Here is a 55,439-nt window from a genome sequence, read left to right on the forward strand (position 1 = left end):
GCCCGCGAGGTCTACCGCACCCTGACCAGCACACCAACCACACACATCACTCAAACCGAACTCGCTCCCGCGGCTTGACGCCTATAGGAGCATCCCGGAGTGGGAAGTCGGACCGGCCGACTTCCCACTCCGGAGCGGCGGTCGGCCGTGACCTGCCCGGCGGAAGGTCGTTGCGCCGGGCGTGAAGACGACCCGAGCCCTCGCCCTCCTCGCGACCGCCCTGTTCACCGCCGGCCTCGCGGGCAGCGCCAACGCCATCACCCCGATCCCCGCAGCCCAGAGCCCCGAGGCGGTCCTGCGGCTCACGGTGGCCCACGGCACGTCCCCGACCTCCGGCACGCCGCGCGTGGCCGCCCTCGACTGTCCGCCGGACGCCGCCACCACCCACCCCGACCCGATCACCGCCTGCCGGCTGCTCGACTCCGTCAACGGCGACCTCGACCGGCTGGACGTCGACCCGGGCGTCTGCACCGACCTGTACGACCCCTACACCGTGACCGCCAAGGGCGTGTACCGGGGGCAGCCGCTCTCCTTCCAGCACACCTACGGCAACCAGTGCGTCCTGCTGCGCACCACCGGCGCGTTCTTCGACTTCTGACCGGCTTCCGACCCCGCTTCCGACAGAGCTCCGATCGGCTTCTGAACGGCCGACCCCGCGGACGGCCGGGGAGCGCGACCTGGGATGCTCTCCTCGGCCGTTGATCACACGGAAGCGGGGGGACGAAAGAGCATGGAGACCGGGGAGACCAGGGAGACCGGGGAGATCGGTGCACTCCTGCGGGAACGGGAGGAGCGGGCGTGGCGACGGGCCCGGCGCTCCCGGGGCTGGGGGGTGAACGCGCTGGGGCTGCTGGCGCTCGGCGCGTGGCTGTGGGCGGTCGGGCTGGCCTTCCTGCCGGCCTCGCACGAGTTCCCGAACGGCCGCACGGTGCACTGCGGCTCGCCGGTGTTCTACGACTCCATCGGGAGGCGGGGGGCCTACGACCACTGCGCCGACGTCGCGGACAACCGGATGCGCGGCGCAGTCGGCGTCGGGCTGGCGACGCTGCCGCTCTCGGTGGGCTGGCTCTGGCGGACCGTCGGCACGCGCGTCCACCGCGCGGAGGAGCGGCCCTGAGCCGCCCTGAGCGGTCCTGGGCAGCCCTGAGCGGTCCTGAGCGGCGCCGACGACGCCCGGCCGCTCAGGACCGGAGGAGGCCCGGGCCGAGCGGCCTGCGGACCTCAGTTCCCGTCGCCGCCGTCGCCCCCGCCGCTCTCGACCTGGCGGGGCCGGGACTTCTGGTAGCGGCGCAGGACCTGCCCGGCGCCGACGGTGGCGGCCGCGACGGCGCGGGTCCACCGCGGGCCGCCGCGGTCGGCCCACACCACGCAGACGCAGCCGCCGACGACGAGTGCCAGGATGCCGATCAGCACCGCTCCGACCATGCCGGTTCTCCCTTGTTGTGCTTGTCCGTCCCCAAGGCGTGATGCCCCGGGCACGCCGGTGGTTCCGGGGCCCGGAACACGAACGGAACGTCAGTCCCCGCCGCCGGGCACGGGCATGGCGGCGGCGATCAGCTGGCGCAGGGCGCCATAGTAGACCGCGTGGTCGGTCACCACCGGCAGGTACTCCGCGAGGTGGCCGGCCAGCACGGGGTAGACGTCGGGGTCGAGGGCGGCGAGCGCGGTGCGGGTCACGGCGCGGGTGGCGGCGGGGTCGCGGTGGTCGACGAAGCTCGCGCTGCCGAGGGTGAGCAGGTACATCCGCCGGTAGGCGGTCATCGCCTCCGCCGGGGTCAGGCCGGCCGCGACGCTGTCGGCGAGCTGCGGTTCCACCAGGCGGGCGAGCAGGTTCCGGCCGAGCCAGGGGCGGCTGCCGCGCAGGGCGACGAGGCCGGGGTGGGCGGTCAGCAGGCGGTAGAGCGCGGTGAACCGGATCTCGGTGGCGTCGGCCCAGGCCGTGCCCGGCGCGATCACCGGCAGGCGCTCGGCGAGGTGGTCGGTGACCAGGTCGATCAGGCCCGCCAGGTCGGTGCAGCGGCGCTGCAGCGAGGCGACGGAGATGTCCAGCCGCGCGGCGAGGGTCCGGAAGCTGAGGGCCGCCGGTCCCGACTCGTCGACGATCGCCAGGGCGGCGACGGCGATGCGTTCGGGGGTGGCGCGGTCGAGGGCGGTGGATTGCCGGGGCATGCGTGACAGCGTACGGTACGGCGTACCGGTACGCCGTACCGGAACGGTGGAACGCGAACGTGGAGGCGGCGGACCATGGGACAGCAGCTCGACCATCAGGACATCAAGGCGGCCGCGGAGCGGATCGCGGGGCGCGTCCGGCCCGTGGCGCTCGCCCCGGGCGGCGCCGGGAACGGCGACCGGGACGGCGGGCCGTGGCTGGCCCTGGAGTACCTGCAGCACACCGGGTCCTTCAAGGCGCGCGGGGCGCAGAACTTCCTCCAGGCCCACCGGGAGGCCGGGTCCCTGCCGGACGCCGGGGTCACCATCGCCTCCGGGGGCAACGCCGGCCTGGCGTGCGCGTGGGCGGCGCGGCAGCAGGGCGTGCGGGCCACCGTGTTCCTGCCCGCCACCGCCCCGGCGGTGAAGATCGCCCGGCTGCGCTCGTACGGGGCGGACGTCCGGCTGGTCGGCGCGGAGTACGCCGAGGCGCTCGCCGCCTGCGAGGAGTACGCCGCGGCCACCGGCGCGCTGGCGAGCCACGCCTACGACCACCCGCTGATCGCGGCCGGCGCGGGAACGCTGCTGGAGGAGATCCACGGGCAACTCCCCGGCCTGGACACGGTGCTGGTGGCGGTGGGCGGGGGCGGGCTGTTCGCGGGGGTGGCCGCGGCCGCCCGCGCGCACGGCGTCCGGGTGGTGGCGGTCGAGCCGGAGGGCTCGCGCGCGCTGCACGCCGCCCTCGCGGCGGGCGGGCCGGTGGACGTCACGGTGGACTCGGTGGCCGGCGACTCCCTCGGGGCCCGGCGCGCCACCGCCCTGGCCGTGGACGCGGCGCGCGGCCAGGACGTCCGCTCCGTCCTGGTGCCGGACGCGGCGATCGTCCGGGCCCGGCGGACGCTCTGGGAGGACCGCCGGATCGCCGTCGAGCACGGCGCCGCCACCGCCCTCGCCGCCCTGCTCACCGACACCGAAACCGGGGAGGTCGGCGGCTACGGCTACCGCCCGGCCGCCGGCGAGCGGGTCTGCGTCGTCCTCTGCGGCGCCAACACCGACCCGGCCACCCTCACCGCCCCGGCCGCACCATGACCGGCAGCACCGGCACCACCGACAGCACCGGCAGCACAGGAACGGCCACGCTGCCGCCCGGTCGGTACCGCCCCGCCTACCCGCCCGCACCCTCCGCGCCACCGCCCGCACCGCCCTGACCGCCCGCCAGCCGGTCGCCGAGCGCGGTCCGCCGGTAGAGCACCTGACGGCCGACCCGGGCCCGGGCGACCAGCGCGGCGGCAAGCAGCACCCGCAGGTGCTGCGACACGGCGCTCGGGGTCACCCGCAGCCGGCGGGCGAGTTCGACGGTCGCCAGCGGCTCGTCGAGCATGGTGAGCAGCCGGGCCTTGGCGGCCCCGACCAGCGGCGCCAGCACCGCGAGCGCGGGGGCGTCGACGGCGGGCGGCCCGGACCAGAGGGTCGCCACGCCCCGGCAGGGGTAGCCGATCACCGGTGCGCCGTCCGCGCTGAGCGGCGGCGACGGCTTGTGGGCGAACACGGACGGGAGCAGCAGCAGGCCGCGCCCGGAGGCGGCGACGTGGTGGTGGCTGAGCATGTCGGTGATGTACAGGACGCCGCGGTGCCAGCGCAGGAACGGGTGCATGTCAGCGAAGAGCAGCCGGGCCCCGCCGACGGCGAGCCGGCGCGCCCGGTAGGTCATGTCGGCCTCCAGCAGGAGCCGCATCCCGGGCCACTCCGGCTGGAGAGCGATCTCCCAGTAGTGCTGGAGGAGTTCGCAGATCCCGTCACGCAGCCTCCGCACCTCGGCGTCGCCGCCGGCGAGGGCGGTGCGCAGCGGCTCGGGCGGCGGGTCCGGCAGGTGGGTGTCCACCAGGTCGCGGCGGACCGCCTCGGGGGCGGTGCGGCGGACGGCGGCCAGCTCCTCCTCGAAGGCGGGCGCGAAGGTCTCCGGACGCGGCGTGAGGAAGTCCGGCACGGTCCGCCGGGCGGCGACCAGGGAGAGCAGCAACCCGCGCTCGGAAGCCCCGAGTCCGCCGATCACCCGGAGCGCGGAGCGCCGCCACGGCAGGTGCACGGCGGACAGGCCGGGATCGCGCAGCACCCGCAGGCTGAGCACGGTCTCGTGCAGCGGCGAGAGGGCGAAGCGGGTGTCCGCGAGGTCCTCGACGCCCAACTCGAAGGTGACGACCATGAAGCGCCACGCTACATCCATTGCCGCCCGCGCGCTGCCCGCGCCACCCTCCTCGCATGACCCGCCGACTCCTCCTGCTGCTCTCCCTCACCTGCGCCGTCGGGGTGGGCACTATCTACTTCGCCCAGGCGATCACCCCGCTGATCGCCGCCGGCCTCGGCACCTCCAAGGACGCCGCCGCCTCGGTGGTGACGGCCACTCAGATCGGTTACACGGTCGGCATATTCCTCCTCGTTCCGCTCGGCGACCGGCTCCCCGGCCGCCCGCTGCTGGTGGCCCTGCTCGGGCTCACCGGCCTCGAGCTGCTCGCGGCGGGCTGCGCGCCGACGCTGCCGGTGCTGGTCGTCGTGAGCTTCGCCGTCGGCGTCACCACGGTCGCCGCCCAGGTGGTGTCACCGATGGCGGCCGGGCTTGCGCCCGCCGACCGGCGCGGGGCGGTGCTGGGCACGCTGCTGAGCGGATCCACCGGCGGGATGCTGCTGGCCCGCACGTTCAGCGGCACGCTCGGCGAGTGGCTGGGCTGGCGCGCCCCGTACCTGGCGGCGGGGGCGCTGACGCTGCTGCTCGCGGCCGCACTGACCCGGGCCCTGCCGGCCGTCACCGCCGTCGCCCCGCCCGTCCGCACGCCGTACCGGGCCCTGCTGGCCGCGCCGCTGCGGCTGCTGCGCACCGAGCCGGAGCTGCGCCGCTCGGGCTTCTACCAGGCCACGGTCTTCGCCGGCTTCTCCGCCGTCTGGACCTGCCTGCCGCTGCTGCTCACCGGCCCCCGGTACGGGCTGGGCGCCCCGGCGGTCGGGCTGGTGGCGCTGGTCGGCGCGGCGACGATGGCCTGCACGCCGTTCGCCGGACGCGTGGTGGACCGCCGGGGCGCCGACCCGGTGAACCTGGCCGCCCTGCTCGGCACCCTCGGCTCGGCCGCCGTGCTGCTGGCCGGCGGCGGGGGCGGCGCGGCGGGCCTGGCCGTCCTGGTGGCCGGCACGCTGCTGCTGGACGTCGCGATGCAGTCCGGCATGATCGCCAACAAGACCCGCGTGTACGACCTGCGCGCCGATGCCCGCGGCCGCCTCAACACGGCGTACATGACGTTCGGCTACCTCGGCGGCAGCGTCGGCTCCTGGCTCGGCCTGCGCGCCCACGCACTGGCCGGCTGGCCCGGCGTCTGCGCGCTGCTCGCCCTGCTCGCCGCCCTCGCCCTCGCCCGCCACCTCACCCACCGCCCCTCCCCACGCCCCGCCCGACGCCCCGCCCGACGCCCCGCCCGAACCGGAGCGTGCGCTTCTCCTGCCGAGCCCTCCACCACCCCACTAAAGTCGCGCACATGACAAGTAGTCGTCGGAAGCGCCTCCCCGCCCTCCTCGTCGCCGCAGCCGCGCTGGCCCTCGGCACCGGCACGGCGCAGACCGCCCACGCGGCCCCGGCCGGGATCACGGCCGAGGGACCGTACGTGATCTGGAACTACGTCACCCAGAAGTGCGTCGACCTCCCCGGCGGGGGCGGCGGCGTGCTCGACGGCCCGGTCAACCAGTACGACTGCAACGCCACCTCGAACGACAACCAGTTGTTCTACCTCGACGACAGCAACGGCGACGGCGACTACACCATCCGCAACGCCAAGGACAACCTCTGCCTGGACGTCCCCAACTACGGCCCGGTGTTCGCCGGGACCAAGGTCAGCGAGTACCCCTGCAACGAGACGAACGGCGACAACCAGCTGTACTACTTCGTCTACGAGGCCGCCTGGGACTCCTACCTGATCGTCAACCGCGCCAGCCGCCTCTGCCTCGACGTCGACGGCGTCCGGATCGGCGGCAACAACGCCCGCCTCACGCTCTACTTCTGCAAGAGCGACCCGGCCGTGGACGACCACCTCTGGCGCCTCTACCGGTAGCAGCCCGATAGCGTGTCCCCGCAACCGTCGAAACCGTCGCCCCCGCCCGCTCCCCCGACCGGAGGTCGCCCGTGGCCCGGCTCTACGTCCGCAGCGGCATCAACCCCGACGACCCGGACGCGCCCGTGGTGGCGCTGCTCGTCGACCCGGACGGCCCGCCCGGGGAGCGGGCCGTCGCCAAACTGGGCTGGTACGGGTACGAGGGGGACGGCGCGTTCCACCTGCTCCCCACCGACGGCTGGGCGGAGCACTCCCTCGACGGCGACCGGCTGACCGTCGTCGTGGCGGCCTACCCGTTCACGCTCCAGCAGATCGGCGCCGACCCGGAGGCCTTCCCGGAGCGCTCGCCCGCCCTGCCCGAGGCGGCGCTGGTGCTGCACGCGGACGCGGTGGTCGACCCGGGGCTGTACGCCCGGGCCGCCGCCGCGACCGCCGTGTTCAGCGCCGGCCCGGAGCTCGCGCTGGACGACGTGCTGGCCGGCGAGGACGCCTGGCCGGTCGTCCTCGCCCCGCCGCCGACCGAGGTCTGAGGCGCCGGCGGGCCCGATCAGCGGGCCCCGCCGGCCGGGCCTCACCGATCGGGCCCGCCGGCCGGCCCCTCGCGTCACGCCCCGCTGTGCCGGAGCATGTCCTCCCGCTCCACCACCTTGACCCGCTCGCGCCCCTCCGCCGCGCCCAGCGCGCGCTCGTGGGCGTCCAGCTCGTACCAGCCCTCCCAGGTGGTGAACCGCACCCCGCGCTCCCGCAGGTACCCGACGACCGCCTCCGGCTCCGGCTCGACGGCGCCGGGCAGGCGGCCCTCGGTGTGGTCGGCGAGCAGGCAGGCGACGGTCTCGTTGGCGTCGCCCTTGGTGTGCCCGATCAGGCCGACCGGGCCGCGCTTGATCCAGCCGGTCACGTACACGGCGTCCTGGTGCGAGCCGTCGGCGGCGAGCACCCGGCCGGCCGCGTTCGGGACGGTGCCGGAGATCGGGTCGAACGGCAGCTTGGGCAGCTCGTCGGAGTAGTACCCGATCGCCCGGTAGACGGACTGCACGTCCCAGTCGGTGAACCGGCCGGTGCCGCGCACGTTGCCGGTGCCGTCGAGCTCGGTGCGCTCGGTGCGCAGCCCGCTCACCCGGCCGTCCTCGCCCAGCACCTCCACCGGGGACTCGAAGAAGTGCAGGTAGAGCCGGTGCGGGCGGTCGCCGACGTCGCGGATGGCCCAGTTCTCGATGGTCGAGGCGACCATGTCGACGTGCTTGGCGCCGCGCCGCTCGGCGATCGAGCCCTCGTCGTACTCGATGTCCTCGGGGTTGACGATGACCTCGATGTTCGGCGAGTGGTCGAGCTCGCGCAGCTCCATCGGGCTGAACTTCGCCTGGGCGGGGCCGCGGCGGGCGAAGACGTGCACCTCCAGCGCCTTGTTGCGCTTCAGGCCCTCGTGGACGTTCGGCGGGATCTCGGTGGGCAGCAGCTCGTCGGCCGTCTTGGCGAGGATGCGGGCGACGTCCAGGGCGACGTTGCCCGCACCGAGCACGGCGACCTTCTCGGCCTCCAGCGGCCAGCTGCGCGGCACGTCCGGGTGGCCGTCGTACCAGGAGACGAAGTCGGCGGCGCCGTGCGAGCCGTCGAGGCCGACGCCGGGGATGTCGAGCGCGCGGTCGGCCATGGCGCCGGTGGAGAAGACCACGGCGTCGTAGAAGCGGTGCAGGTCGTCCAGCGTGACGTCGGAGGGGTAGTCGACGTTGCCGAACAAACGTATCTGCGGCTTGTCCAGCACCTGGTGGAGCGCGGTGATGATCCCCTTGATCCGCGGGTGGTCGGGCGCGACGCCGTACCGGATCAGCCCGAACGGCGCGGGCATCCGCTCGAAGAGGTCGATGGAGACCCCGGGCTGCTGGGCGGCGTCGGACTTCAGCAGGGCATCGGCGGCGTAGATGCCGGCGGGGCCGGCGCCGATGATCGCGACGCGGATCGGGCGGGTCATGGCGGGACGATCCTCCGAACGGGAGCGGATGTGGCAGGGCGGACGGGCGAGGGTGCCCCACACCCACCCAACTGTGCCGGACCTCGCCACTGTAGGCGGTGCGGATCTATGAGGTCATAGAGCAAACCTATGGCCGATCCGGGAACAACACCTGATCGCCCTGCTCGCACAAGGTCCAAAAACCGCCCCCCGCAGCGGCCTCCGCATGCCCTAGCGTGGCCCACGCACCACGACATGAGGTCTAGACCATAGAGTGGGGAATCATGAATTCGCGCGCTTCGAAGGCCCGTTGGACCGCATCGCTGGCGGCAGCCGCAGCGCTTCTGCTCACCGGCACCGCCGCCGGAACCGCCACCGCCGACCCGGCGCCGAGCCCCCAGAACGGCACCTCCGTGGGCTGGCGGGCGCTCGGGCTGGCCCCCAGCCCGGAGGGGACGAAGGCGTACGTCGTGGCGGCCGACCGGAACGGCAGCCGCACGCCGGTCGTCCTGCGGACGGTGGACCTCCACAGCGGCTCGGTCGTCGCCGAACTGCCGCTGGCCGAGGACGGCACCGCCGGGAACCCGGTGGTCAGCCAGGACGGCCGGCGACTCTACGTGATCGTCGCGAACCACCTGGTGGCCGTGGACACGGCGGCCAACACCGTACTCTCCCGCACCCCGGCGCCGGAGCAGGACCGCCCGGCCGGCTGGTCGCCCGGCGTGCTCACCGGCCTCGCGGTCAGCCCGGACGGCTCGAAGGTGTACGTCGGACAGAACGGTCCGCTCGCCGTCGGCCAAGGGGTGCGGCCCGGGCGGGTCCTGGTGTTCGGCCCCGGCCAGGGTGCGTTCACCGGCTCCCTGGCGCTGCACGGCTACAACGCGAGCGGCCTCACCCTCCAGGCGGGCGGCGCCGCGGCCTACGTCGGGAGCGACGCCGGCATCGAGCACCTCGACACCACCACCGCGATCCCCACCTTCCTGCGCACCGTCCAGCGGGTCGGCGCCACCAAGGAACTGGCCGCCTCCCCGGACGGCCTGCGCCTCTACGCCCTCGGCGCCCAGACCTCCACCGGCACCGGGTACGCCGTCAACACGCTCACCGACGTCGCCAGGCCGATCTTCACCTTCGCGAACGGGCCGGTCGACCTCCACTACGTGGCGGTGAGCCCGGACAGCGGGCGGCTCTACCTGCTCAAGGACAGCTGGACGCCGCAGGCCTCGGTGCTCGCCTACGACACCGCGACCGACGCCAACCTCCCGGGCGAGACGCTCACCGGCTTCGGCCTGGACGGCGTCTCGGCCACCGCGGTCGCCCCCGGCGGGCACACCCTGCTGCTGGCGGGGATCCGCGGCGACGGCTCGTACCTGAAGACCGTCGCGTTCTGATCCGTCCCACCGCTCCGGCCCGGCTCCGGCGGACACACCCGCCGGAGCCGGGCCGGTAGACGCACCGGCCGGCCCACCCTGTCCGTCCTGTCCGTCCCATCCGTCCGGTTCGCCCCGCCGTCACCCGCATCACGCACTCCCGATCCGCCCGGGCCGAAGCCCCCCACCCGCCGGGCCTTGCCCCGCACCTTCCGCCGACCCCTCCGGCGGACCAGTGCGACGACCGGCGGGCCGTCGCGAACGAACCATGCGGGCAACCTGCCGCCCCGAGAGGTTCCCCCCAGCCCCCGGCAGCCTGTCAACGCGTCAAGCCGCGCTCCGACTTGCCTCTTTGGGCAATCCCGGCCTCCCCAAGGGGAATCCTCGGATCCCCTTGGGTCGAGCGCCCGCCCCGCCCCGCCCCGACGACCGGGGCCCGGGCTCCGACGCAGGTCACGGCCGCTCGCCTACCGACCGACAGCACGTCTACTGAGGCTGGAGGGACGAGGGTTGACACCGGAAGTTGGTCTAGTCCACCGTAGGGGAACACGCGTTTGACGAGGCCGGAACAGTCAGCGGCACTCCTTGTCGGACGAGGAAACCACTCCCTCACCACTCCCCGGGGCCCTGCCCCGCACCGCCATTCCCCGCGGCCCGTCCCTCCGCCCGGCTCCCTCCGCCCCGGCGCGCGGTCGACGACCGTCCCGACTCCCCGACCCGACCCTTGGAGTGACGTGATGCCGAAGCCCGACGGGTACCTGTTCCGGGCCGCTTCGGAGCGCCCCTACTTCAGCAACGACGGCGAGTCCTACCTCGCCGCCACCGCGCTGAAGGACATCAGGAAGCAGCGCCCGTTGCGCGTCCTGTCCGAGGAGCAGTTCACCTTCTGGCAGACCTACGGCTACGTCGTCGTACCGGAGGCGATCCCCGCCGAGGCCGCCCGCGCACTGCTCGACTTCGCCTGGGAGTTCCAGGGCCTCGACCCGGAGCGCCCGGAAACCTGGTACGAAGAGCGGGACTTCCGCGACGAGCTGGACCGGCACCTGCACATCTACGGCTTCGTCGAGGCCTACCAGCACCAGCTCATCTGGGACAGCCGGCAGGCCCGGCGGGTCTACGACGCCTTCGTCGACGTCTGGGACTGCGAGGAGCTCTGGGTCACCCTCGACCGGCTCAACCTCAACCCGCCGAACGTCAGGAACCGCGACCGCGCGCTGATCGAGCCCACCGACGAGGGCTTCGACATCGAACTGCACTGGGACGTCGACTCCACGGCCGGCATGCTGCCGCAGCGCGTCCAGGGCATCATCGCCCTCAACGACACCGCGCCGGACCACGGCGGCTTCCAGTGCGACCCCGAGCTGTTCCGCCGGTTCAACGCGTGGCAGGCCGCCCAGCCGGCCGACCGCGACCCGATCCGCCCGGCCGTCGACCGCACCGAGTTCCCGGTCGTGCGGCCCGAGTTGAAGGCCGGCGACCTGCTGATCTGGAACGGCATGCTGGCCCACGGCGTCGCCGCCAACACCTCCGCGGGCGGGGTGCGCTCCGTCCAGTACCTGTCGATGATGCCCGCGCTGGAGGAGCACGAGGAGCTCCGGGCCTCGCGCGTCGACTCCTGGCGCCACCTCTCCACGCCGACCTGGAACCGCACCCTCGTCGGCGACCACCGCCTCCACGAGTCGCTGCGCTACGGCCCGGCCGAACTCACCGGCCTCGGTGCCAAGCTGCTCGGCCTGGAGTCCTGGGACACCGCGGCCCCGGCCGGGGACGGCGAGGAGTGAACGGGGACACCGCCGTGCGCGACGTCTGCCTCGCGCTGCCCACCAACCGGTTCTGCGTCCCGGCCATCGCCGCCGTCGGCGAGGAAGCCGCCTGGGCCGCCCGCGAGTTCGGCGTCCGGGTGCACCTGCTGATCCTCGACTCGGCGGACGCCACCACCCGCGCCGACCACGCCAAGGCGGTCGCCGAGCTGCCCGTCGGCCCCGGCGTCGTGGTCCACCACCTCGACGAGGAGCGACAGCGCGCCTTCCTGCGGGCGGCGATCGACCGCGCCCGCGCCGAGGAACCCGCCCTGACCGCCGGCGCCGACCACCTCCTGCGCCTGATGCTGCCGGACACCGTCTCCTACGGCGCCTGCACCAACCGGGCGTTCCTGCTCGCCGCCGCCCTCGGCTGCTCCTCCCTGCACCGCCGCGACTCCGACAGCAGCTACCAGTGGCTGCACGGCGAACCGGTGTTCCCGATCCACCACGAGCTGCGCTCGATCGGCCGGCGGGCCGCCGACGCCGCGCCCGGCGTCACCCACCACACCCTGGACCCGGTGCACGCCGAGAAGCCGGTCGCCCTGGTGGGCGGCTCCTTCGTCGGCGAACTCTCCGTCGACATCGGGGAGATCCGCACGCTCGACCCGGCGGTCTACGAGGAGGTCGTCGGCCTCTGGGCGCCCGCCGACCACGACGCCGAGCAGCGCCGCGAGCTGGTCGCGGACTCCTTCGTCGGCAACGGCACCGCCCCGTTCACCGACGACCGCGCGGTGCTCGACCTGCCCGACATCTGGCGGATCGACATGTGCAACATCGCCCTGGACCGCGAGGTGTACGAGCGAGTGCCGCTGCCGCCCGCCACCGACACCATCGGCAGCGACTACCTGCTGCACCACCTGGTCCTCCACTCCGCGCTGCCCGGGGTCACCCACAACCGCAACATCGTCAACCACTACACGCCCGAGCGGCGCGGCGACGCCGGATTCACCGCCTACCAGCTGCGGTTCACCAAGTTCCTGCTGTCCATGCTCTACCTCTACCCGGTGTACGACGCGCTGGAGCGGGCCGGAGGTTCGCTGCTCGACGCCGACCACCACCTCCGCCCGGAGCCGGTCGCGGAGTACGCCCGCGCGGCGGCCGGCGCGGACCGCACCGAGAACCACCGCCGACTGGCCGTCGTCGACCGTGCCTACCGCGAACTCGGCGGCCGGTACGCGGCGTTCGCCGACCACCTGGTGCCGCTGCGCGCGCGACTGCTGGACGAGGCGCAGGCCGACATCGAGGCGTTCGCGCTGCTCGTCGACGCCTGGGCGCCGCTGGTCCGCGCCGCCCGCGCCACCCCGCTCGGCGGACCGACCGCCCCCGGAGCCGGCCGGAGCGCCGACCATGCCTGACTACGGACGCCTGCGCGCCGCCCTGGCCGCCGGCGAGGACGACCGGATCATCTTCGACCTCGACGGCATCGAGGCCCAGTACGACGCCCTGCTGCGCGAACTTCCGGGCGTCGACGTCCGGTTCGCCATGAAGGCCTGCCCGGTCGACGAGGTGCTCGACTGCCTGGCCGCCCGGGGCGCCGGCTTCGACGCCGCCGGTCCGCAGGAGATCGCCCAGGCGCTGCGCACCGGCGTGCCGGTCGAGCGGATCCACTACGGCAACACCGTCAAGTCCGACCGCCACATCGCCGAGGCGTACCGGCTCGGCGTGCGCGACTTCGCCACCGACAGCCTGGCCGACGTCGCCGCGCTCGCCGAACACGCCCCCGGTGCCCGGGTGTTCTGCCGGCTCGCCACCACCGGCGAAGGCGCCCTGTGGGGGCTGAGCCGGAAGTTCGGCTGCTCGCCCGAGGACGCCCTCCGGGTGCTGACGGCGGCCCGGGACGCCGGACTGGTCCCGGCCGGCCTGTCGGTGCACGTGGGCTCCCAGCAGCTCACCTCGGAGGCCTGGCAGCACGCGGTGGAGACGCTCGGCGCGGTGATCGAGGAGGCCAACCGCCACGGCATCCTGCTGGACCACGTCAACCTCGGCGGCGGCCTGCCCGCGCTCGGCGTGCTCGACCGGCGCGGCCTCCCGCTCCACCCGCCGCTCGACAAGATGTTCACGGTGATCCGGGAGGGCATGCAGCACCTGCGCGAGGTCTCCGCCGGACCGCTGGAGTTCCTGCTGGAGCCGGGCCGCCACCTGGTCGCCGACCACGGCGCGATCCGCGCCCAGGTCACCCGACTGACGGACCGTCAGCAGCTCGACGGCGAGCGGTCGTACTGGCTCTACCTGAGCTGCGGCAAGTTCAACGGCCTGTACGAGATGGACGAACTGCGCTACCGGCTGGAGTTCCCCACCCGCACCGGCTCCCCGACCGTGCCCGCCGTGGTCGCCGGCCCCACCTGCGACAGCGACGACGCCTACGCCGACGAGGGCGCCGGCCTGCCCGTCCCCCGGGACGCCGCCTCCGGCGACCCGGTGTGGATCCTCTCCTGCGGCGCCTACGCCACCGCCTACACCACGCGGGGGTTCAACGGCTTCCCACCGCTCCCCTACAGCTGCGTCCGGGCGGCCCGCCCGGCCGACGCACCCGGCCCCGAGAGAGACCCGCACTAGATGTCCCCGCACCACCCCACCGACCGGCACGACCCCACCGACCGCCACCACCCCACCGACCGGCACGGCGCCGCGCTCGACGGCACCCGGCTCGACGAGGACCTCCTGGTCCGCCCCGTCGCCGAGCCCGACTGGGCCGAGATCGTGCCCCTGGAGGCCCGCGCCTACGCCGACAGCGGCCTCTCCGAGGGCGGCGAGGCACTGCGCTCGCGCCACCGCGCCGCCCCCGACTGCTGCTTCACCGTGGAGCACAAGGGCGAGTTCGGCGGCTACCTGCTCGCCCTGCCCTACCCGCTCGGCCACTCCCCCGACCTCGGTCGCGCGGAGTCCCCGGCCACCCGCGCCTCGACCAACCTGCACGCCCACGACCTGGTCGTCACCGAACGGCTGCGCGGCCACGGCCTCGCCCCGCGGCTGCTCGCCTTCCTCGCCGACACCGCCCGCGCGCGCGGCTACGCCACCGTCTCGCTGGTCGCCGTACGCGGCAGCGAGGTCCTCTGGGCCCCGCTCGGCTACCGCCCCCACCCCGAGGTGGACCTGCCGGCGAGCTACGGCGAGCGCGCCGTCTACATGTCGATGCCGCTCCGATAGCCGGCCCGCGCCCTCCGCTTCCTCCCCGCAACGACCTCCCCCACAACGCTCTCCCCCACAACGAATCGGGCTGATGCACATGCTCCGCGTGCGCGATGACTTCCTGCGAGCACACCTTGCCATCGCAGCACTGTTCTGCTTCCTCGGCTTCCAGTACGCGACCTGGGTCTCCCGCCTCCCCGCCCTGAAGACCCGGCTGGACCTGGACGACGGCCGGATCGGCCTGCTGCTGATGGTCTGCGGCATCGGCGCCGCCGTCTCCTTCCCGCTCGTCGCCTCGGCGATGAAGCGGTTCGGCTCGCGCTCCCTCGCCACCGTCTCGGCGATCGGCCTCGGCCTCGTCCTGGCCGGCCTCACCCTGGCCCCGAACTACCCGGTCCTGCTGGCCGTGGCCTGCCTGGACGGCGTCGCCGTGGGCTTCCTGAACGTCGCGATGAACGCCCAGGGCGCCGCCATGGAGCTCCGCTTCCAGCGCACCGCGATGTCCAGGCTGCACGCCACCTTCAGCGCCGGCTCCCTGCTCGCGGCCCTGCTCGCCTCCGGCGTCACGGCCGTCACCACCACGCTCTCCGCCCACTTCGCGATCGCCGCCGCCGTGCTCGCCGTGCTGCTCCTGCTCGCCCAGACCGGCATGCTGGCGGACGAGCCGGCCGCCGAGGCCGCCGCCGAAGCGCCCGCCGACGCCGGCCCGGCCAAGCGCCGCGGCATCCCGCTCCCCTCCCGGATCACCGTCTGGATGGGCCTCGCGATGGTGTTCGGCACCGTCACCGAGGGCGCCATGAACGACTGGTCCGCCCTCTACCTGGAGAACGTCGTCCAGGCCTCGCACCAGCTGGCACCGATGGGCATCGCCGTCGTCTCGGTGATGATGGTGCTCGCCCGGCTGTTCGCCGACGGCTGGCGCACCCGCTTCGGCGACGGCCGGATCGTGCGCGTCGGCAGCACGGTGGCCGGGCTCGGCCTGGCGCTCGCCCTGCTGGCCGGCGGCGTCGTGCCGACCCTGATCGGCTTCGCCTGCGTGGGCCTGGGCGTCGCCGCCGTCACCCCGTGCGTCTACGTCGCCGCCGCCCGCCAGGGCTCCGACGCGCTCGCCCTGGTCGCCGCCACCGGCACCACCGGCCTGCTCGCCGGCCCCGCCCTGATCGGCTTCATCGCCAACGCCAGCAGTCTGGTCTGGGGCATGGGCGTGGTCGCCGCGTCGGCGCTGGTCGTCGCGCTCTGCGCCACCCGGATCCGCTGGCCCTCCCTCGACGCGGACGCCGACGCCGCGCCCACCGCCGCCCTCAGCGAGGCCTGACCGCCCCCCCCCCCCCCCCGGGCCCCCCCCCCCCCCCCCCCCGGGGGGGCCCGCCCCGCCCCCCCCCCCCGGGGGCCCCCCCCCCCGGGGGGGGGGGGGGGCGCCGCCCGTTCCCCCGAAAACCCGTCGCCCGCGGGCCGCCGCACGGCATACGCTCGCCGGATGAGCACGCGCACCTTCCGCATCACCGTCCGCGGCGTCTTCGACGGTCTCACCCCCGAGCAGCAGGAGGAGTTGCGGTCGCGCGCGGCCGAGCACGACATCCTGTTCGCCGCGTTCACCCCCGAGGGCCACCTCAGCTACGACCTGAGCGCCCGCGCCGTCTTCACCTTCCGCTACCAGGACACCGGCGAGGCCGAGGAGGACATCCTCGACGCCACCGAGCGCGCCGAGCGGTCCGCCCGCGCCTGGCTCGACGAACGCGGCTACGGCTACAAGAACCTCCGCTCCCAGGCCGAGGACCTCTCCCAGGCCCCGCTCGGCAAGCGGCAGCGCCGCGCCGCCCGCGACGCCTGAGCGCCGAGACCCGACACCCGAAATCCGATGCCGGCGGCCCGAGCCCCGGGGGAAAGCCCGCTGCGCCTGCTGCGCGAGCGGCCCGGGCTGCCGTTCGGGATCCACCTCACCCTGGTGTGCGACACCGACGAGCCCGGGTTCCGCTGGGGCCCGGTCGCCCCGGCCGCCGCCGTCCCCGCGCTGCTCGACCCCGTCGGCCGGCTCCACCCCGCCACCCCCGACGGCCGGGCCCGGCTGCTCTCCGCACTCCCGCCGGGTCCGACCGAGTGGGCCGTCCACCCGAGCCTCGCCACGCCCGCCACCCGCCCGGGCGACGGCGGCCGGCGGGTGCGCCGCTCCGACCACGCCTTCCTGCTCGCCCCGCGCACCCGCGCGCTGCTCGCCGAGCACGGCATCACGGTGACCGACTACCGCCCCCTGCGGGCCCACTGGCCCCGACCGACCCACCGGGGCACCACTCCGGCGTGATCCTCCCGGCGGTGCGCTCCGGCGCGAGCCCTGTGGTCTGTACCACCCTGAAGCTTCGGCCGGCGTACGCCGTCGGACTCCCAGAAGGTCGGCACACGGCCTCCTTGGCAGGCCTCCACCAACATGTCATTGTCAATCATCACGTCAGATCCTTTACTCCCAAGGGGAGTTGTGGCGATCGACGCTAGATGCCGAGTCGCCGTGCGCTCTCGCGAAACCCGGTTCAGCACGCTTTCCATTTCCGGTCATCCCCACCCCCACACCCCCACCCAGCCGACCGACCACCAGCGGAGAACCCCATGCCGGACCTCGATCTCAACCTGCTCGTCGCCCTGGACGCCCTGCTGGAGGAGGGCAGCGTGACCGGTGCCGCCGAACGGCTGCACACCTCGGCCCCGGCGATGAGCCGCACGCTCGGGCGGTTGCGCCGGGTGCTCGGTGATCCGCTCCTGGTCCGGGCCGGGCGCGGGCTGGTGCCGACACCGCGCGCGGTGGAACTGCGCGCCGAGGTCCGCGCCCTGGTCAGCCGGGGCCAGGCCCTGCTGATACCGCCCGCCGCCGCCGAACCGGCCGAGCTCAACCGCCGCTTCACCCTGCAGACCGGCGACGTCCTGCTGACCACGATCGGCGCGGCCCTGCTCGCGACGGTCCGCGCCCAGGCCCCGACCGTGACCCTGCGCTTCCTCGGGGACGACCTGGAGGGCACCAGCGCGATGCGCGACGGCCTGATCGACCTGGAGGTCGGCGTCACCGACCACCTCGACCCCGAGACCCGCACCGAACCCCTCGCCACCACCCGCCTGGTGGGCATCGCCCGCACCGGCCACCCGCTGACCAACGGCGCGCCCCCGACCGCCGAGGAGTTCGCCGCCGCCGACCACCTCACGGTCTCCCGGCACGGCCGCGGCCCCGGCCAGGTCGACCAGCGCCTCGCCCAACTCGGCCTCGCCCGACGCGTGGTGGCCAGCGTGCCGAGCTATCCGGCGGCACTCTTCCTGCTCCGCGACACCGAACTCGTCGGCCTCGCCCCGGCCCGTCTGGGCACCCCGGCGGCGGAGGCCCTCGGACTGGCCACCTTCCCCCTCCCGGTCGACCTGCCCGACGTGGTCCTGAGCATGGCCTGGCACCCGCGCAACGACCAGGACGCCGGCCACCGCTGGCTGCGCGACATGGTCCGCGGCGTCGTCGCCTCCCCCGCCGGCCCGCCCCGCCAGCTGCCGGCGCTCACCCTCCCGGACCCCGCACGCCCGGCCCCCCGCCCCGCCCTGACCGCCCGCTGACCCCACCCGGCCCCACCCGGCCCCACCCGGCCCCAGCGGCCCGACCGGCCCGGCCGTCGGCCCCCACCGACACCGCGGCGGCGCACCACGGGCCCCTGCCCCGGTGCGCCGCCGGATCGCGCGTCGGCCGCTACGCCGTCCGGCGCAGCAGCGCCAGGTACATCGCGTCCGTGCCGTGCAGGTGCGGCCAGAGCTGGACGTCCGGGCCGTCGCCGAGGGACGGGACGCCGGGCAGCAGCGGCCGCGCGTCGATCCACTCGACCCGGGCGCCCTCGGTGCGCAGGACGTCGTCCACCACCGCGCGGGTCTCCGCGAGGTGCGGGGAGCAGGTGGCGTAGCCGACCACGCCGCCGATCCGGGTGGCCTCGACGGCCGAGCGCAGCAGGTCGCGCTGGAGCGGGCCGAAGGCGGCGACGTCCTGGGGGCGGCGGCGCCAGCGGGCCTCGGGCCGGCGGCGCAGGGCGCCGAGGCCGGAGCACGGGACGTCGACGAGGACGCGGTCGAAGCCGCCGGAGCGCCAGGCGGGGCGGGTGCCGTCGGCGGCGATCACGGTGTACGGGCCGGGGTTGCCGGCCAGCGCCCGGGCGACCAGCCGGGCCCGGTGCGGCTGCTTCTCGCTGGCGACCAGCGCCGCGCCGCGCTCGGCGGCGAGCGCGGCGAGCAGCGCGGCCTTGCCGCCGGGGCCGGCGCAGCCGTCCAGCCAGAGCCGGTCCGGGCCGTCCAGCGGCGCCGCGGCGAGCGCGAGGGCGACCAGCTGGCTGCCCTCGTCCTGGACGCCGGCCCGGTTCTCCTGCACGGCCGCGACCGAGCCCGGGTCGCCGCCCTCGGCCAGCCGCAGCGCGAACGGGGACCAGCGGCCCGGCTCGACCTCCGGCAGCGCGTCGGCCAGCTCGCCGACGGCGGCCCGGCCGGGGCGGGCCACCAGGGTGACCTCGGGGCGCTCGTTGTCCGCGCGCAGCAGCCGCTCCACGGCGGCGCGCCCGGCGTCGTCCGGCTGCCAGCGGCCGAGCGAGTCCCACAGGGCGGCGACCACCCAGCGCGGGTGGGAGTGCACGACGGCGAGGTGGTCCTCGGCGTCCTGGTCGTACGGCGGGGCGACCCGCTCGATCCAGGCGTCCAGGTCGTGGGCGCTGATCCGGCGCAGCACGGCGTTGACGAACTTGGCCTTGCCGTCGCCGAGCACCACCCGGGCCAGCTCGACGGTGGCCGAGACCGCCGCGTGGCTGGGGATGCGGGTGGTGAGCAGTTGGTGGGCGCCGAGCGAGAGCACGTCGAGGACCGGCGGGTCGACCTTGCTGAGCGGGCGGTCGATGCAGGCGGCGATGACCGCGTCGTAGGTGCCCTGGAGCCGGAGGGTGCCGTAGACCAGCTCGGTGGCGAGGGCCGCGTCGCGGCGGTCCATGCCCTTCTGCTCGGCCTCGCGGAGCAGCGAGGGGAGGATGAGGTTGGCGTAGGCGTCGCGCTCGTCGACGGCGCGCAGGGCGCGGAAGGCGACGATGCGCGCCGGGTCCTTCTTCGGGCGCCGGTGCGGGCGCGGGGCGCGCTTGCCGCCGGACGCGCCAGTGGTGCCGGAGGTGCCGTGGGTACTGCCGGGCGTGCTCATGGGATGTGCCTCAAAGTGCTGCGGGGGCTATTTCTGGATCTCTCGAACAGTAACGCGAAAAACCGGTCACGGCCGGTCACGGCCGCTCTCGGCCGGTCTCAGCCGGACTGGCCCAGCCGCTCGCCGGACTCGATGCGCGCGCCGCGCGCCCAGTCCGCCGCCCGCATGGCCTTCTTGCCCTGCGGCCGCACCTCGCCGAGCTCCACCTCGTGGCTGCCGGTGCCGACCCGGACGCTGTTCTTGCCGACGGCCAGCTCGCCCGGCGCCAGATCGGCGGCCCCGGGCAGCAGCCGCACCGGGCCGGTGACCTTGAGCCGCTCGCCGCGGAACTCGGTCCAGGCGCCGGGGGCGGGGGCGCAGCCGCGCACCACCCGGTCGACCCGCAGCGCGGGCGCGGTCCAGTCGATCCGGGCGTCCTCGACGGTGATCTTGGGGGCGAGGGTGATGCCCTCGGCGGGCTGCGGGACGGCGTGCAGGGTGCCGTCGGCGATGCCGTCCATGGTGGCGGCGAGCAGCCGGGCGCCGGAGTGGGCGAGCCGCTCCAGCAGGTCACCGCTGGTGTCGGCGGGGCGGACCTCCTCGGTGAGCACGCCGAAGACCGGCCCGGAGTCCAGGCCCTGCTCGATCAGGAAGGTGGACGCGCCGGTGACCTCGTCGCCGGCCATCACCGCGTGCTGGACGGGGGCGGCGCCGCGCCAGGCGGGGAGCAGCGAGAAGTGCAGGTTGACCCAGCCGTGCGCGGGGATCTCCAGGGTGCCGGGGCGCAGCAGGGCGCCGTAGGCGACGACCGGGCAGCAGTCGGGCGCGAGCTCGGTGAGCCGGGCGACGAAGTCGGGATCGCTCGGCTTCGCCGGCTTGAGGACCTCGATCCCGGCCTCCTCGGCGCGCTGGGCGACGGGGCTGGCGACGAGCTTGCGGCCGCGGCCGGCGGGGGCGTCGGGGCGGGTGACCACCGCGACGACCTCGTGCCGGTCGGAGGCGAGCAGGGCGTCCAGGGCGGGAACGGCGACCTCGGGGGTGCCGGCGAACACGAGGCGCATCAAGTGCCTTTCTGCAGTACGGAGTTGGCTGGTTCGAAGGAGGGTGTCAGCGCGCCGCGCCGAAGGTGCTGTGCGGGGAGACCTTGACCACCGGCGCGGGGCCGGAGCCCCAGTCCGACTCGCGTATCGCCTTGAGCGCGGCCTTGCGCCGCTCGGTGTCGAGGCGGTCGATGAAGATGATGCCGTCGAGGTGGTCGGTCTCGTGCTGGATGCAGCGGGCGAGCAGTTGAGTGCCCTCGATGGTGACCGGGTCGCCGTACATGGTGAAGCCGCGGGCGACGACGCCGTGCGCGCGCCGGGTGTCGTAGCGCAGGCCGGGCAGCGAGAGGCAGCCCTCGGGGCCCTCCTGCTCCTCCTCGCTGAGCGACAGGTCGGGGTTGATCAGGTGACCGGTGACGCCGTCCACGTGGTAGGTGAACACCCGCAGGGAGACGCCGAGTTGGGGCGCGGCCAGACCGGCGCCGGGGGCGTCGAGCATGGTGTCCGTGAGGTCCTTGACGAGGGTGCGGAGCTCCTTGTCGAAGGTGGTGACGGGCCGGGCGGTGGCGCGCAGGACGGGGTCTCCGAAGATGCGGATCGGCTGGATCGCCACGGAAGCGGGCTCCTGTCCGTCGGGGTCCGGGGTGCGGGGGTCTGGCTGCTGGCGGCGAGCGGGCCGAGCAGCGTGCGCGCGGCCGTCGGCCAGTCTATGCAATCCGCCCGGACCGGGTTCCGGCACATCCCGCTCGCCCCGCCTGCGTGACCCCGGCGGGCGGTCCGGCGTTGGTCAAGTGGAATTGACCGTGGCCGGAGCGCGCGGGAAGGACGCTCCGGCCGAGCGAACCGTACGGAAGGTGGCACGTAGGCCATGGCCGAGCAGATCAACCACGACGCCCGGGCGCGGGCGAGCCTGCACCTGCTGGTGCGGGACATCGAGCGGGTGAGGCGACAGGTCGACGCCCTGCGGACGCTCACCGCCCAGTTGGGCAACGTCTACCGGCCGCGCCGGCCCAGCACCTCGGCGGGCTTCGTGGTGTACGGGCGGGCCCCGGCGCCGACGGTGCGCCTGGCGCAGGAGCTGCGGGAGAGCGTGGAGACGCTGGTGGCGGCGGCGGTCGAGTTCGACCGCGCGCTGGGCTTCTCCTGGGACTCGGTGGGCTCGGCCCTCGGGGTCACCAAGCAGGCGGTGCACCGCCGGTACGGCATGCGCCGGCCGACCAGTGAGCTGCTGGCGGCGGGCGGCGCGGTGCCGAGCCCCAGCCGCCCGGACCGCTCCGAGGAACTGCCCGGCCACACCCCGGCGGTCGCCCACGGGCCGGTCCACCCGCCGGAGCGCGACCGCTCCCCCGCCCCGACCGGACTCGCCGCGACCGTCCCGGCCGCCCGCCAGGGCGGCCTCGACCGCACCGCCCTGGACCGCCCCAGCCTCGACCGCACCACCATCGATCGCACCGCCCTCGACCGCACCGGCGTCCCGCTGCGCGGCTGACGCTCCCGGACGCCGGGTGGGGGCCGCGGTACGGACACCGCGCCCCTCACCCGACGTCCGCCACCCCGACGTCCGCCACCCCGACGTCCGCCGCCCGACGTCCGTCAGCCGATGTCCGTCAGCCGATGTCCGTCGGATCGATCCGCACCTTGACCGTCTCCGGCGTCCGCAGCGCGATCCGCGCGATCTGCGCCGCCTTCAGCGCCGCCGCCAGCGCCGCGCCCTGCCCGGGCGGCACCCGCAGCAGCGCGCGCTCCTGCTCCTCCCCCCGCAGCGCCGGCACCGGCACCGGCCCGAGCACATCCGCCTCGTCCGGCAGCCGGACCAGGTTCAGCAGGTCCGCCACCGCCGCCGGACTGCCGGTCACCGAGGCCATCCGGGCGACCGGTGGGAAGTGCAGCTGCGCGCGCTCGTCCAGCTCCAGCCCGGCGTGCCCGAGCGGGTCCCAGCGCACCAGCGCCTGCACCGGCCGCGCCGTCGGCTCGGCGACCACCACCACCGTCCCGCCCTCGGCGGCCGGCCGCACCAGCGCGGCGGCCGCCAGCCAGAGCCGCAGCGCCTCCTCCCCGGCCCGCAGGTCGGGCCGGCTCAGCAGTGCCCAGCCGTCCAGCAGCAGTGCCGCCGCGTACCCGCCGCCGCCCTCGACGACCGGCTCCGCGCCGGGTGTGGAGATCACCAGCGCCGGCTCGTCCGGGACGGTGGGCAGCACCGCGTCCCGCCCGGAGGTGCGCACCGGAACGCGCGGGAACGCCTTGCCCAGCTCCTCCGCCGTCCGCCGGGCGCCGATCACCTGCGCCCGCAGCCGGAACGAGCCGCACTCCGGGCAGTGCCAGTCCCGCTCCTCCTCGCCGCACCACTGGCAGCACAGCGGCGCGTCCGCCCCGGCCGCTTCCAGCGGGCCCTCGCAGCGCCGGCAGCGGGCGGGCGTGCGACAGCGCCCGCAGGCCAGCCGGGGCACGTAGCCGCGCCGGGGCACCTGGATGAGCACCGGCCCGCCGGCCGCCAGGCCCTCCCGGGCCGCCTCCCAGGCGACCGAGGGCAGCCGGGCGGCCTGCGCGGCGGCGTCCCGGTGCTGGTCCTGGTCGGTGACGGTGCGAACCCGGGGCGCGGTGCGGCGGACGGTCTCCCGGTCGGCGGCCAGCGGCCGGGCCCAGCCGGTGCGCACCAGCTGGGCGCCCTCCACGGTGACGACGTGCCCGCCGAGCAGCACGGCCGCGCCCTCCTCGGCGGCGCGCAGCAGGGCGACCTCCCGCACGTGCGGGTGCGGGCTGCGCGGGTCGCTGTGGCTGGAGTCCCCGTCGGACCAGACCACCACCAGCCCGAGGTCGTGCACCGGCGCGAACATCGCGGCCCGGGTGCCGATGGCGGCGCGCGCCGAGCCGCGGCTGACCTGCAGCCACCGCCGGTAGCGCTCGCGCGGGCCGAGGTCGGCGGCCAGTACGGCGTGCCCGCCCTCGCCGAGCAGCTCGGTCAGCGCCCGGTCGACCCGGGCCACCGAGCGGCCGTCCGGCAGCACCACCAGGGCGCCGCGCCCGCCGGCCAGGGTGGCGGCGACGGCGCGGGCGACCTCGTACGGCCAGCCGGGCCCGGGCAGCGCCGTCCAGACGGCCCGGGGCGAGCCGCCGCCGGCCAGCGCGGCGAGGAAGTCCGGGCCGGCCGGGTAGCGGGACCAGCCGCCGGGCGCGGGCGCCGGCGGGCGGGGGCGGGGCGGCGGCGAGGGCTCGGCCTCCGCCTTGGCGTGCCGGGGCGGCACCGCCAGCTGCAGCACGTCGGCCAGCGTGCCCGCGTACCGGTCGGCGACGGTGCGGCAGAGCCGCAGCAGCGGCGGGGTGAGCACCGGCTCCGGCGAGAGGACCTGGGCGAGCGGGGCGAGCGGGCCGGGGAAGTCGCTCTTCTCCAGCCGGGCGACGATGAAACCGTCGTGCAGCTCCCCCCCCTCACGCTGCCCTTTGACCACACGCGCCCCGAAACGCACCCGGACCCGCACACCGGGCTGCGCATCCTCGGCCATCGCGGCCGGTACCTCGTAGTCGAAGAACTTGTCGATCGTGAGCACGCCCTTGTCGACGACCACCCGGGCGACCGGCAGGTGCTCGGCCCGCTTGGCGCCGCGCCAGGTGCGCGGCTTGGCCCGGCGGACCGTCTCCCGGATGAACGCCAGCTGCTCCGGCGCCCCGCCCTCGTCACTCCCCTGCGTGCTGCTCATCGCCCCAAGTAGTACCAGGTCCCACCGACAAAACGGCAGGTGGCGGCCACCCGGTGCTCCGGGCGGCCACCACCTGCCGTCTGACGGTCGGATCCGCCGATCAGGCCTCGACGGCCTTCTTCAGCTGCTCCACGCGGTCGGTCCGCTCCCAGGTGAAGTCCGGCAGCTCACGGCCGAAGTGGCCGTACGCGGCGGTCTGCGAGTAGATCGGGCGCAGCAGGTCCAGGTCGCGGATGATCGCGGCCGGACGCAGGTCGAAGACGTCGCTGACGGCCTTCTGGATGGTGAGGACCGGCACGGTCTCGGTGCCGAAGGTCTCCACGAACAGGCCGACCGGCTCGGCCTTGCCGATCGCGTACGCGACCTGCACCTCGGCGCGGCGGGCGAGGCCGGCGGCGACGATGTTCTTCGCCACCCAGCGCATCGCGTACGCGGCCGAGCGGTCCACCTTGGACGGGTCCTTGCCGGAGAAGGCGCCGCCGCCGTGGCGGGCCATGCCGCCGTAGGTGTCGATGATGATCTTGCGGCCGGTGAGGCCGGCGTCGCCCATCGGGCCGCCGATCTCGAAGCGGCCGGTCGGGTTGACCAGCAGGCGGTAGCCCTCGGTGACGAGCTTGATGCCCTGGTCGGCCAGCGCCTTCAGCTCCGGCTCCACGACGAACTCGCGGACGTCCGGGGTGAGCAGCGACTCCAGGTCGATGTCGCTGGCGTGCTGGGTGGAGACGACCACGGTGTCCAGGCGCAGCGCCTTGTCGCCGTCGTACTCGATGGTGACCTGGGTCTTGCCGTCGGGGCGCAGGTACGGGATGGTGCCGTTCTTGCGGACCTCGGTCAGGCGGCGCGACAGGCGGTGGGCCAGGGTGATCGGCAGCGGCATCAGCTCGGGCGTCTCGTCGGACGCGTAGCCGAACATCAGGCCCTGGTCACCCGCACCCTGGCGGTCCAGGTCGTCCCCGTCGCCCTCGACCCGGGCCTCGTACGCGGTGTCGACGCCCTGGGCGATGTCCGGCGACTGGGCGCCGATCGACACCGAGACGCCGCAGGACGCGCCGTCGAAGCCCTTCTTGGAGCTGTCGTAACCGATCTCCAGGATCTTGTCCCGGACGAGCTGCGCGATCGGCGCGTACGCCTTGGTGGTCACCTCGCCGGCCACGTGCACCTGGCCGGTCGTGATGAGCGTCTCCACCGCGACCCGGGAGGTCGGGTCCTCGCGGAGGAGAGCGTCAAGGATGGTGTCGCTGATCTGGTCAGCGATCTTGTCGGGGTGTCCCTCGGTGACGGACTCCGAGGTGAACAGGCGGCGAGACACAGCGCTCCCTGGGGTTGCAGCGGCTGCTGACTGAAAGACCCCGGACGGATCCGGGGGCTTCCGGAAAGACTTGATTCCTGGAGTGTAACGGTCAGCTACCGAGAATCGTCACGCCATTCCGCGATTGGAGACCCGCCGACCACTCTGCGAGATCAGTCGGCGAAGGATTCGAGCCGTTCCGCGACGAGGTCCCAGACGACGTCCGCGAGAACCTCCTTCGGACCCACCGGGACGGGCGTCTCGCTGCCGTCCGCGCCCAGCACCACGGCCTCGTTGACGTCCTGGCCGAAGGCCTTGCCGTCGCCGACCTCGTTGACGACCAGCAGGTCGCAGCCCTTGCGCGCGAGCTTGGCCCGGCCGTGCGCGAGCACGTCGTCGGTCTCCGCCGCGAATCCCACGACGAGCTGGCCCGAACGGGTGCGGTGGGCGGAGAGCTCCGCCAGGATGTCGGGGTTGCGGACGAGCTCCACCGGCGCCGGCTCGACGCCCTCGACCTTCTTGATCTTGCCGGTGGCGTAGACCGCGGGCCGGAAGTCCGCGACCGCCGCGGCCATGACCACGGCGTCCGCGTCCTCGGCCGCCTTCAGCGCGGCCTCGCGCAGTTCCAGCGCGGTCGCCACCCGGACCACGTCCACCCCGGCCGGATCGGGCAGCGCGGCATTGGCCGAGATCAACGTCACACGCGCCCCACGGGCCGCGGCGGTGGCCGCCAGGGCGTAGCCCTGCTTGCCGGAGGAGCGGTTGCCGAGGTACCGGACCGGGTCCAGCGGCTCGCGGGTGCCGCCGGCCGAGACCACCACGTGCCGGCCGGCCAGGTCGCTCCGCCCGCCGCCGTACCGCAGCACCGCGCGGCAGGCGTCGAAGATCGCGGCCGGCTCGGGCAGCCGGCCCTTCCCGGTGTCCTTGCCGGTGAGCCGCCCGCTGGCGGGCTCCAGCACGATCACGCCCCGGCGGCGCAGCGTGGCGACGTTCTCCCTCGTCGCCGGGTGCTCCCACATCTCGGTGTGCATCGCGGGCGCCAGGACGACCGGGCAGCGCGCGGTGAGCAGGGTGTTGGTGAGCAGGTCGTCGGCGAGCCCGTGGGCGGCCTTGGCCATGAGGTCGGCGGTGGCCGGGGCGACCACCACCAGATCGGCGTTCTGCCCGATCCGCACGTGCGGCACCTCGTGCACGCTCTCCCAGGTCTCGGTGGCGGCCGGGCGACCGGAGAGCGCCGCCCAGGTGGCCTCGCCGACGAAGTGCAGCGCGGCCGCGGTGGGCACCACCGTCACCCGGTGGCCGGACTCGGTGAACCGGCGGAGCAGTTCGCACGCCTTGTACGCGGCGATGCCGCCGCTGACGCCGAGGACGACCCGCGGTGCGTCCGTCCGCTCCGTGCTGCCGCTCATGTTCCCCAGCTCTCCTCGTGGCGGTCCTCAGGTGCCTGCCAACCCTACGGCGCGCCGACGATCACCCGCACTGTGGCACCCCCCACAGCCCGGGAGACGCCGAAGGGCCCGTCGGAGCGGACTCCGACGGACCCTTCACACGAAGGTGGGACCGCCTCAGGCGGCCTCGACCGCCTCGGCGGTCAGCATGCCGGCGTTGATCTCGCGCAGCGCGATCGACAGCGGCTTCTCGTGCACGTGGGTGTCGACCAGCGGGCCGACGTACTCCAGCAGGCCCTCGCCGAGCTGGGAGTAGTACGCGTTGATCTGGCGCGCACGCTTGGCCGCGTAGATGACCAGGCTGTACTTGGAGTCGGTGGCCTCAAGCAGCTCGTCGATCGGCGGGTTGATGATGCCCTCGGGCGCGGTCATGGAAGAGGACACGCGAAAACCTTCCGAAAGGGTGGAAAAGACAACAGGTCAGCCTACACCGAGCAAGGCTAGCAGTTCGCTCGCCACCTGCTCGACGGAGGTGTTGACCAGGGTCGTGTCGAACTCGGTCTCGGCCGCCAGCTCGACCTTGGCGGCCTCCAGCCGCTTCTCGATCACGTCCTGCGGCTCGGTGCCCCGGCCGGTGAGCCGGCGGACCAGCTCGTCCCAGCTCGGCGGGGCCAGGAAGACCAGCTGCGCCTCGGGCATGGACTCGCGCACCTGCCGGGCACCCTGCAGGTCGATCTCCAGCAGCACGGGCTCGCCGCGCTCCAGCTTCTCCTGGACCGCCGCCCGGGGCGTGCCGTAGCGGTTCCCCGCGAACACGGCCCACTCCAGCAGCTCGCCGTTGGCGATCAACTTGTCGAACTCGTCGTTGTCGACGAAGTGGTACTGGACCCCGTCCTGCTCGCCCGGCCTCGGGTGGCGGGTCGTCGCCGACACCGAGAGCCAGACCTCGGGGTACTGCTTCCTCATATGAGCGACGACCGTGCTCTTGCCGACCCCCGAGGGGCCGGAGAGCACGGTCAGCCGCGGACGCTCACTCATGCACCGATTATCCCGGATCGCGGACGATCCCGGGACCACGGGGCACGGTCAGGCGGCACCGCCGCCGAACTCCCGCTCCAGGGAGGCGATCTGGTTGGTTCCGAGCCCGCGGACACGACGGCTCTCGGAGATGCCGAGCCGCTCCATGATCTGCTTGGCACGAACCTTGCCGACGCCCGGAAGGGACTCCAGCAGGGCCGAGACCTTCATCTTGCCGATCACGTCGTTGTCGGCCTTGCCGGCCTTGATCACCTCGTGCAGGGAGGCGCCGGAGTGCTTGAGCCGGTTCTTGACCTCGGCGCGCTCCCGGCGAGCCTCGGCGGCCTTGGCGAGCGCGGCGGTGCGCTGTTCAGGGGTAAGGGGCGGAAGAGCCACGCCGTTCACCTCAGGGTGGATGGAAGGGATTGAACTATGACTGTTGTGCTTCCCAGGACACCGGCCAGAGAGCGAACTCGCCGCCCCTGACCTGCGGGAGCAGCGGGTTTCGCGGCTCCTCGGTGACCTATCGCCGGACACTACCCGGATTGCGGCGCCACGTCAGGAAAAGAACACGAAAAGTCCTGGTCAGCCAAGGCCGACCAGGACTTTCCCGGGCAAAATGACCGCGATTGCGAACCTTGGGCGGCGCCGATGTGACGGCGCTCACGTCAAGCCGCCGCTCCGGCGGACTGTCGCAGCCCGTCATGGCGGCGCTGCGCAGCGTTCGCCAGGAGCGAACCCCTCCTCCTCGTCCGCTACTTGACCGCGTCCGCGTACTCCTGGACAAAACGGTCGGCGGCCGAGCGCAGCGCCTCCACCGAGGGGCCGTGCTTCAGGACGTCCCGGCTGACGCTCGGTACCACGTTGCGCACCGAGGCGCCGAAGACCCGCGGCAGGTCCGCCATCGTCGCGCCCTGGGCGCCGATGCCGGGGGCGAGCAGCGGGCCGTTGATCGCCAGGTCCACGCCCGCGTCGGCCAGCGTCGCGCCGACCACCGCGCCGAACGAACCCAGCGGCTCGGCACCGGCGTTCTCGGCGGCCAGCTGCCGCAGCACGGCGGCCGCCACCGGCTCGCCGTCCGCGCCGACGGCGCGCTGCACCTCGGCGCCCTCCGGGTTGGAGGTGAGCGCCAGCGCGAAGACGCCCGCGCCGTTGGCCGTGGCGAGGTCCAGCGCCGGGCGCAGCGAGCCGAAGCCCAGGTACGGGCTCACGGTGACGGCGTCCGAGAACAGCGGGCTGCCGGGCGACAGGAAGGCCTCCGCGTAGGCGGCCATGGTCGAGCCGATGTCACCGCGCTTGGCGTCCATCAGGACGAGCGCACCCGCGGCCCTGGCCTCCTCGACGGACTTCTCCAGGACGGCGACGCCCCGCGAGCCGAAGCGCTCGAAGAAGGCGGCCTGCGGCTTGAGCACGGCCACCCGGCCGGCCAGCGCCTCGACGACGGTGCGGCTGAAGGTCTCCAGGCCCGCGACGGTGTCCTCCAGGCCCCAGGCGGCGAGCAGGGAGGCGTGCGGGTCGATGCCGACGCAGAGCTGGCCGCGGGTGTCGAGGGCGTGGCGCAGGCGGGTGCCGAAGGGGGCGAGGGTCATGACGTCCTTCCGAAGGGCTCGTAGCGGGGGGTTGGGGCGGGTCAGGGCCGCTGGTCCACGGCGCTGCCGACGGCCGCGGCCAGGCTGCGGAAGCCGCCGGCCCGGAGGCGGGCCGACAGGCCCTTGTGGATGCGCCGGCACCAGAACGGGCCCTCGTAGATGAAGGCGCTGTAGCCCTGGACGAGGTCCGCACCGTGCAGGATCCGCTGCCAGGCGTCCTCGGCGGTCTCGATGCCGCCGACCGAGACCAGCACCAGCCGGCCCCCGGTGCGGGCGCGCAGCCGCTGGAGGACCTCCAGCGCGCGCTCCTTCAGCGGGGCGCCGGACAGGCCGCCCATGCCGATCTCCTCCACCCGGGCGGCGTCGCTGCGCAGGCCCTCGCGGCCGATCGTGGTGTTGGTGGCGATGATGCCGTCCAGGCCCAGCTCCAGGGCGAGGTCGGCGACCTCGTCGATGTCCTCGTCGGCCAGGTCGGGGGCGATCTTGACCAGCAGCGGCACGTGGTGCGGGGTGGTCCGGTCGGCGGCCTCGCGCACCGCGCTCAGCAGCGGGCGCAGGTGCTCGACGGCCTGCAGGTTGCGCAGCCCGGGGGTGTTCGGCGAGCTGACGTTGACGACAAGGTAGTCGGCGAACCGGGCCAGCCGCTCGGTGGACTTGACGTAGTCGGCGACCGCGTCGGCCTCCTCGACCACCTTGGTCTTGCCGATGTTGACGCCCACCACCGGCGTGGAGCTGGTGTGCGAGCGGGCGGCGAGCCGCGCGGCGACCCGGGCCGAGCCCTGGTTGTTGAAGCCCATCCGGTTGATCAGGGCGCGGTCCTCGACCAGCCGGAACAGCCGCGGCTGCGGGTTGCCCGGCTGCGCCTCGCCGGTGACGGTGCCGATCTCGACGTAGTCGAAGCCGAGCATCGACAGCCCGTCGATGCCGACGCCGTTCTTGTCGAAGCCGGCCGCCAGGCCGAACGGGCCGGGCAGCGCGAGGCCGAGGGCGTCGGTGCGCAGCGCCCGGTCGCGCGGGGCGAGCACCAGCCGGACGAGGCCGCGCAGGCCGGGCACGGAGGAGGCCAGCCGGATCCAGAAGAAGGCCAGGTGGTGGGCCTTCTCGGGGTCCATCTTCTTGAAGACGAGGTCGAACAGCAGCTTGTACACAAAGTCCTCCCAGGGCATGGAAGTGGGGGGCACCCGGCGGTACTGGTGCCCCCCACTGGAGTGGTGCTACTTGGCGCGGCCGGCGTTGATCAGCTCGGCGTGCTCCTGGAGCGACATGACGCCGACCTCGTCGCGCAGCAGCCGGTCGATGCCCTGGACGGCGGCGCCCATGGCCTGGACGGTGGTCAGGCAGGGCACGGCGCGGGCGATGGCGGCGGTGCGGATCTCGTAGCCGTCGAGACGGCCGCCGGTGCCGTACGGCGTGTTGATGATGAGGTCGACCTCACCGTCGTGGATCAGCTGGACGATGGTCTTCTCGCCGTTCGGGCCCTCGCCCTCGCTGTGCTTGCGCACCACGGTGGCGGGGATGCCGCCGCGCTGCAGCACCTCGGCGGTGCCGGCGGTGGCGAGCAGCTCGAAGCCGAGGCCGACCAGCGCCCGGGCCGGGAAGACCAGGTTGCGCTTGTCGCGGTTGGCGACCGAGACGAAGACCTTGCCCTTGGTCGGCAGCGCGCCGTAGGCGCCGGTCTGCGACTTGGCGTAGGCGGTGCCGAAGACGCGGTCCAGGCCCATGACCTCGCCGGTGGAGCGCATCTCCGGGCCCAGGACGGTGTCCACACCGCGGCCGTGAACGTCGCGGAAGCGGCTCCACGGCATCACGGCCTCCTTCACCGCGATCGGCGCGTCCGCCGGCAGCGTGCCGCCGTCGCCCTCGGCCGGCAGCAGACCCTCCGCCCGCAGCTCCGCGATCGTCGCCCCCAGCGACACCCGCGCCGCCGCCTTCGCCAACGGCACCGCGGTCGCCTTGGAGGTGAACGGCACGGTGCGCGAGGCCCGCGGGTTCGCCTCCAGGACGTACAGGATGTCGCCGGAGAGGGCGAACTGGATGTTGATCAGACCCCGCACGCCGACGCCGCGGGCGATCGCCTCGGTGGAGGCGCGCAGCCGCTTGATGTCGTACCCGCCGAGGGTGATCGGGGGCAGCGCGCAGGCGGAGTCGCCGGAGTGGATGCCGGCCTCCTCGATGTGCTCCATGACGCCGCCGAGGTAGAGCTCGGTGCCGTCGAACAGGGCGTCGACGTCGATCTCCACCGCGTCATCGAGGAAGCGGTCGATCAGCACCGGGTGCTCGGAGATCAGGCCGGCGTGGCGCTCCAGGTAGGAGGCCAGCGACGCCTCGTCGTACACGATCTCCATGCCCCGGCCGCCCAGCACGTAGGAGGGGCGGGCCAGCACGGGGTAGCCGATCTCGTCGGCGATCGCCTTCGCCTCCTCGAAGGAGAACGCCGTGCCGTGCTTGGGGGCCGGCAGGCCCGCGTCGCGCAGCACCCGGCCGAACGCGCCGCGCTCCTCCGCCAGGTCGATGGCCTCGGGCTGGGTGCCCACGATCGGCACCCCGTTGTCCTTCAGCGCCTGGGCCAGGCCCAGCGGCGTCTGCCCGCCGAGCTGGACGATCACCCCGGCCAGCGGCCCGGCCTGCTGCTCGGCGTGGACGATCTCCAGCACGTCCTCCAGGGTGAGCGGCTCGAAGTACAGCCGGTCGGAGGTGTCGTAGTCGGTGGAGACGGTCTCCGGGTTGCAGTTGACCATCACGGTCTCGTACCCGGCGTCCGCGAGCGCGAAGGACGCGTGCACGCAGGAGTAGTCGAACTCGATGCCCTGGCCGATCCGGTTCGGGCCGGAGCCGAGGATGATCACCGCGGGCTTGCTGCGCGGGGCGACCTCGTTCTCCTCGTCGTAGGAGGAGTAGAAGTACGGGGTCTTCGCCGCGAACTCCGCCGCGCAGGTGTCGACGGTCTTGAACACCGGGCGGATGCCCAGCGCGTGCCGGACCTCGCGGACCACGTCCGGCTTCAGGCCCCGGATCTCGCCGACCTGCAGGTCGGAGAAGCCGTGCCGCTTGGCGTGCCGCAGCAGCTCCGGGGTCAGCTTGTCCGCCTCCGCGAGCTCGCCCGCGATCTCGTCCAGCAGGAAGAGCTGGTCGACGAACCACGGGTCGATCTTGGTGGCCTCGAACACCTCCTCCGGGGTGGCGCCGGCGCGGATGGCCTGCATGACGGTGTTGATCCGGCCGTCCGTCGGCACGACCGCCTTGGCCAGCAGCTCGGCCTTGTCGCCGACCGGGCCGACCCAGCTGAACTGCGAGCCCTTCTTCTCCAGCGAGCGCAGCGCCTTCTGCAGCGCCTCGGGGAAGTTGCGGCCCAGCGCCATCGCCTCACCGACCGACTTCATGGTGGTGGTCAGCGTGGCGTCCGCGGACGGGAACTTCTCGAACGCGAACCGCGGGACCTTCACCACCACGTAGTCGAGCGTCGGCTCGAAGGAGGCCGGGGTCTCCTCGGTGATGTCGTTGGGGATCTCGTCCAGGGTGTAGCCGACGGCCAGCTTCGCCGCGATCTTCGCGATCGGGAAGCCGGTGGCCTTGGACGCCAGCGCCGAGGAGCGGGACACCCGCGGGTTCATCTCGATGACGATGACCCGGCCGTCCTCGGGGTTCACCGCGAACTGGATGTTGCAGCCGCCGGTGTCGACGCCGACCTCGCGGATCACGGCGATGCCGATGTCGCGCAGGATCTGGTACTCGCGGTCGGTGAGCGTCATCGCCGGGGCGACGGTGATCGAGTCACCGGTGTGCACGCCCATCGGGTCGAAGTTCTCGATGGAGCAGACGACCACGACGTTGTCGCTCTTGTCGCGCATCAGCTCCAGCTCGTACTCCTTCCAGCCGAGGATGGACTCCTCCAGGAGCACCTCGGTGGTCGGGGAGAGCGTCAGCCCCTGCCCCGCGATACGGCGCAGGTCCTCCTCGTTGTGCGCGAAACCGGAGCCCGCGCCGCCCATCGTGAACGAGGGCCGCACGACGACCGGGTAGCCGCCCAGGGTGTCGACCCCGGCCAGGACGTCGTCCATGGTGTGGCAGATCACCGAACGGGCGGACTCGCCGTGCCCGATCTTGGCGTTGACGGCCTCGACGACGCCCTTGAACAGCTCGCGGTCCTCGCCCTTGTTGATCGCCTCGACGTCGGCGCCGATCAGCTCGACCCCGTACTTCTCCAGGGTCCCGGCCGCGTGCAGCGAGATCGCGGTGTTCAGCGCGGTCTGCCCGCCCAGCGTCGGCAGCAGCGCGTCCGGCCGCTCCTTCGCGATGATCTTCTCCACGAACTCCGGGGTGATCGGCTCCACGTAGGTGGCGTCCGCGATCTCCGGATCCGTCATGATCGTCGCCGGATTGGAGTTCACCAGCACGACCCGCAGACCCTCGGCCTTCAGGACCCGACACGCCTGCGTGCCCGAGTAGTCGAACTCGGCGGCCTGGCCGATCACGATCGGGCCGGACCCGATCACCAGGACGGACTTGATGTCAGTGCGCTTAGGCACGCTGGCCCTCCATGAGCTTCACGCTGTGCTTGTCGTCGCCTCGCATGAGCTCGACGAACCGGTCGAAGAGGTAGGCCGCGTCGTGCGGGCCGGCAGCTGCTTCGGGGTGGTACTGCACCGAGAAGGCGGGGACGTCGAGCGCCTGGAGGCCCTCGACCACGTCGTCGTTGAGGCAGACGTGGGAGACCTCGACGCGCCCGTACGGGGTGTCGCTCACCTTGTCCAGCGGTGCGTTCACGGCGAAGCCGTGGTTGTGCGCGGTGACCTCGACCTTGCCGGTGGTGCGGTCCTGGACCGGCTGGTTGATGCCGCGGTGGCCGTACTTGAGCTTGTAGGTGCCGAAGCCCAGCGCCCGGCCGAGGATCTGGTTGCCGAAGCAGATCCCGAAGAACGGGGTCTTGCGCTCCAGCACGCCCTGCGCCACGGCGACCTGGTGGTCGGCGGTGGCCGGGTCGCCCGGGCCGTTGGAGAAGAACACGCCGTCGGGGTTGACCGCGTAGACGTCCTCCAGGGTGGCGTTGGCCGGCAGCACGTGCACCTCGATGCCGCGCTCGGCCATCCGCTGCGGGGTCATCGCCTTGATGCCGAGGTCCAGGGCGGCGACGGTGAAGCGCTTCTCACCGACGGCGGGCACCACGTACGGCTCGGTGGTCGCGACCTCGGCGCACAGGTCGGCGCCCTTCATCTCGGGCGAGGACTGCACCCGGGCGAGCAGCGCGGCCGGGTCGGCCAGCGCCTCGCCGGAGAAGATGCCGCAGCGCATCGCGCCGCGCTCGCGCAGGTGGCGGGTGAGCGCCCGGGTGTCGATGCCGCTGATGCCGACGATGCCCTGGGCGACCAGCTCCTCGTCCAGCGAGCGGCGGGAGCGCCAGTTGGAGGCGACCCGGGCGGGGTCCCGGACGACGTACCCGGCGACCCAGATCCGCTTGGACTCGTCGTCCTCGTCGTTCCAGCCGGTGTTGCCGATCTGCGGGGCGGTCATCACGACCACCTGGCGGTGGTACGAGGGGTCGGTCAGGGTCTCCTGGTAACCGGACATGCCGGTGTTGAAGACCGCCTCACCGAAGGTCTCGCCGGTCGCGCCGTAGGCCTGGCCGCGGAAGGTCCGGCCGTCCTCCAGGACGAGCACGGCGGCCGCACGCCCTGAGAACGGGCGCTCCCGCCCTTGGCGCTGCGTGGTGGGGGCAGGTGCGGTCATGACGCGGCCTCTTCCGTCTTCTTCGTCGTCGTACGTGTTGCTGCGAGCCGGGTGATCTCCTCGACCCAGCCGGTGTGCTCGTCGGGGTGGTCGAGCCGGAACCCGGAGTCCAGTTCGGTGTCCTCGTGCGCCCAGGTGACGACGAGGATCCCGGAGGGGACGACCTTGCCGGCGATCCCGGAGTCCGTGCGGGCCCCGGTCAGCCGCTCGGCGGGGATCCAGAAGTCGACGTCGCCGGGGCGCTGCACCAGCAGGCCGTGCTCGCCGAGGGTCAGATCGGCGCGGCTGCGGGTGCCCAGGCCGTGCGCGACGACCCGGTCCAGCCAGTTCCCGGCGGTGGTGGTGCCGTGGTACCGGCCGCTGCTCTCCAGGATGGTCCGGCCGGCCCGCTCCGGCACGGCCGGCAGCGGCGGGATGCCGGACTGCAGGGTGCGGCGCCAGTTCCAGCCCTGACGCATCAGCCAGTAGACCAGGCCGATGACCAGCAGCAGGCCGACCGTCCAGCCGATGTAGCCGGGCCAGTTGGCGACCCTGGCCTGTTCCTGGGCCAGCAGGACCGCGGAGCTCACGCGAGCCCGCCCTGCTCGACCAGTTCGCCGGCCAGCACGGTGGCGGTGCCGCGCAGGAAGGTGGCGTGGACCCGTCCGGGCAGGTCAAGGCCCTTGTAGGGGGTGTTGCGGGATCGCGTGGCGAAGCTGTCGGGGTTCACGGCACCACGGTACGCGGGATCGAACAGCACCAGGTTGGCGGGCTCACCCACCGAGACCGGGCGGCCGTGGCCGGCGAGCCGGCCGATCCGGGCCGGGCGGTGCGACATCCGGTCGGCGACGCCCTCCCAGTTCAGCAGGCCGGTGTCGACCATGGTCTGCTGCACCACCGAGAGCGCGGTCTCCAGGCCGACCATGCCCATCGCGGCCACGGCCCACTCGCAGTCCTTGTCCTCGGCCGGGTGCGGCGCGTGGTCGGTGGCGACGGCGTCGATGGTGCCGTCGGCCAGCGCCGTGCGCAGCGCCTGGACGTCCTCGGCGGTGCGCAGCGGCGGGTTGACCTTGTAGACCGGGTCGTAGGAGCGGACCAGCTCGTCGGTCAGCAGCAGGTGGTGCGGGGTGACCTCGGCGGTGACGTTCCAGCCCTTGCCCTTGGCCCAGCGGATGATGTCCACCGAGCCGGCGGTGGAGACGTGGCAGACGTGCAGCCGGGAGCCGACGTGCGCGGCGAGCAGCACGTCGCGGGCGATGATCGCCTCCTCGGCGACGGCCGGCCAGCCGCCGAGGCCCAGCTCGCCGGAGACCTGGCCCTCGTTCATCTGGGCGCCCTCGGTCAGCCGCGGCTCCTGGGCGTGCTGGGCGACGACGCCGTCGAAGGCCTTCACGTACTCCAGGGCACGGCGCATGATCACCGCGTCGTCGACGCACTTGCCGTCGTCGGAGAAGACCCGGACACCGGCCGCGGAGTCGTGCATGGCGCCGAGCTCGGCGAGCTTCTTGCCCTCCAGGCCGACGGTGACCGCGCCGACCGGCTGCACGTCGCAGTAGCCGGACTCCTGGCCGAGGCGCCAGACCTGCTCGACCACGCCGGCGGTGTCGGCCACCGGGAAGGTGTTGGCCATCGCGTGGACGGCGGTGAAGCCGCCCTTCGCCGCGGCCTGGGTGCCGGTGAGGACGGTCTCGGCGTCCTCGCGGCCGGGCTCGCGCAGGTGGGTGTGCAGGTCGACCAGCCCGGGCAGGGCGATCAGGCCGGTGGCGTCGATCTCGATGTCGGCCTCGGCGACCAGGTCGGTGCCGATCGCCCGGATCACGCCGTCGGCGATGTGGAGGTCCTGCGGGACACCGCCGAGGATCTGGGCCTTGCGGATCAGGTAGGTGGTCACTGAGCGGTCTCCACGGAATCGATGCGGGGGGTGTCGGTGAGAGTGGCTCCGCCGAGCAGCAGGTAGAGCACGGCCATCCGGACGGAGACGCCGTTGGCGACCTGCTCGACCACGGTGCAGCGCGGGGAGTCGGCGACCTCGGCGGTGATCTCCATGCCGCGGACCATCGGGCCGGGGTGCAGCACGACGGCGTGCTCGGGCAGCTGGGCCATCCGGACGGCGTCCAGGCCGTAGCGGCGGGTGTACTCGCGCTCGGTGGGGAAGAACGCGGCGTTCATCCGCTCGCGCTGGACCCGGAGCATCATCAGCGCGTCGGTCTTGGGGAGCACCCGCTCCAGGTCGTAGCTGACCTCGCAGGGCCAGTTCTCGATGCCGATCGGCAGCAGGGTCGGCGGGGCGACGAAGGTGACCTGGGCGCCGAGCGTGTTGAGCAGGTGCACGTTGGAGCGGGCGACCCGGCTGTGCAGGATGTCGCCCACGATGGTCACCCGCCGCCCCGCGAGGTCGTGGCCGGCGCCGGGGTTGAGGTGGCGGCGCATGGTGAAGGCGTCGAGCAGCGCCTGGGTGGGGTGCTCGTGGGTGCCGTCACCGGCGTTGATGACGCTGCCGTGCAGCCAGTCGGACTGCGCCAGGCGGGACGGCGCGCCGGAGGCGTGGTGCCGGATGACGACGGCGTCGGCGCCCATCGCCTGCAGGGTGAGCGCGGTGTCCTTGAGGCTCTCGCCCTTGGAGACCGAGGAGCCCTTGGCGGAGAAGTTGATGACGTCGGCGGAGAGCCGCTTCTCGGCGACCTCGAAGGAGGTCTTGGTGCGGGTGGAGTCCTCGAAGAAGAGGTTGACGACGGTCCGGCCGCGGAGGGTGGGGAGCTTCTTGACGGCCCGGCCGGAGAGCTGGGCGAGTTCCTCGGCGGTGTCCAGGATGAGCAGCGCGTCGTCGCGGCTGAGATCGGCTGCGGACACGAGGTGGCGCTTCACGCGGGCTACTCCGGGAGGTGCGGTTCGGTGGACTGGGCGGCCAGGGCCTGGGAGGAGCGCGCGGCGAAGTCGCGGTCGCCGACGAGCACGGCGTCGAGGCCGTCGCGGTCGGCCAGGCGCACCTGGACGGCTTCGCGCAGCGAGGTGGGCAGGTTCTTGCCCACGTAGTCGGCGCGGATCGGCAGCTCGCGGTGGCCGCGGTCGACGAGGACGGCGAGCTGGACGGCGCGCGGGCGGCCGATGTCGTTCAGGGCGTCGAGCGCGGCGCGGATGGTGCGGCCGGAGAAGAGCACGTCGTCGACGAGGACGACCAGTCGGCCGTCGATGCCGCCGGGCGGGATCTCGGTGTGCTCCAGGGCGCGGGCGGGCTTCAGCCGCAGGTCGTCCCGGTACATGGTGATGTCCAGGGTGCCGAGCGGGATGTCCCGGCCGGTGATCTGGGCGAGCCGGGCGTGCAGCCGCCGGGCGAGGTGGACGCCCCTGGTGTGGATGCCGAGCAGCACGACGTCCTCGGCGCCCTTGGCGCGCTCGACGATCTCGTGCGCTATCCGGGTGATGACCCGGGCGATGTCCGTGCCGTCCAGCACCTGGTGCGGCGGCCGCGGCGCGGATTCCTGGTGTGCGGTCATGCCGAAGCGGACCTCCTTCCCCGCCTCACGGGACGGGCCTTAAAGGATGTCTGGAACACCCGGCCTGGATTTCGGCGCGGGCTCCGGTCATCCTACCGCGTCATTCGCGGCCAACCGACGGCCACCATTCCGCTCCCCGTGGTTCACGCACCGGCCGCACCGGTGATGCGGCCCATTCGCACGACTGCCCCATTCGGCTTGACGCAACTACCTCACTCTACGTAACCTCACAGTGAGTTACGAGACAGACGTCGAACCCACCGGTAGCGGCGTCGGCAATCGCCCGTGACCCACCACTGAACGCGAAGCAATCTCGTCCGGGGAGATCAATGTCCAGCGACTACGCGAAGCAGCTCGGAGGCAAGCTCCGAGCCATCCGCACTCAGCAGGGACTCTCCCTGCACGGTGTCGAGGAGAAGTCCCAGGGGCGCTGGAAGGCAGTCGTCGTCGGCTCGTACGAGCGCGGCGACCGTGCGGTCACCGTGCAGCGGCTGGCCGAACTGGCTGAGTTCTACGGGGTTCCGGTGCAGGAGCTGCTGCCCGGCGGTACGCCCGGCGGCGCGGCCGAGCCGCCGCCGCGCCTGGTCCTCGACCTGGAGAGACTGACCCAGGTCCCGTCCGAGAAGGCCGGCCCGCTGCAGCGCTACGCGGCGACCATCCAGAGCCAGCGCGGCGACTACAACGGCAAGGTGCTGTCGATCCGCCAGGACGACCTGCGCACCCTGGCCGTGATCTACGACCAGTCGCCGTCGATCCTCACCGAGCAGCTGATCTCCTGGGGCGTGCTCAACCCCGACGCGCGCCGCGCGGTGCGCGAGGAGGAGACGAGCTGAGGCTCGCCGCACCGGCTCCCGCCGGGCTCCCCGTCGGCTTCCCGCCTGCGGGGGCGGCGGACAACAGCAGAAACGTCACGGCGCGGCCCCCGCGAGGGGTGCCGCGCCGCGGCGCTCTCCGGGCCGTCGGAGGCGCGTCGGAGGCTCGTCGGAGGCGTGCTCAAGCGTGCTAGCAGACCGTCTCCAGCCGGTAGCCCGGCTCGGCGGCCACGCCGTCCAGCCGCACCGGCCCGGCGGCGGGCGCCCAGACCCGGCCCTCGCTCGCCCAGGCCCAGGCCGTCGCCAGGTACTCGCCGCAGGCCGCCGCGGTGCCCTGGGCGCCGTGCAGCACCGCGAGGCCGGGCAGCTCGCGGGCCAGCCCGGCGCAGAACACCGCGCAGAGCAGTTCGAGGTCCTCGTCGTTGATCCGGACCACCCCGTCCTCCCACTGGAGCACCCGGGCCGCCGCGGACAGCCGCCCGCCGGGCGCGTCCACCGACAGCCGCAGCTCGTAGACCCCGCTGCCGGCGCCGAGCAGCATCCGGCGGAACACCTCGGCGCCCCGCTCGTAGGCGCCCTGCGCGGCGTCGTCGCGCTCCCCGTACAGCCGGCCGTCGAGCAGCAGGTCGGCGTGGCGCAGGGTCAGGCCGTTCTCGCGGGCCCGGACCAGCCGGGGGACGAAGTCGCCGACCAGCTCCTCGCCCTGGTAGGCGAGCAGCTGGGTGCGCAGCGCCGGGTTGAGCAGGTAGCGGTCGCGGGCGGCCGGCTCGGCCGGGTCGAGGCCGTGCAGCAGACAGAACTCGGCGAAGTCCTGCGGGTGGAACATCCGGGCCCGGACGGTGTCGAAGCGGCTCCGGGCGTCGGCGAGCAGCTCGGCGGTCTCCCGCAGGTACTGCTCGTGGTCCGGCGCGTCGGACAGCCGCCAGGCGCGGGCCTGCTCGAAGTCCTCGGGGCTGGTGAGCACACCGATCACGAAGGCCTGGCCGGCGCCCTCGGCCCGCTGCCGCTCGCAGACGCCGTCGCGGTCGGCGGCCGCGCGCGAGCGGGCCCGGGGGCGGGAACCCGCGGCGGTGCAGTCGGGGGTGCGGCGGGCGCGGCCGTTGCGGCTCATCGGGGCTCCTCGGGCGGGGCGGGCGGGTCGGACGGGTCGGCGGCGGGTGGTACCGCCGACCTTGTCCTCCCCAGCCCCGCGTGGCGCACACGTACGACGTGTCACAGGACTGTAACCGAGGGTGAATCGGATGTTTGGGGTCACGCACGGTTGTGCGGTCCGCCTCCCGCGCCCCGCGCGTCCGGCTCACGCGCGGCGCACCCGTCACTCGGCGTGCACGCCCGCTCACGAGCTTCCCGCGCTACCTCGGCACCCGCGCCAGCTGGCGGGACTGGGCGACCAGGCGGCCGGTCTCGTCCCAGACCTCGGCGTCCTCCTCGAAGTACCCGCCGGCCAGGTTCCGGGTGGCGTGGACCACCCGCAGCCAGCCCGGCGCGGGCTTGGCGCGCAGGTGCACGGTCAGCTCGACGGTCGGCGCCCAGCCGGGCATCCCGAGGTCGAAGGTGACCGGCGGCAGGGCGTCGGCGGCCAGCAGGAGCAGCAGCGGGTCGGGCTGGCGGCCGTCGGCGAGCCGGAACCAGCCCTGGATCCGGCCGGCGCCGGAGGGCTGCCCGAGCGCCCAGCCGACGGTGGCCGGGTCGAGCCGCATGTCGAACCGCTCCAGCAGGGCGGCCTGGGTGAGCAGTTCCTTGGGCGCGTGCTCGACGCCGATGCACCGGTCCGGCGGCGGCAGCCGCGGCGCGACGGCGGTGGTGCGCACCTCGCCGTCGTGGACGGCGAGGTCGCCGTGGCTGGCGACCACCCGCAGCCGCTCCACGCCGCCCTGGCTGAGCGCGGCGGTGCCGGTGGACAGCGAGCGGCCGGTGCGGATCACCTCGGTGCGCACGGTGGCCGGGCCGGGGGTGGCGGCGGAGAGGTAGTAGCCGCTGATCGAGACCGGGTCGGTGTGCCCGGCGCTCTCCGGGCGGGCGGTGTGCGCGAGCGTGAGCGCGTGGCCGGCCACGGCCAGCAGCAGTCCGCCGTTGACGCCGCCGCCGATCTGCCAGCCGGAGCCGAGTTCGCCGTCGTAGCGGCCGGGCTCGTCCGGGTGCGGGGTGAGGGCGATGCCCTGGTCGAACTCGCTGCGGATCGCCGTGGTCATGGAGGTGGCCTGCCCTTCGCTGCGGGGGTCGCCGGCGGGTGCGGGCCGCCGGCACGCCAGGTTACTGACGAGTAGGCGACACCATACGCCGCCCGGGTGAACACGCACGACGGCCGCCGGACCGTTTCCGGTCCGACGGCCGTCGGCGCGGTGGGCGCGGGAGGCGCGGAGTCAGCGGCGGATGCTGGGCTTCAGCTCCAGGAAGCGGGCCAGCAGGCCGTTGACGAACGCCGGGGAGTCGTCGGTGGAGTACTCCTTGGCGATCTCCACGGCCTCGTCCAGGACGACCGCGTCCGGGACGCGGTCCTCCCAGATCAGCTCGTACGCGCCGAGCCGCAGGACGTTGCGGTCCGCGATCGGCATCCGGTCGAGCGTCCAGCCGACCGCGTACTCCGAGATCAGCTCGTCGATCCGGCGGGCGTGCTGGACGTAGCCCTCGACCAGCTCCATGGTGTACTCGCCGACCTGCGGGGTGCCCTCGTCCGGCTTGGGCTCCCGGGCCCGGGCCACCCAGTCGGCGAGGACCGTGAGCGGGTCGACCCCGCGGTGGTCGGCCTCGAACAGGATCTGGAAGGCTCGCGTGCGGGCCTTGGTGCGTGCGGACGACACGGACTTACTTCACCCGGCCGAGGTAGCTGCCGTCGCGGGTGTCGACCTTGACCTTCTCGCCGGTGGTGACGAACAGCGGCACCTGGATCTCGGCGCCGGTCTCCAGCTTGGCCGGCTTGGTGCCACCGGTGGAGCGGTCGCCCTGGACGCCCGGCTCGGTCTCGGCGATGAGGAGCTCGACGGCGGCCGGGAGCTCCACGTACAGCGGCTTGTTGTCGTGCTGGGCGACGAGCGCGTCGAAGCCCTCCAGCAGGTACTTGGCGGCGTCGCCGACCACACCCGGCTCGATGGTCAGCTGGTCGTAGGTGTCCATGTCCATGAACACGAAGTTCTCGCCGTCCTTGTACGAGAACTGCATGGTGCGCTTGTCGACGTTGGCGGTCTCGACCTTCACACCGGCGTTGAAGGTCTTGTCGACGACCTTGCCCGAGAGGACCTCCTTGAGCTTGGTGCGCACGAAGGCCGGGCCCTTGCCGGGCTTGACGTGCTGGAACTCGACGACGGCCCAGAGCTTGCCGTCCAGGTTGAGGACCATGCCGTTCTTGAGATCGTTCGTGGAAGCCACGGGCGCACTTACTCCTGGATATAGCTGTCAAGGAACCAAGGGATCGCGTCCTGCGGCACACCCGTGTCACAGGGCGAGGAGCTCCTTGGTGGTGATGGTGAGCAGCTCGGGCCCGCCCTCATCCAGGGGGCGCACGACGAGCGTGTCCTCGATCCGGACCCCGCCCCGCCCCGGGAGGTGGACCCCCGGGCCGACGGTGACCGGTACGCGGCTGTCCAGTTTACCCATGTCCGTGGGGCCCAGGCGCGGGGCCTCCCGGATCTCCAGGCCGATGCCGTGGCCGACCGGGTGCGGCGAGGCCTCGGTGTGCCCGGCCGCCCCGAGGATCTCCCGCGCAGCCCGGTCGGGCACGCACTGCTCCACCCCCGGCCCAAGCGCCTCCCGCCCGGCCCGCTGGGCGCGGAACACCAGCCGGTGCAGTTCGACCTGCCAGGGCGCCGGGGCCGCGCCGATCACGAAGGTCCGGGCGGTGGACACCCCGTAGCCGCGGTACTGCGCGCCGAGCACCACGGTCAGGAAGTCGCCCTCCTCCACCCGCCGGTCGGTGGGCTGGTGGGCCGGCTGGCCGGAGTGGGAGCCGGTGCCGACCGAGACCGGGAAGGCCGCCCGGTCCGCGCCGTGGTCGATCATCCGGCGCTCCAGCTCCATCGCCAGGTGCCGCTCGGTACGGCCCACCAGGATCGACTCCAGCAGCTCGCCGAGCGCCTGGTCGGCGATCTCCGCGGCGATCCGCAGGTCGGCGATCTCGTGCTCGTCCTTGACCACCCGCAGCCGCTCCACCGCCTGGCCGACGTCCGCCAGCCGCACCCCCTCGGCCAGCCCGGCCACCGCCCGGTGCCGGGTGACCGTCAGGTCGTGCTCCTCCACCGCCAGCCCGGCCACCCCCAGCCGCGCCGCCGCGGCGGCCGCCGCCAGCGCGGTGTCCGCCCCGACCGCCACCGGCAGCCGGGTGACCTCGGGGGCGATCAGGTGCTCGCCGGTGTCGTCCGGCGGCAGGTCGTCCGGCAGTGCGAGCAGCACCCGGTCCCGGGTCAGCAGCAGGGTCGCCCCGCACGGCGGGCACCCGGTGAGGTACCGCACGTTCGCCGCCCGGGTGACCAGCGCCGCGTCGGCCCCGGACGCACCGCAGTGCTCCCGCAACCGCTCCCGACGGCCCGCGTACGCATCAGCCATGCGTCGAGCCTACGAACCCCTCCCCCGATCCGCCCGCCGAACGCCCCCACCCGGGCAGGACCCGCGGCGGCTACCGTCCGCCGCCCACGGCGCCCGGGCTCCACTTCCTCTCCACCCCGGCCAGCCGCCAGTACGCGATGGCCGCGGCCCAGACCACCACGAACAGGCCGACGATCGCATAGCCGACGTTGTCCAGCGAGATGTCCGCGATCCAGCCGGTCACCGGGTCGGTGAGGTCCAGCTTCTCGTGCAGCACGCCGACCAGCTCGATGGTGCCGATCAGGAAGGCCACCGCGATGGACAGGCCGGTGATGGTCAGGTTGTAGTACACCTTGCGGACCGGGTTGGAGAACGCCCACTGGTAGGCGAAGTTCATGAAGGTGCCGTCCAGCGTGTCGAACAGGCTCATCCCGGCCGCGAACAGCAGTGGCAGGCAGACGATCGCGTACCACGGCAGACCGGAGGCGGCGCCCGAGCCCGCCATCACCATCAGCGTGACCTCGGTGGCGGTGTCGAAGCCCAGGCCCAGCACCATGCCGACCGGGAACATCTGCCCGGGCCGGGTGATCGAGCGGGTGGCCCGGTTCAGCACCCGGGCCATCAGGCCGCGGGAGTCCAGGTGCGCCTCCAGCTCGGACTCGTCGAACTGCCCGGCCCGCATCGAGCGGAACACCCTGAGGATGCCGAACAGCGCCGCCAGGTTGAGCGCGCCGATCAGGTAGAGGAAGGCGCCGGAGGCCGAGGTGCCGACCACGCCCAGCCACTGGTGGGTGGTCGACTCGTCGTCCATCAGCGTGTTGGCCAGCTGCGCGCCGCCCGCCACCAGGGCGGCCATCAGCACCACCATCGAGGAGTGCCCGAGCGCGAACCAGAAGCCCACCGAGACCGGGCGCTTGCCGTCCGCCATCAGCTTGCGGGTGGTGTTGTCGATCACCGCGATGTGGTCGGCGTCGAAGGCGTGCCGCATGCCGAGGGTGTACGCGGTGATGCCCAGACCCACCCCGAAGACCTGGGTGCCGACCTCGTACTTCTCCGGTGCGACGAGGAAGATCAGGGTGCCGAACGCCACCAGGTGCATGGCGAGGATCACCCCCAACAGCCCGGCGGTGCGCAGGGTGTCCTCTCGGCGCCAGCGGAAGGCGGGCAGGGCGGCGGGCGGCGCCGCGGCCGCGGCGGTTTCGGGCAGGGTCATCTGCGGATCACGCTCCAGCACCTCGTGGAATGACTTCGTGAGATGCCGCGGCCGGTCTCCTGGCTGACGGGGCTCCCGTACCCGCCTTCCCAAGCGCGCGAGGCGCCCAGTGGCGTCGTGGGTACGGACACTTCCCCCGATCACAGTGGCGAGGGCCGCTCCGGACTGGGACCCCTGAGGGTCCGTCACCGGTCTTCCCGAGCACCACGGCGGGGAACACCGTAGGGGGCCCGGGAGGAAGCTTGCAAGACTGCGCACCTACGCAGGTGTTCGGGATCACAGTCCACCGCCTGCCAGAATGGCCCGTATGCATCTCGTACCGGCCGACCGTGCGGGCCACCGCACCATCGACGGCCACCGGGTCTGCGAGGCCATCGCCGCGATCGGCGACACCGCCCACGTCCGCTCCTGGGCCGACCGCTTCGCCCTGCTCGCCGACCCCGGCAGGCTCGCCCTCCTGCTCGCCCTGCACCACACCGGCCCGCTCGCCGTCACCGACCTCGCCGTCGCCACCGGCATGCGCGACCCCGCCGTCTCCCAGGCCCTGCGCCTGCTCCGAACGGCCGGCGCGGTGGCCGGCGAGAAGGAGGGCCGCGTCGTGCGCTACCGGCTCGTGGACCCCACCCTCCGCCCCCTCCTCGACCAATGCGCCGGCACCACCCCCACCGCCGCAGCCGGCTGACCCCCCATCGGCCGGCCGGGCCGACCCCGCTCACCGCCCCCGCAGCTCCCGCAGCCGGGCGCGGTTGCGGTCGGCCAGAGCGGTGTCGCCCAGCTCCTCCGCCAGCTCGACGAGCAGTTCCCGCGCCGCCGCCTCCTTCTTCGGCTGGCCCAACTCCCGTGCCCGCCCGGCGCTCAGCTCCGCCGCCCCGACCGCCGCCGCCGACCGCCGCAGCGCCCGCTCCGCCCGGGCCTCGACCAGCGGCAGCCGCATCAGCATCGGGGCGTCGCCCTCCCGCCCGGCCACCGCGGTCGCCTCCTCGAGCACGGCCAGCGCCTCCTCCGCCCGCCCGGCGGCCACCAGTGCCTGGGCGAGGTTGTAGCTCTGCACCACCACGCCGTGCGGGTCTCCCTCGTTGGCCTCCCGGGCCCGCGTGAACAGCGCCACGGCCCGCTCCGGCCGCCCGTCGGCCAGGCAGAGCAGGCCGTCCGTCTCCCACAGCACGCCGGCCAGCCGGGGCTCGTCCACCTCCGGCAGCAGGGCGGCCGCGGCCGCCAGCTGCTCGGCGGCGAGCGGGTACTCCGCGCGCTCGTAGTAGGCACGCCCGAGCTGGTTGCGCAGCCGGATCACGGCGTCCGGCCGGTTGTCCTCCCGGGCCGCCTCGATGCCGAGAAGATGGCTCTCCACCCAGTCGCCGTAGTGCTTGCGCCCGTGGTACAGCGGCCAGAGCGACTCGCACAGCCGCCACACCTCGCCGTGCCACCGCTGCTCGGCGGCGGCCCGGACGGCGCCCAGCAGGTTGGCCCGCTCGCTCTGCAGCCACTCCAGCGCCTCCGCTCCCGACCCGAACCCCGGCAGCGCCGTCCCGCCCGGCCCCTCCTGGAGCCGGAAGCGGTCGCCGATCGCGCGGTCGGCCAGCCCCGCGCGGCCGCGGTAGTAGTCGACGATCCGGGCCAGCAGCTCCAGCCGGTCGGGCAGCTCGCGGACCGTCCCGGCGGCGTGCAGCCGGACCAGGTCGTGGGCACGGTACCGGCGCTCCGGCCCGTCCTCCGCCACGTCGTCCACCAGGTGCGCCGATCGCAGGTCCGCCAGGCCGTCCGCGGCCCGCGGCACCCCCGCCGCCTCGGCCAGCTCGACCGAGACCAGCGGCCCGGGGTTGACGCCCAGCAGCCGGTAGAGCGTACGGGTGTACTCGGGCAGCTGCCGGTGGACGCTGTCCAGGACGTCCTCGACCGCACCCTCCTCATTGCTCAGCGACGACAATCTGCGCTCCTTGTCGGTCAGTTCGGCCAGTACCCGGTCGACCCGCAGTTCCTCGCGGTCGAGCAGCCGGAACCCCACGGCGTTCAGGGCCAGCGGCAGACCGCCGCAGAACTCGACCAGCCGTGCCAGCTCCGCGTCCGTCCCCCGGCCCGGGCCCAGCCAGCCGCGGACCAGCTCGCATCCGGCGCCGGCCGGGAGCGGGTCGAGGCGCACCACCTCGGCGCCGTCCAGGACCAGCCCGGGCAGTCGGCGCCGACCGGCGGCCACCAGCAGTCCGGTGGCGGGCAGCAGCGCCCGGACCTCGGCGGCGTGCTCGACGTTGTCCAGGAAGACCAGGACCCGGCGCCCGGCGGCCGTCACGGTGCGGAACGCCGCCGCCCGCTCGGCCGGGGCGTCCGGCACGTGCGGGAGCCCGAAACCGCGCAGGAAGCCGCCGAGCACCTCGCCGACGTCCACCCCGCCGGGGTGCCGGTGGACGGCGAGGTCCGCGTAGAGCTGGCCGCCCGGGAAGTGCGCCGCGGACCGGGCCGCGAACTGGGCGACGAGCTCGGTCTTGCCGACGCCGCCGAGCCCGGTGAACGCCAGGACGGCCGGCCCGGCGTCGTCCAGTCGGCCCAGTGCCGCGTCCAGGCGGGCGAACTCGCTCTCCCGGTTGACGAAGGCCCGGCGCGGGCCGCGGATCTGGCGCGGCACGGCGAGTCCGGACGCCGACATCACGACCGTGCCGGCCTGCACCACCATGCCGTGAACCGTGCCCGACACGGTGTTGACCGTCCGGTGCCCGTCCGTCATCCGCGCGCTCCCTCCGCCCCCCGGTCGAGTGCCGGACCCCACCCTAGGGCCGAATCGGAGCCCGGATCAGGCGGTGGCGCGGGCCGGTTGGCAGGTGGGGCACCAGAAGAGGTTGCGGGAGGCGTGTTCCTCGGTGCGGACGTCGGTGGCGCAGATCAGGCAGGGCCGGCCGGCGCGGCGGTAGACGTAGACCTCGCCGCCGTGGTCGTCGACGCGCGGGGGGCGGTTCATCGCCTCGGGGGTGTGCTCGGGGCGGACGGTGTCGATGCGGCCGGCGTCGACGCCCTCGCGCATCAGGGCGACCAGGTCGGCCCAGATCGCGTCCCACTCGGCGCGGCGCAGCGAGCGGCCGGGCAGCTGGGGGTCGATGCCGTGCCGGAACAGCACCTCGGCGCGGTAGACGTTGCCGACGCCGGCCAGCACCTTCTGGTCCATCAGCAGGGCCGCGATCGTCGTCCGGCTGCCGGTGATCCGCCGCCAGGCGGCGTCCGGGTCCGCGTCGGCGCGCAGCGGGTCGGGGCCGAGCCGGGCGGCGACGGCGGCCTTCTCGGCGTCGGTGATCAGCGCGCAGGTGTTGGGGCCGCGCAGGTCGGCGTAGTGCTCGTCGTTCTCCAGCCGCAGCCGGACCAGGCCGACCGGCTCGGGCACCGGGCCGTCGGCGGTGTCGCCGAAGGTGAAGCCGCCGTACAGGCCGAGGTGGACGTGCACCCAGGCGTCCTCGCCGAAGCCGAGGAAGAGGTGCTTGCCGGTGGCCTCGGCCGCGACCAGCTCCCGCCCGTCGATCAGCTTGGCGCCGTCCGCGAAACGGCCCTGCGGGCTGCCGGCGCGGACCGGCCGACCGCCGAAGGCGCGGCGGTTCTCGGCGGCGAGGCGGTGGATGATGTGGCCTTCCGGCACGGGCGCGGCTCCCCCCGGTGATTCGTTCAGGACCCGTCCATCATCGCAGCCGGCACCGACAGTCCGGCCGGGCCGGCGATGCCGCTCAGCGCACCGGGACGCCCATCAGCCGGGCCAGGATCACCCGGTCGAGTTCGGCGGCGGTGGCGGCCACGTCGAGGTGGGAGTTGTCGATGATCGGCAGCCCGGAGTTGTACCAGCCGGCCATCCGGCCGTGGATCCGGGCCACCTCCTCGTCGCCGAGCCGGCGGTTGCCGCTGCGCCGGGCGTTGCGGCCGAGCACCGAGTCCAGGCTGGGCAGCAGCACCACCGGGATCATGCCGGGGCCGATGTGCCGCTTCCAGCCGCCGAGGCCGATGGCCGGGCGGTCGGGGAAGACGGCGTCGTCGATGATGCAGGAGATGCCGTTGGCGAGGTAGTTGCGGCAGGCGAAGCCGCAGGTCCGGCGGGCCAGCCGGTACTGCGCCTCGGAGGCGTTGTTCCAGCCGGACTGCGGGTTGGCGAAGCCGGACTGCACCCACTCGCGGACGTCGTCGAGGCTGATGTGCGCGGTCGGGGTGGGGCGCCGCTCGGCCCAGTAGCGGGCGACGGTGGTCTTGCCGGCGCCGGCCGGGCCGATCAGCAGCACCGCGATCGGGCCGGTGGCCGCGTGCTGCTGCGGCGGGCGGACGGGCAGTTGGACGGGCGCGCCGGACGGCAGCAGGAAGTGGCCGGTGGAGCCGGCGGGCACCGGCGCGGGCACGGGCGCGGACACCGGAGCCGGTGCGGGCACAGGCGCAGGCGCCGGAGCCGGCGCGGGAGCGACGGGCGGCCCCGGCGGGACGACCGGTACCGGAACGGTCGGCGGCCCGGACGACGCCGCGGACGCGGGCACCGGGTACGCCGGGACCGGTGGGGCCGGCGGAGCGACGGGACGCGGGGGGACGGGTCCACCCCCGGTGTACTGCGTCACGGTCACCTCCCGACTTCCTTCAGCGGGGACACTACACGCCGGTGCGACGGTGGACACAGTCCGCCGCCGCACCGCCGCTGGTCACCGCCCCGGCGCCGCCCGGGCGCCGACGTTCCGTCAGCCCGCCCGGTCAGCCCGTGGCGAGCTGCTCGGCCAGCGCCCGCAGCGCCAGCTCGTACGAGCCGATCCCGAACCCGGCGATCGTGCCGGACGCCACCGCGGAGATCACCGAGGTGTGCCGGAAGGCCTCCCGGGCGTACGGGTTGGAGATGTGCACCTCGATCAGCGGCGCGGTGCGCTGCGCGGCGGCGTCCCGCATCGCGTACGAGTAGTGGGTGAACGCGCCCGGGTTGATCACCACCGGCACCCGGCCGTCGGCGGCCTCGTGCAGCCACTCGACCATCGTCTGCTCGGAGTTGGTCTCGTGCACCTCGACGTCGAGGCCCAGCTCCTTGCCGAGCGCGGTGCAGCGCTCGACCAGCCCGGCGTACGAGGTGGAGCCGTAGACGTCGGGCTCGCGGCTGCCGAGCCGGCCGAGGTTGGGGCCGTTCAGCACCATCACCCGGGTCACGAGGACACCTCCGCGTAGGCGGCCACCAGCAGGGACGGGTCGGGGCCCTCCAGCACGGAGGTCTTGCCGAGGCCGTCCAGCACGATGAAGCGGAGGAGGTCGCCGCGCGACTTCTTGTCGATCTTCATCGCGTCCAGCAGCTTGGGCCAGGCGTCGGCGCGGTAGCTGAGCGGCAGCCCGACCGAGGCGAGCACGGTGCGGTGCCGGTCCGCGGTCTCGTCGTCCAGCCGCCCGGCGAGCCGGCCGAGCTCGGCGGCGAACACCATGCCGATCGAGATGGCCGCGCCGTGCCGCCACTTGTAGCGCTCGTTGCGCTCGATGGCGTGGCCGAGGGTGTGGCCGTAGTTGAGGATCTCGCGCTGCCCGGATTCCTTGAGGTCCCCGGAGACGGCGTCGGCCTTGACCTGGATGGCCCGCCGGATCAGCTCGACGGTGTGCGGCCCGGCCGGGGTCTTGGCGCCCTCCGGGTCGGCCTCGACGAGGTCGAGGATGGCCGGGTCGGCGATGAAGCCGCACTTGATGACCTCGGCGAGGCCGGAGACGTAGTCGTGCCGGGGCACGGTCTCCAGGGTCGCGAGGTCGGCCAGCACGCCCACCGGCGGATGGAAGGCGCCGACCATGTTCTTGCCCTCGGCGATGTTGATGCCGGTCTTGCCGCCGACCGCCGCGTCGACCATGCCGAGCAGCGTGGTGGGCATGGAGATCCAGCGGACCCCGCGCAGCCAGGTGGCGGCGACGAAGCCGGCCAGGTCGGTGGTGGCCCCGCCGCCCAGGCCGACGACCACGTCGGTGCGGGTGAACCCGGTCTGGCCGAGCACCGACCAGCAGTACGCGGCCACCTCGGCGCTCTTCGCGTCCTCGGCGTTGGGCACCTGGAGGGCGATCACCTCGTAGCCCTCGCCGAGCAGGTCCTCGCGGATCGCGTCGGCGGTGGCGGACAGCGCCTCCGGGTGGATGATCGCCACCCGCCGGGCCCGGGTCCCGATCAGCGGCGCCAGCTCGCCGAGCAGCTGGTGCCCGATCAGCACGTCGTACGGGTCGTGGCCGGCGCTGCCGCCGATGTGGATCCTGACGGTGTCAGTCATGGGGGGTGCTCAGCTCCAGTGCTTCCAGTACGGCGTCCGCGACCTGCTCGGGGGTGCGGCCGGCGGTGTCGACGACGGCGGTGGCCACCTCCAGGTAGAGGGGGCGGCGGGCCTCCATCAGCTCGCGCCAGCGGGCCCGCGGGTTGACCGCCAGCAGCGGCCGGGGGGCGTCCAGGCCGACCCGCTTGACCGCGTCGGCCGGCGGCACCTCCAGGAACACCACCGGCAGGCCGCGCAGCAGCTCACGGGTGGGCTCGGCCATCACCGCGCCGCCGCCGAGGGCGAGCACGCCCTCGTGGCCCTCGGCGGCGCCGCGCACGGCCGCCGCCTCCAGGGCGCGGAAGTGCGGCTCGCCCTCGTCGACGAAGATGTCCGGGATCGGCTTGCCGGCCTGCTCCTCGATGTCCGCGTCGGTGTCGCGGAACCCGACGCCGAGGCGTTCGGCGAGGACCCGCCCGACGGTGGACTTGCCACTGCCGGGCGGACCGACCAGCACGACGACCGGTGAACTCATCGGACGATCAGGTGGTCGAGGTAGTTCTGCACGTTGCGCCGGGTCTCCGACACGTGGTCGCCACCGAACTTCTCGTTGACCGCGTCGGCCAGCACCAGCGCGACCATCGCCTCGGCGACGATGCCGGCCGCCGGCACCGCGCAGACGTCCGAGCGCTGGTGGTGGGCCTTGGCCGGCTCGCCGGTGCGCACGTCCAGGGTGCGCAGCGCGCGCGGGACGGTCGCGATCGGCTTCATCGCGGCGCGCACCCGCAGCAGCTCGCCGGTGGACAGGCCGCCCTCGGTGCCGCCGGAGCGGCCGGAGACGCGCCTGGCGCCTTCGGCGGTCGGCACGATCTCGTCGTGCGCCTGCGACCCGGGGACGCGGGCCAGCTCGAAGCCGTCGCCGACCTCGACGCCCTTGATCGCCTGGATGCCCATCAGCGCGGCGGCGAGGCGGGCGTCCAGCCGGCGGTCCCAGTGGACGTGCGAGCCGAGGCCGACCGGCACGCCGTAGGCGAGCACCTCGACGACGCCGCCGAGGGTGTCGCCGTCCTTGTGGGCCTGGTCGATCTCGGCGACCATCGCCTTCGAGGCGTCGGCGTCGAGGCAGCGCACCGGGTCGGCGTCCAGCTTCGCCTCGTCGGCGGGCAGCGGCAGCACGCCGGCCGGGGCCTTGGCGGCGGCCAGCTCGACCACGTGGCTGACGATCTCGATGCCGCAGGTCTCCTTGAGGTAGGAGCGGGCGACGGCGCCGAGCGCGACGCGGGCCGCGGTCTCCCGGGCGCTGGCGCGCTCCAGGATCGGGCGGGCCTCCTCGATCGAGTACTTCTGCATGCCGGCCAGGTCGGCGTGGCCGGGGCGCGGGCGGGTCAGCGCCTCGTTGCGGGCGAGACCGGCGAGCACCTCGGGGTCGACCGGGTCGGCCGACATGACCTGCTCCCACTTCGGCCACTCGGTGTTGCCCACCATGACGGCGACCGGGCTGCCCATGCTCAGGCCGTGCCGGACACCGCCCAGGAAGGTCACCTCGTCCTGCTCGAACTTCATCCGTGCGCCGCGACCATAGCCGAGCCGGCGGCGCGCCAGCGCGTCGGCCACCACGGCGGTGGTGATCGGTACACCGGCGGGCAGGCCCTCCAGCGTCGCGACGAGTGCGGGGCCGTGCGACTCCCCCGCCGTCAGCCAGCGCAACGTACCCAACGGAGCTCCTTCATCAGCGGACCGGCGCGGCGCTGCCGCCACCCGCCCGGGCGTGCCTTCTCCCCGAATCCTTTCATGCCGGACCGCCCGACCGGCCGCGGAGTCCGATCACCGGACAGCATTCGGCCGACCGGCGGACGCCTGCGGCCGGTCGGCGGCCTGCCCGAGGCGCCGCCGAGGGGGCTGCCGGGGTGCTGCCGGGTGCCCTCAGCCCCCCGCCAGCGCGGCCTCGCCGGCGGCGCGGACCGCCGCGAGCGGCCCGGGGGCGCGCCCGGTGAAGAGCTCGTTCTGCAGCACCGCCTGGTGCACCAGCAGGTCGAGTCCGCCCAGGACGGTCGCCCCGCGCTCGGCGCAGGCCCCGGCCAGCTTCGTCGGCCACGGGTGGTAGAGCACGTCGAAGAGCGCGCCCGGGTCGGCGGTGAGGTCGCCGGCGAAGCCGTCGGTCGCCCCGGCCGGGGTGGTGGCCACGGTCAGCGGGTGGGCCAGCGCCTCGGCGCCGCGCGCCCAGTCGGCGGTCCGCACCGCCACGCCCAGCCGCTCCCCGAGCTCCGCCATCTCCCGGGCCCGCTCGGGGCTGCGGACGTAGACGGTGACCTCGCGGGCCCCGAGCCGGGCCAGCGCGGCCAGCGCCGAGGAGGCGGTGGCCCCGGCGCCGAGCACCGCGGCGGCCGGCACCTCGGTGATGCCCCGCTCGCGCAGCGCGTTGACCAGCCCGGGCACGTCGGTGTTGTGCCCGGTCCTGCGCCCGTCGGCGGTGAAGACCAGGGTGTTCACCGCCTCGACCGTCCGGGCGGTCCCGCTCACCTCGTCGAGCAGCGGGATCACCGCCCGCTTGAGCGGCATGGTCAGCGAGCAGCCCGCCCACTCGGCCTCGTCCAGTCCGGCGAGGAAGCCGGGCAGCCCGGCCTCGTCGACCTCGAAGCGGTCGTAGCGCCAGCCGTCCAGCCCGAGCGCCGCGAAGGCGGCCCGGTGCAGGGCGGGCGACAGCGAGTGGGCGATCGGCGAGCCGAGGACGGCCGCCCGGTGCTTGCTGGTCACGCTGGTGTCTCTCCCGGTGCGGCCCCCGGTGGGGCGCTGATCACTTGGTGGTGCAGTGGATGGCGACCGGGTCGAACTTCTGGCCGGCCGCCGTGCAGTACGCCTTGACGTTGTTGGCGTGCTCGGTGTCCGTCTCGGCGAACAGGGTCTGGGTCGGCGACATCGCGATGAAGTACAGCCACTTGCCGTCCGCCGGGTTGAGCGTCGCCTTCAGGGCGTCGTCGCCCGGGTTGGCGATCGGCGTCGGCGGCAGGCCCGGGTTGATGTAGGTGTTGTACTTGTTGGAGCCGTCGTTGATGTCCTTCTTCTCCAGGTTCTTGGTCCCCAGCGCGTACTGCAGCGTGGTGTCCATGCCCAGCCTGCCGTTGACCTTGCCCTTGTCGGCCAGCCGGTTCTGGATCGTCTTGGCCATCTTGGCGAAGTCGTCCTTGTTGTTGCCCTCGGCCTGCAGGATGCTCGCCTCGATGACCACCTCGTAGCCGGACTTGAGGCCGATCTTCTGCGCCTCCGCGTCCAGGCCCGCGTAGCGCTCCACCGCGTTCTTGACCATCTGCTTCAGCAGGTCCTCGGGCTTCATGCCCTCGGTGATCGAGTAGCGGGTCGGCCAGAGGAAGCCCTCGATGTTGCCGTTGGCGTACGGCGGCAGGCCGAGGTTGTTGATCTGCTCCTTGGCGACGTTCGCGGTGGTGCCCTTGGGCAGCTTCAGCTTGTCGTCGATCTTGACGTAGGTGGCGGTGGAGGTCAGGCCCTCCTGGATGATCAGCTTCTCGCCGCCGTTGGCCTCCACCAGGAACTGCACGGCCCCCTCGGCCGACATCTCCTTGGGCATGGTGTAGGCGCCCGGCTGGATGGTGGAGCACTTCACGTTCTTGTCGCAGGCCGCGTTGAAGGCGTCGATGCTCTTGACCACGCCTGCCTGCTTCAGCGCCGCACCCATCTGGCTGCCCGCCGCACCCGGCTTGATCTCCACGTTGACCGAGCCGCTGCCGGGGCCGGGGAAGTCCGGCGCCGGACCGAAGTGGTCCTTGTAGAAGCCGTAGCCGAACCAGCCCGCGCCGCCCATGGCGCCGAGCAGGACCAGG

General features: G+C 73.9%; 54 protein-coding genes and 1 riboswitch (1 of these 55 running past the window's edge). Of the genes, 18 read left to right on the plus strand and 36 right to left on the minus strand.

What is annotated here, in order from left to right:
- Nucleotides 1-181: 181 nt before the first annotated feature.
- Nucleotides 182-598 (plus strand): SSI family serine proteinase inhibitor, encoded by a 417-nt coding sequence (locus tag ACFC0B_RS32885; protein WP_376094269.1) that lies wholly within the window; start codon nt 182-184, stop codon nt 596-598.
- A gap of 132 nt (nt 599-730) precedes the next feature.
- Nucleotides 731-1,117: a hypothetical protein gene (locus tag ACFC0B_RS32890; protein WP_376094272.1), complete on the plus strand. Its 387-nt coding sequence runs from the start codon at nt 731-733 to the stop codon at nt 1,115-1,117.
- Nucleotides 1,118-1,221: 104 nt separating this feature from the next.
- Here ACFC0B_RS32890 and ACFC0B_RS32895 read toward each other — a convergent pair whose 3' ends face one another.
- Together ACFC0B_RS32895 and ACFC0B_RS32900 are read right to left on the minus strand one after the other, a co-directional pair.
- Complete coding sequence (locus ACFC0B_RS32895) at nt 1,222-1,425, minus strand: hypothetical protein (RefSeq protein ID WP_376094275.1); 204 nt, start codon at nt 1,423-1,425, stop codon at nt 1,222-1,224.
- A 90-nt stretch (nt 1,426-1,515) separates the two neighbouring features.
- Nucleotides 1,516-2,169, minus strand: coding sequence for a TetR/AcrR family transcriptional regulator (locus ACFC0B_RS32900; RefSeq protein ID WP_376094277.1), 654 nt, complete (start codon nt 2,167-2,169; stop codon nt 1,516-1,518).
- 75 nt (nt 2,170-2,244) lie between these two features.
- Between ACFC0B_RS32900 and ACFC0B_RS32905 the strand changes: the two genes are divergently transcribed.
- The gene (locus ACFC0B_RS32905) at nt 2,245-3,237 is read left to right on the plus strand and encodes a serine/threonine dehydratase (RefSeq protein WP_376094279.1); all 993 of its coding nucleotides are present in this window, start codon (nt 2,245-2,247) and stop codon (nt 3,235-3,237) included.
- 76 nt (nt 3,238-3,313) lie between these two features.
- Here ACFC0B_RS32905 and ACFC0B_RS32910 read toward each other — a convergent pair whose 3' ends face one another.
- On the minus strand, nt 3,314-4,351 hold the full coding sequence (locus ACFC0B_RS32910; protein WP_376094281.1) for a helix-turn-helix domain-containing protein: 1,038 nt from the start codon (nt 4,349-4,351) through the stop codon (nt 3,314-3,316).
- Between the two features lie 56 nt (nt 4,352-4,407).
- On the opposite strand from ACFC0B_RS32910, the gene ACFC0B_RS32915 reads away from it, so the two are divergent.
- The 3 genes from ACFC0B_RS32915 (at nt 4,408) to ACFC0B_RS32925 (ending at nt 6,769) form a co-directional block, all read left to right on the plus strand.
- Entirely contained in the window at nt 4,408-5,673 is a 1,266-nt protein-coding gene (locus ACFC0B_RS32915) for an MFS transporter (RefSeq protein ID WP_376094284.1), read from the plus strand.
- Nucleotides 5,670-6,239: an RICIN domain-containing protein gene (locus ACFC0B_RS32920; RefSeq protein ID WP_376094287.1), complete on the plus strand. Its 570-nt coding sequence runs from the start codon at nt 5,670-5,672 to the stop codon at nt 6,237-6,239. The genes ACFC0B_RS32915 and ACFC0B_RS32920 overlap by 4 nt, the downstream gene beginning before the upstream one ends.
- Before the next feature lie 71 nt (nt 6,240-6,310).
- Complete coding sequence (locus ACFC0B_RS32925) at nt 6,311-6,769, plus strand: hypothetical protein (RefSeq protein WP_376094290.1); 459 nt, start codon at nt 6,311-6,313, stop codon at nt 6,767-6,769.
- 74 nt (nt 6,770-6,843) lie between these two features.
- Here ACFC0B_RS32925 and ACFC0B_RS32930 read toward each other — a convergent pair whose 3' ends face one another.
- Nucleotides 6,844-8,208: an FAD-dependent oxidoreductase gene (locus ACFC0B_RS32930; RefSeq protein ID WP_376094293.1), complete on the minus strand. Its 1,365-nt coding sequence runs from the start codon at nt 8,206-8,208 to the stop codon at nt 6,844-6,846.
- Between the two features lie 263 nt (nt 8,209-8,471).
- On the opposite strand from ACFC0B_RS32930, the gene ACFC0B_RS32935 reads away from it, so the two are divergent.
- The 9 genes from ACFC0B_RS32935 (at nt 8,472) to ACFC0B_RS32975 (ending at nt 18,064) form a co-directional block, all read left to right on the plus strand.
- A complete protein-coding gene (locus tag ACFC0B_RS32935; protein WP_376094295.1) occupies nt 8,472-9,575 on the plus strand; it encodes a YncE family protein in 1,104 nt (367 codons plus the stop codon).
- A 716-nt stretch (nt 9,576-10,291) separates the two neighbouring features.
- Entirely contained in the window at nt 10,292-11,335 is a 1,044-nt protein-coding gene (locus ACFC0B_RS32940) for a phytanoyl-CoA dioxygenase family protein (protein WP_376094298.1), read from the plus strand.
- Nucleotides 11,332-12,711, plus strand: coding sequence for a DUF6271 family protein (locus ACFC0B_RS32945; RefSeq protein ID WP_376094301.1), 1,380 nt, complete (start codon nt 11,332-11,334; stop codon nt 12,709-12,711). The genes ACFC0B_RS32940 and ACFC0B_RS32945 overlap by 4 nt, the downstream gene beginning before the upstream one ends.
- Nucleotides 12,704-13,912: a type III PLP-dependent enzyme gene (locus ACFC0B_RS32950; protein ID WP_376094304.1), complete on the plus strand. Its 1,209-nt coding sequence runs from the start codon at nt 12,704-12,706 to the stop codon at nt 13,910-13,912. Before ACFC0B_RS32945 ends, ACFC0B_RS32950 begins: the two co-directional genes overlap by 8 nt.
- Complete coding sequence (locus tag ACFC0B_RS32955) at nt 13,913-14,503, plus strand: GNAT family N-acetyltransferase (protein ID WP_376094307.1); 591 nt, start codon at nt 13,913-13,915, stop codon at nt 14,501-14,503.
- A 79-nt stretch (nt 14,504-14,582) separates the two neighbouring features.
- Entirely contained in the window at nt 14,583-15,800 is a 1,218-nt protein-coding gene (locus ACFC0B_RS32960; protein ID WP_376094544.1) for an MFS transporter, read from the plus strand.
- A gap of 162 nt (nt 15,801-15,962) precedes the next feature.
- Nucleotides 15,963-16,316: a DUF6204 family protein gene (locus ACFC0B_RS32965; protein ID WP_376094310.1), complete on the plus strand. Its 354-nt coding sequence runs from the start codon at nt 15,963-15,965 to the stop codon at nt 16,314-16,316.
- A gap of 27 nt (nt 16,317-16,343) precedes the next feature.
- The gene (locus tag ACFC0B_RS32970; RefSeq protein WP_376094313.1) at nt 16,344-16,784 is read left to right on the plus strand and encodes a hypothetical protein; all 441 of its coding nucleotides are present in this window, start codon (nt 16,344-16,346) and stop codon (nt 16,782-16,784) included.
- A 299-nt stretch (nt 16,785-17,083) separates the two neighbouring features.
- A complete protein-coding gene (locus ACFC0B_RS32975) occupies nt 17,084-18,064 on the plus strand; it encodes a LysR family transcriptional regulator (protein ID WP_376094316.1) in 981 nt (326 codons plus the stop codon).
- 130 nt (nt 18,065-18,194) lie between these two features.
- On the opposite strand, the gene ACFC0B_RS32980 is transcribed toward ACFC0B_RS32975, so the two are convergent.
- From ACFC0B_RS32980 to def, 3 genes are all read right to left on the minus strand, one after another.
- Nucleotides 18,195-19,667, minus strand: a complete 1,473-nt coding sequence (locus ACFC0B_RS32980; protein ID WP_376094319.1) for an RsmB/NOP family class I SAM-dependent RNA methyltransferase — start codon at nt 19,665-19,667, stop codon at nt 18,195-18,197.
- A gap of 98 nt (nt 19,668-19,765) precedes the next feature.
- A complete protein-coding gene (gene fmt / locus ACFC0B_RS32985; protein WP_376094322.1) occupies nt 19,766-20,707 on the minus strand; it encodes a methionyl-tRNA formyltransferase in 942 nt (313 codons plus the stop codon).
- A 46-nt stretch (nt 20,708-20,753) separates the two neighbouring features.
- A complete protein-coding gene (gene def / locus ACFC0B_RS32990; protein WP_376094325.1) occupies nt 20,754-21,299 on the minus strand; it encodes a peptide deformylase in 546 nt (181 codons plus the stop codon).
- Between the two features lie 255 nt (nt 21,300-21,554).
- Between def and ACFC0B_RS32995 the strand changes: the two genes are divergently transcribed.
- Complete coding sequence (locus tag ACFC0B_RS32995) at nt 21,555-22,175, plus strand: hypothetical protein (RefSeq protein WP_376094328.1); 621 nt, start codon at nt 21,555-21,557, stop codon at nt 22,173-22,175.
- Nucleotides 22,176-22,293: 118 nt separating this feature from the next.
- Here the strand turns inward: ACFC0B_RS32995 and ACFC0B_RS33000 are convergent, their stop codons facing one another.
- From ACFC0B_RS33000 to pyrR, 14 genes are all read right to left on the minus strand, one after another.
- The gene (locus ACFC0B_RS33000; RefSeq protein WP_376094331.1) at nt 22,294-24,381 is read right to left on the minus strand and encodes a primosomal protein N'; all 2,088 of its coding nucleotides are present in this window, start codon (nt 24,379-24,381) and stop codon (nt 22,294-22,296) included.
- 100 nt (nt 24,382-24,481) lie between these two features.
- Nucleotides 24,482-25,690 (minus strand): methionine adenosyltransferase, encoded by a 1,209-nt coding sequence (metK, locus tag ACFC0B_RS33005; protein WP_376094334.1) that lies wholly within the window; start codon nt 25,688-25,690, stop codon nt 24,482-24,484.
- Between the two features lie 152 nt (nt 25,691-25,842).
- A complete protein-coding gene (gene coaBC, locus ACFC0B_RS33010) occupies nt 25,843-27,078 on the minus strand; it encodes a bifunctional phosphopantothenoylcysteine decarboxylase/phosphopantothenate--cysteine ligase CoaBC (RefSeq protein WP_376094337.1) in 1,236 nt (411 codons plus the stop codon).
- A 156-nt stretch (nt 27,079-27,234) separates the two neighbouring features.
- On the minus strand, nt 27,235-27,501 hold the full coding sequence (gene rpoZ, locus ACFC0B_RS33015) for a DNA-directed RNA polymerase subunit omega (RefSeq protein ID WP_030056185.1): 267 nt from the start codon (nt 27,499-27,501) through the stop codon (nt 27,235-27,237).
- Between the two features lie 36 nt (nt 27,502-27,537).
- On the minus strand, nt 27,538-28,095 hold the full coding sequence (gene gmk, locus ACFC0B_RS33020; RefSeq protein ID WP_376094340.1) for a guanylate kinase: 558 nt from the start codon (nt 28,093-28,095) through the stop codon (nt 27,538-27,540).
- A gap of 48 nt (nt 28,096-28,143) precedes the next feature.
- Nucleotides 28,144-28,470 (minus strand): integration host factor, actinobacterial type, encoded by a 327-nt coding sequence (gene mihF / locus ACFC0B_RS33025; RefSeq protein ID WP_030056187.1) that lies wholly within the window; start codon nt 28,468-28,470, stop codon nt 28,144-28,146.
- A gap of 359 nt (nt 28,471-28,829) precedes the next feature.
- Nucleotides 28,830-29,663, minus strand: a complete 834-nt coding sequence (gene pyrF / locus ACFC0B_RS33030) for an orotidine-5'-phosphate decarboxylase (RefSeq protein ID WP_376094343.1) — start codon at nt 29,661-29,663, stop codon at nt 28,830-28,832.
- A 41-nt stretch (nt 29,664-29,704) separates the two neighbouring features.
- A complete protein-coding gene (locus ACFC0B_RS33035) occupies nt 29,705-30,811 on the minus strand; it encodes a quinone-dependent dihydroorotate dehydrogenase (protein WP_376094346.1) in 1,107 nt (368 codons plus the stop codon).
- 66 nt (nt 30,812-30,877) lie between these two features.
- Nucleotides 30,878-34,189 carry a carbamoyl-phosphate synthase large subunit gene (gene carB, locus ACFC0B_RS33040; protein WP_376094349.1) on the minus strand — a complete coding sequence of 1,104 codons (3,312 nt, stop codon included), beginning with the start codon at nt 34,187-34,189 and terminating at the stop codon, nt 30,878-30,880.
- Complete coding sequence (gene carA, locus ACFC0B_RS33045) at nt 34,182-35,387, minus strand: glutamine-hydrolyzing carbamoyl-phosphate synthase small subunit (protein ID WP_376094352.1); 1,206 nt, start codon at nt 35,385-35,387, stop codon at nt 34,182-34,184. Before carA ends, carB begins: the two co-directional genes overlap by 8 nt.
- Nucleotides 35,384-35,956 carry a hypothetical protein gene (locus ACFC0B_RS33050; protein WP_376094355.1) on the minus strand — a complete coding sequence of 191 codons (573 nt, stop codon included), beginning with the start codon at nt 35,954-35,956 and terminating at the stop codon, nt 35,384-35,386. Before ACFC0B_RS33050 ends, carA begins: the two co-directional genes overlap by 4 nt.
- Nucleotides 35,953-37,257 carry a dihydroorotase gene (locus ACFC0B_RS33055; protein ID WP_376094358.1) on the minus strand — a complete coding sequence of 435 codons (1,305 nt, stop codon included), beginning with the start codon at nt 37,255-37,257 and terminating at the stop codon, nt 35,953-35,955. Before ACFC0B_RS33055 ends, ACFC0B_RS33050 begins: the two co-directional genes overlap by 4 nt.
- The gene (locus tag ACFC0B_RS33060) at nt 37,254-38,231 is read right to left on the minus strand and encodes an aspartate carbamoyltransferase catalytic subunit (protein ID WP_376094361.1); all 978 of its coding nucleotides are present in this window, start codon (nt 38,229-38,231) and stop codon (nt 37,254-37,256) included. The genes ACFC0B_RS33055 and ACFC0B_RS33060 overlap by 4 nt, the downstream gene beginning before the upstream one ends.
- 5 nt (nt 38,232-38,236) lie before the next feature.
- Complete coding sequence (gene pyrR / locus ACFC0B_RS33065) at nt 38,237-38,860, minus strand: bifunctional pyr operon transcriptional regulator/uracil phosphoribosyltransferase PyrR (RefSeq protein WP_376094364.1); 624 nt, start codon at nt 38,858-38,860, stop codon at nt 38,237-38,239.
- A gap of 329 nt (nt 38,861-39,189) precedes the next feature.
- Between pyrR and ACFC0B_RS33070 the strand changes: the two genes are divergently transcribed.
- Nucleotides 39,190-39,693 (plus strand): transcriptional regulator, encoded by a 504-nt coding sequence (locus tag ACFC0B_RS33070; protein ID WP_329930432.1) that lies wholly within the window; start codon nt 39,190-39,192, stop codon nt 39,691-39,693.
- Nucleotides 39,694-39,862: 169 nt separating this feature from the next.
- Here ACFC0B_RS33070 and ACFC0B_RS33075 read toward each other — a convergent pair whose 3' ends face one another.
- From ACFC0B_RS33075 to ACFC0B_RS33100, 6 genes are all read right to left on the minus strand, one after another.
- Nucleotides 39,863-40,783 carry a hypothetical protein gene (locus tag ACFC0B_RS33075; RefSeq protein ID WP_376094367.1) on the minus strand — a complete coding sequence of 307 codons (921 nt, stop codon included), beginning with the start codon at nt 40,781-40,783 and terminating at the stop codon, nt 39,863-39,865.
- A 241-nt stretch (nt 40,784-41,024) separates the two neighbouring features.
- Nucleotides 41,025-41,864, minus strand: coding sequence for a thioesterase family protein (locus ACFC0B_RS33080; RefSeq protein ID WP_376094370.1), 840 nt, complete (start codon nt 41,862-41,864; stop codon nt 41,025-41,027).
- 171 nt (nt 41,865-42,035) lie between these two features.
- Nucleotides 42,036-42,473 carry a transcription antitermination factor NusB gene (nusB, locus tag ACFC0B_RS33085; RefSeq protein WP_376094373.1) on the minus strand — a complete coding sequence of 146 codons (438 nt, stop codon included), beginning with the start codon at nt 42,471-42,473 and terminating at the stop codon, nt 42,036-42,038.
- A 4-nt stretch (nt 42,474-42,477) separates the two neighbouring features.
- Complete coding sequence (gene efp, locus ACFC0B_RS33090; RefSeq protein ID WP_376094376.1) at nt 42,478-43,038, minus strand: elongation factor P; 561 nt, start codon at nt 43,036-43,038, stop codon at nt 42,478-42,480.
- Nucleotides 43,039-43,104: 66 nt separating this feature from the next.
- Nucleotides 43,105-44,211, minus strand: a complete 1,107-nt coding sequence (locus ACFC0B_RS33095; protein WP_376094379.1) for a M24 family metallopeptidase — start codon at nt 44,209-44,211, stop codon at nt 43,105-43,107.
- A gap of 70 nt (nt 44,212-44,281) precedes the next feature.
- Nucleotides 44,282-45,403, minus strand: coding sequence for a HoxN/HupN/NixA family nickel/cobalt transporter (locus tag ACFC0B_RS33100; protein ID WP_376094382.1), 1,122 nt, complete (start codon nt 45,401-45,403; stop codon nt 44,282-44,284).
- A gap of 31 nt (nt 45,404-45,434) precedes the next feature.
- A riboswitch (cobalamin riboswitch) is annotated at nt 45,435-45,627 on the minus strand.
- Between the two features lie 83 nt (nt 45,628-45,710).
- On the opposite strand from ACFC0B_RS33100, the gene ACFC0B_RS33105 reads away from it, so the two are divergent.
- The gene (locus ACFC0B_RS33105; RefSeq protein ID WP_376094385.1) at nt 45,711-46,085 is read left to right on the plus strand and encodes an ArsR/SmtB family transcription factor; all 375 of its coding nucleotides are present in this window, start codon (nt 45,711-45,713) and stop codon (nt 46,083-46,085) included.
- Between the two features lie 30 nt (nt 46,086-46,115).
- Here the strand turns inward: ACFC0B_RS33105 and ACFC0B_RS33110 are convergent, their stop codons facing one another.
- The 9 genes from ACFC0B_RS33110 to mltG form a co-directional block, all read right to left on the minus strand.
- Nucleotides 46,116-48,119 carry a tetratricopeptide repeat protein gene (locus tag ACFC0B_RS33110; protein WP_376094388.1) on the minus strand — a complete coding sequence of 668 codons (2,004 nt, stop codon included), beginning with the start codon at nt 48,117-48,119 and terminating at the stop codon, nt 46,116-46,118.
- Nucleotides 48,120-48,185: 66 nt separating this feature from the next.
- A complete protein-coding gene (locus ACFC0B_RS33115; protein WP_376094391.1) occupies nt 48,186-49,016 on the minus strand; it encodes an Fpg/Nei family DNA glycosylase in 831 nt (276 codons plus the stop codon).
- An 85-nt stretch (nt 49,017-49,101) separates the two neighbouring features.
- Nucleotides 49,102-49,974: an AAA family ATPase gene (locus ACFC0B_RS33120; protein ID WP_376094394.1), complete on the minus strand. Its 873-nt coding sequence runs from the start codon at nt 49,972-49,974 to the stop codon at nt 49,102-49,104.
- Nucleotides 49,975-50,098: 124 nt separating this feature from the next.
- The gene (aroQ, locus tag ACFC0B_RS33125) at nt 50,099-50,527 is read right to left on the minus strand and encodes a type II 3-dehydroquinate dehydratase (RefSeq protein WP_376094547.1); all 429 of its coding nucleotides are present in this window, start codon (nt 50,525-50,527) and stop codon (nt 50,099-50,101) included.
- A gap of 8 nt (nt 50,528-50,535) precedes the next feature.
- On the minus strand, nt 50,536-51,624 hold the full coding sequence (gene aroB, locus ACFC0B_RS33130; protein ID WP_376094397.1) for a 3-dehydroquinate synthase: 1,089 nt from the start codon (nt 51,622-51,624) through the stop codon (nt 50,536-50,538).
- On the minus strand, nt 51,617-52,138 hold the full coding sequence (locus ACFC0B_RS33135) for a shikimate kinase (protein WP_376094399.1): 522 nt from the start codon (nt 52,136-52,138) through the stop codon (nt 51,617-51,619). Before ACFC0B_RS33135 ends, aroB begins: the two co-directional genes overlap by 8 nt.
- Nucleotides 52,135-53,319: a chorismate synthase gene (aroC, locus tag ACFC0B_RS33140; protein ID WP_376094402.1), complete on the minus strand. Its 1,185-nt coding sequence runs from the start codon at nt 53,317-53,319 to the stop codon at nt 52,135-52,137. Before aroC ends, ACFC0B_RS33135 begins: the two co-directional genes overlap by 4 nt.
- 207 nt (nt 53,320-53,526) lie before the next feature.
- Complete coding sequence (locus ACFC0B_RS33145; protein WP_376094405.1) at nt 53,527-54,357, minus strand: shikimate dehydrogenase; 831 nt, start codon at nt 54,355-54,357, stop codon at nt 53,527-53,529.
- Nucleotides 54,358-54,397: 40 nt separating this feature from the next.
- Nucleotides 54,398-55,439: the 3' portion of an endolytic transglycosylase MltG gene (gene mltG / locus ACFC0B_RS33150; RefSeq protein WP_376094408.1), read on the minus strand. The gene runs 341 nt beyond the window's last position; the window shows 1,042 of its 1,383 coding nt (coding positions 342-1,383); its start codon lies off the right edge, out of view; the stop codon is at nt 54,398-54,400.

It is taken from the genome of Kitasatospora sp. NPDC056184 (assembly GCF_042268405.1).
Taxonomy (GTDB): Bacteria; Actinomycetota; Actinomycetes; order Streptomycetales; family Streptomycetaceae; genus Kitasatospora.

What these genes read in the sequence shown, in the direction of transcription:
- ACFC0B_RS32920 (WP_376094287.1), top strand. Translation starts at nt 5,670, where the DNA reads ATGACAAGTAGTCGTCGGAAGCGCCTCCCCGCCCTCCTCGTCGCCGCA.
- ACFC0B_RS32895 (WP_376094275.1), bottom strand. Translation starts at nt 1,425, where the DNA reads ATGGTCGGAGCGGTGCTGATCGGCATCCTGGCACTCGTCGTCGGCGGC.
- ACFC0B_RS33075 (WP_376094367.1), bottom strand. Translation starts at nt 40,783, where the DNA reads ATGAGCCGCAACGGCCGCGCCCGCCGCACCCCCGACTGCACCGCCGCG.
- ACFC0B_RS33110 (WP_376094388.1), bottom strand. Translation starts at nt 48,119, where the DNA reads ATGACGGACGGGCACCGGACGGTCAACACCGTGTCGGGCACGGTTCAC.
- ACFC0B_RS32905 (WP_376094279.1), top strand. Translation starts at nt 2,245, where the DNA reads ATGGGACAGCAGCTCGACCATCAGGACATCAAGGCGGCCGCGGAGCGG.
- aroQ (WP_376094547.1), bottom strand. Translation starts at nt 50,527, where the DNA reads ATGGTGCTGAACGGCCCCAACCTCGGCCGGCTCGGCAGCCGCGAGCCC.
- ACFC0B_RS33070 (WP_329930432.1), top strand. Translation starts at nt 39,190, where the DNA reads ATGTCCAGCGACTACGCGAAGCAGCTCGGAGGCAAGCTCCGAGCCATC.
- ACFC0B_RS32890 (WP_376094272.1), top strand. Translation starts at nt 731, where the DNA reads ATGGAGACCGGGGAGACCAGGGAGACCGGGGAGATCGGTGCACTCCTG.
- ACFC0B_RS33105 (WP_376094385.1), top strand. Translation starts at nt 45,711, where the DNA reads ATGCATCTCGTACCGGCCGACCGTGCGGGCCACCGCACCATCGACGGC.
- ACFC0B_RS32935 (WP_376094295.1), top strand. Translation starts at nt 8,472, where the DNA reads ATGAATTCGCGCGCTTCGAAGGCCCGTTGGACCGCATCGCTGGCGGCA.
- ACFC0B_RS33100 (WP_376094382.1), bottom strand. Translation starts at nt 45,403, where the DNA reads ATGACCCTGCCCGAAACCGCCGCGGCCGCGGCGCCGCCCGCCGCCCTG.
- aroB (WP_376094397.1), bottom strand. Translation starts at nt 51,624, where the DNA reads ATGACTGACACCGTCAGGATCCACATCGGCGGCAGCGCCGGCCACGAC.
- ACFC0B_RS33000 (WP_376094331.1), bottom strand. Translation starts at nt 24,381, where the DNA reads ATGAGCAGCACGCAGGGGAGTGACGAGGGCGGGGCGCCGGAGCAGCTG.
- ACFC0B_RS33080 (WP_376094370.1), bottom strand. Translation starts at nt 41,864, where the DNA reads ATGACCACGGCGATCCGCAGCGAGTTCGACCAGGGCATCGCCCTCACC.
- ACFC0B_RS32915 (WP_376094284.1), top strand. Translation starts at nt 4,408, where the DNA reads ATGACCCGCCGACTCCTCCTGCTGCTCTCCCTCACCTGCGCCGTCGGG.
- ACFC0B_RS32960 (WP_376094544.1), top strand. Translation starts at nt 14,583, where the DNA reads ATGCTCCGCGTGCGCGATGACTTCCTGCGAGCACACCTTGCCATCGCA.
- gmk (WP_376094340.1), bottom strand. Translation starts at nt 28,095, where the DNA reads ATGAGTGAGCGTCCGCGGCTGACCGTGCTCTCCGGCCCCTCGGGGGTC.
- ACFC0B_RS32950 (WP_376094304.1), top strand. Translation starts at nt 12,704, where the DNA reads ATGCCTGACTACGGACGCCTGCGCGCCGCCCTGGCCGCCGGCGAGGAC.
- ACFC0B_RS32900 (WP_376094277.1), bottom strand. Translation starts at nt 2,169, where the DNA reads ATGCCCCGGCAATCCACCGCCCTCGACCGCGCCACCCCCGAACGCATC.
- ACFC0B_RS32975 (WP_376094316.1), top strand. Translation starts at nt 17,084, where the DNA reads ATGCCGGACCTCGATCTCAACCTGCTCGTCGCCCTGGACGCCCTGCTG.
- fmt (WP_376094322.1), bottom strand. Translation starts at nt 20,707, where the DNA reads ATGCGCCTCGTGTTCGCCGGCACCCCCGAGGTCGCCGTTCCCGCCCTG.
- ACFC0B_RS32930 (WP_376094293.1), bottom strand. Translation starts at nt 8,208, where the DNA reads ATGACCCGCCCGATCCGCGTCGCGATCATCGGCGCCGGCCCCGCCGGC.
- ACFC0B_RS32940 (WP_376094298.1), top strand. Translation starts at nt 10,292, where the DNA reads ATGCCGAAGCCCGACGGGTACCTGTTCCGGGCCGCTTCGGAGCGCCCC.
- carA (WP_376094352.1), bottom strand. Translation starts at nt 35,387, where the DNA reads ATGACCGCACCTGCCCCCACCACGCAGCGCCAAGGGCGGGAGCGCCCG.
- coaBC (WP_376094337.1), bottom strand. Translation starts at nt 27,078, where the DNA reads ATGAGCGGCAGCACGGAGCGGACGGACGCACCGCGGGTCGTCCTCGGC.
- ACFC0B_RS32995 (WP_376094328.1), top strand. Translation starts at nt 21,555, where the DNA reads ATGGCCGAGCAGATCAACCACGACGCCCGGGCGCGGGCGAGCCTGCAC.
- ACFC0B_RS33095 (WP_376094379.1), bottom strand. Translation starts at nt 44,211, where the DNA reads ATGGCTGATGCGTACGCGGGCCGTCGGGAGCGGTTGCGGGAGCACTGC.
- ACFC0B_RS32910 (WP_376094281.1), bottom strand. Translation starts at nt 4,351, where the DNA reads ATGGTCGTCACCTTCGAGTTGGGCGTCGAGGACCTCGCGGACACCCGC.
- ACFC0B_RS32955 (WP_376094307.1), top strand. Translation starts at nt 13,913, where the DNA reads ATGTCCCCGCACCACCCCACCGACCGGCACGACCCCACCGACCGCCAC.
- ACFC0B_RS32965 (WP_376094310.1), top strand. Translation starts at nt 15,963, where the DNA reads ATGAGCACGCGCACCTTCCGCATCACCGTCCGCGGCGTCTTCGACGGT.
- ACFC0B_RS32980 (WP_376094319.1), bottom strand. Translation starts at nt 19,667, where the DNA reads ATGAGCACGCCCGGCAGTACCCACGGCACCTCCGGCACCACTGGCGCG.
- ACFC0B_RS33135 (WP_376094399.1), bottom strand. Translation starts at nt 52,138, where the DNA reads ATGAGTTCACCGGTCGTCGTGCTGGTCGGTCCGCCCGGCAGTGGCAAG.
- ACFC0B_RS32970 (WP_376094313.1), top strand. Translation starts at nt 16,344, where the DNA reads ATGCCGGCGGCCCGAGCCCCGGGGGAAAGCCCGCTGCGCCTGCTGCGC.
- pyrR (WP_376094364.1), bottom strand. Translation starts at nt 38,860, where the DNA reads ATGACCGCACACCAGGAATCCGCGCCGCGGCCGCCGCACCAGGTGCTG.
- pyrF (WP_376094343.1), bottom strand. Translation starts at nt 29,663, where the DNA reads ATGACCCTCGCCCCCTTCGGCACCCGCCTGCGCCACGCCCTCGACACC.